Here is a 57,523-nt window from a genome sequence, read left to right as displayed (position 1 = left end):
TTGGCCACCGGCCTTATGGTCTCGGTGCCATAGGCAAGCGCCGCGATCGCTTGCGCGCCGCCGACGCGATAAATCTCCGACACGCCAGCGATATCCGCCGCCACCAGCACCAGCGGATTGATGATGCCGCCGGGCGCCGGCACCACCATGACGATGCGCTCGACGCCGGCCACCCCCGCCGGTATGGCATTCATCAGCACCGAGCTTGGATAGCTCGCCGTGCCGCCCGGCACATAGAGCCCGACCGCCTCGATCGCAGTCCAGCGCCAGCCGAGCTCGACGCCGGCGGCATCGGTGTAGCGATCATCCCTCGGCCGCTGCCGCTCATGATGCGAGCGAATACGGTCGCGTGCGAATTCCAGCGCCTCGATCGTCTTGGGGTCGGCGGCCTTGTAAGCCCAGGCGATGTCGTCCTTCGACACGGCAATGCCGAGACTCCCGAGGTCGGCATGGTCGAATTTCCGGGTGTAGTCGATCAGCGCCGCATCGCCCTCGGCGCGCACGCGCGCAATGATGTCGCGCACCGCGGTATCGACATCGGCCGAGACCTCGCGCTTGGTCAAAAGGAAGGCGGCGAAGCGCTGCTCGAAATCGGCATCGGACTGGCGAAGCGTGATGGCCATCGGACGCTCAAGCCTTGTGGACGGGGCGCGACGTGGCTTCCCACGCGCCGCCAATGTCGGCAAGGCGGGCCTCGATGCACTCGACATCGAGCATGATGGTGCCGCCGCCCGAAAAGATCAGCTCGACAATGCCGGCCGGCTTGCTGATCTCGATGAAGCTGATCGCCAGCAGCGACAGGATCTCGGCCGGCTTGTCGCGGGCGATGCCATTGGTCTTGGCGCCAAGCACGCGATCGAAATGCAGCACCGCCTGCCGCCGCTCATTGTGCTGGCGAAACAGGCCGGATTTGGCCTCCCAAACGAAGCGGTTCATGGTCAGCACGAAACGCTTGGCCGCAGGCAGGAATTCGAGGTCACTGACTTTCAGTACGGCGTCCTGGACATGGGCCGAGACGATGCTCAGATCCTGATCGTCGAGTGCGATAAGCTTAAGGGCGGTCATGCGGATTTCGCACCTGAAGGTTGGTTGTTCAGCCTTCTGTTAGGCGGTCTTTCCGGTCCGTGCAACCGCGACTGGTATAGGCGCCGTCGACGAAGCTGCCGATCTCCCCCCTTGCCGGGGAGATTGGAGGCCGCTTCGGCTTTCGCCAATCACCAACGCTGGACGGCAGTTGCCTAAGCCGAAATCCGCTCGATCACCGCGCCGCAGTTGGACAGCTTTTCTTCCAGCCGCTCGAAGCCGCGGTCGAGATGGTAGACGCGGTTGACCGTCGTCTCGCCTTCGGCCGCGAGACCAGCGATGACCAACGAGACGGAGGCGCGAAGATCGGTCGCCATCACCGGCGCGCCCTTCAGCTTCGGCACGCCGTCGACGATCGCCGTCTGGCCCGAAAGCGTGATGTGGGCGCCGAGCCGGGCCAGTTCCTGCACATGCATGAAGCGGTTCTCGAAGATCGTCTCGGTGATGCGCGACTTGCCCTTGGCCATCGTCATCAGGCCCATGAACTGCGCCTGCAAATCGGTCGGGAAGGCCGGGAACGGTGCCGTCGTCACGTCGACCGGCGAAATACCGGCGCCGTTGCGCCTCACACGGATGCCGGAATTGGTCGGCGTGATCTCGGCGCCGGTCTGGGCGATCACGTCGAGCGCGGTCTGCAGCAGCTCGGGGCGCGCGCCTTCGAGCACGACGTCGCCGCCGGTCATGGCAACGGCCATGGCATAGGTGCCGGTCTCGATGCGGTCGGGAATGACGCGGACGCGGGCGCCCGACAGTGATTCGACGCCGTCGATGGTGATGGTCGGCGTGCCGGCGCCGGAAATCTTCGCGCCCATGGCATTGAGGCACTCGGCAAGGTTGACGATTTCGGGCTCGCAGGCGGCATTTTCAAGCACCGTCTCGCCCTTGGCCAGCGCCGCCGCCATCATCAGCACATGGGTGGCGCCCACCGAGACCTTCGGGAACACGTAGCGGTTGCCGACAAGCCGGCCATTCCGGGTCTTGGCGATGACATAGCCGGTGTCGACGTCGATATCGGCGCCCAGCGCCTGCAGGCCCTCGAGGAACAGGTCGACCGGGCGCGTGCCGATGGCGCAACCGCCCGGCAGCGACACCTTGGCCTCGCCCATGCGGGCCAGCAGCGGGCCGATCACCCAGAACGACGCGCGCATCTTCGACACCAGCTCGTACGGCGCTGTCGTGTCGACGATGTTGCGGGCCGAGAAATTGATGGTGCGCGAATAGCCCTCATTCTGCTTCTCGCGGCGGCCATTGACCGAATAATCGACGCCGTGATTGCCGAGGATGCGGATCAACTGCTCGACATCGGCGAGATGCGGCACGTTTTCCAGCGTCAGCGTGTCGTCGGTCAAAAGCGAGGCGATCATCAGCGGCAGGGCGGCGTTTTTCGCGCCCGAGATCGGGATGCTTCCGGCAAGCTTGTTGCCGCCGACAATTCTGATGCGATCCATGGAAGAACGTTCCTCTCGACCAAAAAGGCCGGTTCAATCGTTTGAGTATCGGCCCGTCTAGACCATTGGCCGGTCCGGTTCAAGAAATAGGATTTCGCCCACTCCGGTCCAAGAGTGGTCGATTTGAGTTAATCTTTTTGCAATTCCTTTGCAGCAGTGAGCCCGTCCGGTCGCTGGTCGGCCTCGCCGGTGCGCTGCTTGTCAGCGTCCCCGGTGCGCCGCGAGCGCGACTGCGCCTTGCGCTTCTGCAGATTGGCCCGTAATTGCTCCGCGAGCCGATCCTGGCGGTTCGTGCCGCCTTTTTTCACAGGAATTGTCTTGTCGTTCATTGTCCCGTCCCGGCCGGCGACCCGCCAGCCCGCCAATCAGGGATAGCCAACATTGTGGCGCCGCCATGTCATCAAAAGCGATCCGGCAAAGGCTTTCACAGAAGCGTTGCACTTGGCCTTGCGCTTGCCGGTTCGATATGGCAGAAGCCCCGCCATCGGCGGCTGCGGTAGCTCAGTGGTAGAGCACTCCCTTGGTAAGGGAGAGGTCGAGAGTTCAATCCTCTCTCGCAGCACCAGTCCATCTCTTTGAAATCATTGAAGTGGTTGGCACGCAACGCCCGGCTTGCCCGCCCAAGCCGATGGTCAGTCGAACATACCCCATCAGGCTGTCGGGCGGCCGGCAGGGGCCTCCTGCTCCAGCAATCGGCCATCCTCCCGAAGCCTTGAAACGAGGCGTTTCGGAGATATTCCTCACCGCGCAGATGGCAAACCGACCGTTTATGCGGACAGGCGGTTGTTATGCATCCGGTGCCCTTCGACACTAGGAGCCTCGACGTCGTCGGAATGGACCCGACTTCTCGAAGCAGTTTGTTTAGTATGGCCCACTGGAATTCAGCGAAACTGTCGGCTGGAATAACAAATGAGCCAGGCCCTCCGATAACATGCCGCTCATAATATTCGGAGGTCGTCTCGCCATTTTCTACTTCAGCGCCGATTGGCAGACCATTGATGACGATTCCTTTCTGAAGCGCTCTCCGGCGGCTATTCTCGAGTGAAAATCCGTCATTGTTTGTCCCGTCACCAGAGATATCGATGACCCTGCGCGACGTTGGGACAGGCAGTTTATCCAAGGCATCAACAGATGCGTCGATTGCGTATGAGATGGATGTTCTCGCACCATGCGGATCAGGGCTTTGCCTGTCCGGCATTTTCCGGATTGCGGCCGCAATTATGGCGGCATCATTTGCGTCAGCGAGAATCGCCCAGTCCAACCGAGTTTCCAAGGAGCCAAAGCTCGACCATTCGATGAAGGTGACAGCTATCTTGCTGTGCACACCCTTTTTTATCATCTTGAGCACGGGGGAAGATTCCAAAGCAGCTGCGTAGCTTTCGCGTTGTAGATTTGCCTCGATTTGGTTGATGGAGCCGGACATATCGGCTGCAAGGACGATCGCGACGTCGACTGCCATAGACTCCTCAAGAAGCGACTTCTCGCTGACGCCGAAAGCACCGTCATGAATAGACTGGCCTGCGATCACCAGAATTCCTAGCAGCCCTGCGGTCAAAACAGAAAACGAGAGAGTTTCCATCTTCAATCGCCCTAGCAAGGCGTGCCTCAGCACGCTCCGCAGGAAACACAAGCGTCGTCAGATGTGGTGTCGTCGCGCGTCGCACAGAGGTGTGGATGCGGTCAGCATGCAGGTTTCGTTGCAACCTTTATTTGTGTTTCTCGACGAAAGTTTTGCATGCAGGTGACAGCTGATCGATCATGCTTTGAAGATCACATTTGCCGATCGGTGTCATTGGGCAGAGCCGTTTGTAGTCGGGCCTGCATTCTTTGCCCTGGAAGCTTTTGAAGGCTTTTGCCTCCGCGGCGATGGTGTCCAAAAGTATTCCCGAGCATGCTAACACCAGCCCTAACCACAGATACCTCCCCATAGCCCTCTCCACTTGTTGCGTCGCAATCTCGATCAAGTAAATTAGAATATGCTAATGGAAGGCGCACTGCAAGCCGGCAACTCGCAGGATCTAGAACAAGTGCACGCGCCTCTCCTTTTGCATGCCTCCCATCGTCGGCTGTCAGGAACGGCAATGGTGCGGTGGAGGCAAGTGGCAGCTTCTATTCCCGGGCTTCGCAACAGCGATGCCCGGTCTTCGCGGGGTCTTCGGCAAATGACGGGGTCACGTAACGCAGGAATGGTGAACGCTAGCCACTGCCGCCGCCCTGCCTGCCATTCCGTTGCATCTGCCCACGCTCTCTCGCAGGCACAGTCGAGCCGATCATTCCAGCGATTGGGTTATCGACGGTGACGACCTTTCCGATTTCTCGGCCGCTCCGACGGGAGCGACCAAGCGCCTGAGAAAATCCCTCCCGGCATCTGCTATCAGCACACAGGCGCGGATCGTCGTCGTCCGGAGATCGAACGAGCGCAGCGTTGATTCTCGGCCGGCCCGCTGCTTCTCAAGATAGCGCGCGAGCGCAATATCGTGGCGAAGCGGCGCAACCGCGTAGCGCGGCCGCGGGCTCTGCCCGGGATCATCATGCCAAATGGGCCACTCGTTGGGGTGTTGCATAGCATCCTCCTGAGACAAGGGCTGCCTCGTCCGGACAATCTCCTCCACCGCCCGTGAGAAATGCGTTGGAACCAGCGTGATGGATGCGTGAAAAGCGTCACGCCGGCAAAATCGCGGTTGAAACAAGGGCAGGTAGGGGAAATGATTGCCGGTGGAGCTATGGCTGTGGCGGATTCGATGGCGCACCTTCATCTCTGTCTGCTCGGTGGTTTCGATTTTGCCAGCGATGTAGCGACGGTTCCGCTCCTCAGCCGCAAGGCGCGTGCCATGATGGCTTACCTCGCCCTGCAGTCCGGACACGCGCAGTCGCGCGAGAAGCTCGCTTCCCTTTTGTGGGGTTGCAACAGTGAGACCCAGGCCCGGACGAACCTGCGGCAGGCCTTGTCTGCCGTCAGGAGGGCGACGCACGCATCCGGGGGCGGGACGTTCCTCACCGAGGGCGACACCATCAACCTCAATCTCGACGATCTCGATTTCGATGTCGCGCGGTTCGAGGCGCTGGCCGCTGGCTCCGCCCCCGAGCAGCTCGAGCAGGCGCTTGCTGTCTATCGTGGCGACCTCCTCGAGGGCTTCGGTCTGAAGGAGGAGCCGTTCGAAGACTGGCTGAGGTTGGAGCGCGAGCGATTGAGGGCAATCGTCATCGCGGTGCTGGAGAAGCTGGTCGCCCACCATTCCGCGACAAGCGATCTTGCATCATGGGTTCGGGCAGCGACGCGCCTGTTGGCTTTAGAACCGCTACGGGAAGACATCCACCGCGCCCTGATGCGGGCCTATGTAGCCCAGGGCCACGTCAACTTGGCCCTGAAACAATATGAGCGCTGCCGCGATGCCCTGCAGCGGCAGCTCGACTTGCGACCCGAGCCCGAAACCCGGAAGCTGTATGACGACCTTCGGGCGCGCCGCATGACGTCGGATGCGGCTGTTCCATTACCCAGCGGTTCAACTGCGCCACAGACGCGATCCCAAGCCGATGAGCGTCCGGATTTCTCAGGTCAGTCCGTCAGGCCCTCAACGCACTACGTCAAATCGGCAGGGATCAACATCGCTTATCAGGTGACCGGCGACGGGCCGATCGACCTGATATATGTGCCTGGATGGGTCTCCAACCTCGACCTTGCCTGGTCGTCACCGCGGCTGGCGCACGTGCTCCAGCGCCTAGGCAGCTTCTGCCGCCTGATCCGCATGGACAAGCGCGGCACGGGGCTGTCAGACCGCAATGTCGGTCTGCCGACGATGGAAGAGCGGATGGAAGACGTGCGGGCGGTGCTGGATGCGGTCGGCTCGAAACGCACGGTCCTGTTCGGCAGTTCCGAGGGCGGCCCCATGTGCATGCTGTTCGCGGCGACGTATCCCGAGCGCACGGCGGCACTCGTTCTCAACGGAGCCTATGCCAGCGGCAGATGGTCGAAGGATTACCCCTGGGCGAAAACAAGCGACCAGGTGGAAGAAGATCTGGCCGTTGTCGAGAGGGAGTGGGGAGAGCCGACGGACATGAGCAACGCGGCGCCTAGTCTAATGAGCGACAGTTTTGAGAGAGAATGGTTCGCCGCCTACCTCAGGAATTCAGCCTCGCCCGCCGACGCGATCTCGCTCTGGCGCTGGGGCACCGAAATCGATGTTCGCGACATTCTGCCTGCCATCCATGTTCCAACACTGATCGTGCAGGCGACGGGCGACCGCTGGGTAAAGCGGGAAGAAGGACGCTACCTGGCAACGCATATTGAAGGCGCCAGATATACTGAGCTTGCCGGTCGGGATCACGTGATCTGGGGCGAGAATTCCGATCGCCTCGTCGATGAGATCCAGGCATTCGTCACCGGTGCCTTGCCGGCAGCGCCGGGCGAAGGGGTTCTGGTGTCGGTGCTGTCCCTGGAGATAGGCGGCCCGCCTTCTGATGCCGGCGCAGATCTGACTGATCGACACGCCGAAGCGATCCGCCGCGAACTGCTCATTGCCGAAGGACGACAAATCAAGCGCTCCGCGAGCGGATTTCTCGCCGTTTTCCAACGGCCGACCCGGTCGATCCAGTGCGCGATCGCGATCCGTCAACGCCTAAGACAATCCGGTCTTGAGGTCCGCTCGGCAGTCCATACCGGCGAATGTGAAGTGCGCGGTGATGATTTCACCGGTGTCGCGATCGAGTTGTCATCGCGGCTGCTCGATCATGCGCGCCCAGGCGAGATCATTGCCTCGCGGACGGTTCGTGATCTCGTGGTTGGCTCCGGCCTGATGTTTGAAGAGCGCGGTGACACGGAAATTGCCGGGCTTGCAGGGAGCTTGCAGCTATTTTCCGTTGGTGGGCCAGGCTGACGGCGATGAACCCGATGGCCGGCCTGGCACACGCCGACGGCTTAGAGTTCGCACATCAAGATCGTGGCCACGGAAATAGCCTTCTCGGGGAATCTCGACGAACTCCACTTTGGTCTTGTTTGATTTGAAACGACAACGGCGCTCGATGCCCTCCTTGCCGCAAGTGGTTCACGCACCTGACTCGTGGTATCGTAGTTCCGGGAGACGGCGGACGCGCCGTGAGTGCCCGCCCGCTCCCATTGTGGGAGGAACCAATGGCTTACTACGTATTGCTGTCGAGTTTCACAGATCAAGGTATCAAGAGCATAAAGGATACTCAGAAACGTGCTGAGGCCTTCAAGGCGGCGGCCAGCAAAAGCGGTATCAAGGTTCACACCCTGTTGTGGACGCTTGGTCAATATGATGTTGTGGCGATTGCCGAAGCCGACGACGACATTGCTGCGACCGCACTAGCCTTATCAATAGCATCGCTAGGCAACATCAGAACTCAGACATTGAGAGCGTTCGACGCGGCAGATATGGCCAAGATAATGGCAAAGATGGCCTGACCGCCACTGTCCATGCGGGGGCGATCGAAGCCCGGCCGGCGAGTGGACCGGCGGGGAGGACCGTCTCATTCCCTTGAAGCGAAAACCCTGGGCGAGGCCGGGGTTTTTGAGGGACGTTCAACGAGCTATTCTGGTCTATTCGCAATTGTAGCCAGCTGCATAGCAGCTACCAGAATTGCGGCTTGGTGGCTTACCCGCTGGCGCTTTTGATAGATGCGTAGCCTGCCCCGCCAGTTCGATGTGACCTTATTCCTCGACGCGCAGCGCGCCGAGCTGGAAGAACGGCTGCTAATCGGTGGATCGACCTCGGCTATTCAAGGGCAGACGCGGAAGCCAAGGTGCGTGGCAACGATATGCCGAATGTCGACATGGTTCTTCAAAACAGTCTGCCCCCTGATATGGCTTGGCATTCGGTCGACTAGGCCCTTGGCATCGTTGCTAGTGGGTTAATCGGGAAGGCCTTGGCACTGAAAGCTCGCCAGAGGTGTTGCTCCGGCATGATGTGGGAACCTTGCAGGACAACCTTTGTCATGGGCCAAAAACCGACGAAGCGGCGGTTGGAGTGGTTTGTTCCGGCCCAGATTTCGCGACAGGACTGTCGTGGGATCCAGTAGGCTCACTGCCGGCGCTAGCCTTAAAGGGGTTTGAGCCCGTGACTTGGACGTGGCCCCCAATCGGAACATCGGAAGTTCTGGCGCATTGCTAGTGGACGCCATTGCCACTCACTGCCTACGGACTCGAAGTGCGACCCTCGATCACAAATGTATGGGACTTGGTGCGAGAAAGCCTAGTCGGCTTTGTCAACGACGATGCTCTTAGTCATGGTGCTGCGATGGCTTTTTATGCCGCCACGTCGCTGGCGCCGATTTTGCTGATTGTGGTTGCGATCGCAGGTCTCGTTTTCGGGCATGATGCCGCACAATTGGCTTTGTCTGCCCAGATCTCCGGGCTGATGGGACCAGAAAGCGCCGATCTCCTTCAGACTGCTCTCGAGAGCGCATCGAGCAAGCTATATGGAACCTGGGCCGCCGTGATTGGGCTAGTCACCTTGTTGGTGGCCGCGTCTGGCGTCTTTGGCGAAATGCAGCAGTCGCTGAACATGATTTGGAAGGTCGAACCGCAGGGCAGTTCCTTGTCGCGTCTGATGCGGGCACGTGCCGCCAGTCTGGGGCTGGTGGCTTCGCTCGGATTCCTGTTGCTGGTCTCTCTCATAGCAAGTGCTGCGATTTCGGCACTGGGTAATTTCATCAACGCCTATCTGCCGCTCGGAACGATCATCCTCAGCATGATCAACGCCGTCGTTTCGTTTGCCCTCATCTCTTTGTTGTTCGCTGCCATTTACAAAGTTTTGCCCGATCGAAGGCTCGAATGGCGGGATGTAGGGATTGGTGCTGTTGTGACCGCTGCCCTGTTCACGCTCGGAAAATCACTCATTGGCTGGTATCTCGGCACCAGTGCGATTGCGTCCTCATATGGTGCTGCCGGTGGACTGCTCGTCATACTGCTCTGGGTTTACTACTCATCGGAAATTTTTCTTCTCGGTGCCGAATTCACTCGCGCCTATTCCGTTCGTCATGGCAGCAGGTCGGATCTGGACGCGCTGGTTCACAGTACTTTGCCCGCAAGAGACGTCCCATTTCGCGCAAAGAAAACGTCCAGCTCTGCCGGCGTTGTCGCGCTGATAGCGGTGGCGTGCGCGAGCGCAACGTTGACCACCCTTATGCTGGGTCTTCGCCGGCCGTAAACCTCGCGGCAGGCGTTCGGCAGGCATGCCAAGACAAGGAATGGCGAGGCAATGGATTCTGACGATCTCAACACGAAACGGATCGTCACTGTGTTCGGCGGAACAGGCTTTCTCGGGCGCAGGATTGTGAAGCGGCTCCTAGAAGGGGGCTTCACGGTCCGCGCCGCATCCCGCCACTCGGCTCGCGTGGGCCCGATCTTTTCATCGACTGGAAGGATGCCCGAAGCAGTCGAGGCGGATATATTGGATGCGTCCTCGATCGGCTCGGCCATTGCCGGATCAGAGGCGATCGTGAATGCTGTCAGTCTTTATGTCGAGCAGGGAGTCCAGACATTCGAACGCGTGCACGTGAAAGCCGCGGCGGATCTCGCCGCCGCAGCGCGCCATGGCAAGGTCGACCGGTTTATCCATATTTCGGGGATCGGCTCCGATCCTAAATCGCCTTCGAATTACATCGGGGCACGTGGGCGCGGAGAAGTAGCTGTGAAGAGCGCATTTCCCGGCGCTTTCATTGTGCGTCCCGCCGTCATGACAGGACCTGACGACGCTTTCCTCACGACTATTGTGAGCCTGATACGCCTCCTGCCGGTCTATCCGGTGTTCGGCGATGGTGGCACGCGGCTTCAACCGGTCTACGTGGAAGACGTCGCAGAAGCAGTGAGCGGGCTGATCGACGGGCGAAACCCCAAGGGTTCCTCCATATTCGAATTCGGTGGCCCGCGCATTTACACCTATAAGGAATTGCTTTGGGAGATCGCCCGACAGCTCCATACTAACGTCAAGCTGATGCCGGTGCCGTTTGCGGTGTGGAAGGCCTTGGCTAGCGTCGCGGAACTCCTTCCGGCCGCGCCCATAACGCGCAACCAGGTCGATCTTATGCGTCACGACAATGTGGCAGCAATCGGCGTGCCGGGCCTGAAGGAACTCGACATCGAGCCACGGGACATCGACGAGGTGATCCGCCTGATCGAACAGCGCGCGTAACGCAGCTTCGCGCTGGGCCGCTGGGCTTGCCGTGAATCCCGATACGGTTGCGCGACGCGTGTTGTCACTCGCCGGCGCGTTTTAGCCCCGCTATCGCATTTGACGGTGGGAATGCGGTCAATCGGAATAATTCGAACGGGGGGCGCGTTAATTCCTCAGACGATGCCGGGTTTGGGCAAAGTGGATATGTCCGACAATCGTTTCGTTGAAGCCGCCAGACAGGCTGCGGCTTGCTTTGGCTCAACTCGAAGGAAATCAGAAATGAAAACGGCTGTTTCAACCACTTTCACAAGACGAAGCGTCGTTGCAGGGCTGGCGGTGACCGCCGCATCGACGGCTGTATTGGCGACGGACAACGCGCACGCGCAGGCCAACCAAACTACACCTGAGAAAAGTCTATACGAGCGGCTGGGGGGCGTATTCGCCATCGCAGCGGTGGTGGATCATTTCAGCGACGCGGTGGTGAAGAACCCCGTCGTCGGCCAGAAGTCCAAGAACCCGCAGTTGCGGAAATGGCACACCAAGAACCTTGGAAGGCTGCCTGGCCTCAAATTCATGCGGACGCTTTGGGTCTGCGACGTTTCGGGTGGGCCCTTCAAATTCGTGGCCACCAAGCCCGGCACGACGCCGCTCGGCCTTGAGGAGGCCCATCGGGACCTGCGGATCTCTCCGGCAGAATTCGATGAGGTCGCAGCGGAACTCGGGCGGACCCTGGACCACTTCAAGGTTCCAAAGCCCGAGAAGGCCGAGGTCCTGGCAGCCTTCGCTGCTCATAAAGACCAGGTCACCGCCGGCTACAAGCGGGCCTGAAGCTCCTTGTTTCCTATTGGCAATTCCGCCCTAATGCCAGCCCGGCGGCTTGCCAAGTGGCCGAAGCCGCGCAACGTCGACCCTTCTGGTCTCATCGATCAGATCAAGGTGAAGCCTCGGGATTTCCGAAAGGATCCCCCGACAATTGGTCCGTTTGGACTTCTTCCGTGACAACTTCGAAGCTCGCTAGTCTCGATGAGCCGAAACTGGTTGAGAAAGCAACGTCGGTCGCGTCGCAACCCGTCGCCATCAGGATCCTGCCTATGCGAGGACGGTTATGCCGAGGATCAAATGTGAACCAGTGACCGCTTAGATATGCTTGAAACCACGCGCTGAAATCCATGGGATCCGGCGCCCGTGGCACGCCAATGTCACCGAGATAGCCGGTGCAATAGCGCGTAGGGATATTCATGCAGCGGCACAGCGAGATTGCCAGATGTGCAAAATCGCGACAGACGCCGGTTCGATCGGTGAGAGCGCCATGGGCGGTCCGCAGCGGGTCCGCGGCCTGGTAGCTGAAAGCGATGTGATCGTGCACGAAATTGCAGATCGCCTGAACCCGCGCCCATCCGGGCGTGGTATCGCCGAACTTCGCCCAGGCGAAGTCGCCAAGCCGATCGGTATCGCAATAGCGGCTACCGAGCAGAAACCTGAGCACCCCGTCGGGGAGTTCCTTGATATCGTGCTGAACGGCGTCTGGCACGACGACATCGGACTTGCCAGTGTCGTAAATTTCGAAGCTCGTAGATATCGTCGTCAGCCCTGCGGGCGCTTCTATTCTCGTGCATGCGTTGCCGAAAGCGTCAATGTAGTCGCGGGCTTCGATCGGGCGATCAAAGCCTATGATCTGATCCGTCAGCAGATCGACGCGTCGTGACGGATGGACGTCAAGGACCAGCAGCATTGGTGTCGGCTGCGGACATTCGTAGATAAGGTTGAAACCTGCGCGGATCCTCATCGATACTCCAATGCGCTGATTCAGGAACCGGGCAAACTCCGGATTGCCCAAACAGTTCCGGCGAACATCAGAGGGAGCTAATTTTTGTTGGCGACGGTTTCCTCGTCACCTTCACCTCAACGCTCATACCCAGAAAACTCGCGGCGCTGCCAGAGTAGCTTCCGGAAAGTGGGATGGCTTGTTGAGGATGCCTGGCCACAGCCACCCTGATCAAATCCCGGTTGCCGACAATGCCATTGGTTGGATCGAACTCGATCCAACCGGCCCCGGGCAAGTAGACCTGGCACCAGGCATGCGTTGAACCTCCGCCGCGGACGGCATCACTATCGCGGCTCGGCACATAGACATAACCGGTCACGAAGCGGGCCGCGAAGCCGAGCGAGCGAACCGCCTCCATCATGAAAAGCGCAAAGTCCCGGCATGTGCCTTTGCGCAGATGCAACGTGATGAGTGGCGGCTGCGTTCCGGTTTCGAACCGGCGGGAATACACGAAGCTCTCGTGGATGGCGTAGCAGAGCGTCATCAACAGTTTTCCGGTCTCGGTATGCCCTGCGGCACTGACGAACTGTCGCGCCCATTTGCCGACCTCGTCGCCGTCATCGAGATGATGGCGCTCCATGGTTTGCGCGAGGTCGGCCGCCTCGTCGGGATCGTAAGAGAATGGATAATTCAGCGCGGCCTCATCGATACGGAAATCAGGCGCATGCTGCGGCGTATGATCGAGCCGAATGTCCGTCGCGAAATGGAGTTCATTGGCCGAACCCTTGAAATCGATCACGGCAACGCAGTTTCCAAAGACGTCGTGGATCCAGCGAACCTCCGTCGGCTCAGGATCAACGGACAAAGTGTGGTCCAGAAGCCGCTGATCGAAACTGTCGCGCGGCCTGAACATAAGCCGGTGCTCGCCAAACCTCACCCGTTGGCTATAGCGATACAACGTCGTGTGCTTGACTGAGAAAATCGGCATTGGCTTCCGTCAATGATCTAGCTGGCACGCCCGTGGTAACCTAGCGCCTAATCGGAACCGGCACGAACTGTTTCCGCTCCATGCGATCCTGCCGGCACGGGGCGGCCTCGGGCTTTGTCAGATGAATTCCAGTCCGCTGGCTGGAGCACAACTACTTGCCTGTTTTTGCGGTAAGGCGCCACGTCCGCCCGGGGGCCGTTGTCAGCATGATGAAGGTTGGGCGGCCAGCGCCAACCCGAATGACGGCGATGCGCAAGGGCCAACGTTGACATTCACTTTTGTCGACGTTGCTCCAATTCGGCGACTATCCGCCCATCCAGTCGCCTGACGGGCAGATGTTTGGTCAGAAGCGCCAGCTTCGCCGTTTCCTCCAGTTCCTCCGCGGCAAAGACAGCGTCGCGGAAACTGCGTCCGGAAACCACCGGACCGTGATTGGCCAGAAGGACGGCCGCATGATCATGCGCCTTGGCAAGCACCAGCGGCCTGACGTCGGCCGACCCCGGATGAGTATAGGGCAGCAGAGGCACGCGACCGACGCGCATCACCACATAAGGCGTGATCGGCGGGATGGCGTCGTCGGGGTCTGTGTCTTCAAGGCAGGACAATGCCGTGGCATAGGTCGAGTGAAGATGCACGACACCTGCCGCCTGGGGCCGCGCTTCATAGAACGCCATGTGGAGGGGTATCTCCTTGGTCGGGGCATCACCGGACACGGCCACGCCTTGGGTGTCCAGCTTCGACAGTCTGCTGGGTTCGAGATAACCCAGGCAGGAATTGGTCGGCGTGACAAGGAAACCATCGGCAAGCCGAGCCGACAGGTTGCCGGACGAGCCGGCGGTGTAGCCGCGCATGAACAGGGACTCGCCCCAGCGGCAAAACTCGTCGCGAAGCTGCTGTTCTTCAAGCGTCATGGGGCGCCACCTTTCAGCATATCGAGCGCGCGTTCGAAAAAATCGTCGGCGCCGAAATTGCCCGATTTCAGCGCCAAGGCCAGCCGCGGCTCGCCGTCGAGGATGAGCACCGGCACGCCGGTGTCGATCTCCGGACCGACTTCAAGCGCCGACGCGCCGAAAGCAGAGGCGACCGCGCCGGAGGTTTCGCCACCCGCAACCACGAGCCGCCGAAAGCCGGCAGCCACCGCCTTGGCGGCGAGCTCGGCGAAAATCGTCTCGAACAATCCTGCCAACCGTTCGCGGCCATGTCGGGTCTGTGCCGCGGACACTTCGGAAGGCTCCGCAGTCGAATAGACCAGCGGGCCGGCGTCCTTGTGGCTGACCAGAAAATCGAGTCCGCTTGCGATGGCAGCGTCCGGATCGAGCACATCGGCGGCATCGAGTTGCATCGAAGGATGCCCGTTCCGATAGGCGGCAATCTGCCGGCGTGTCGCAGAAGAGCAGCTGCCGGAGAGGATGAATCCAGGCCTGTTGTTCCCCGCGAACCGCTGCCGATCGCCGATCACCGGGTGGATACCGAAATTGCTGGGCAGGCCCATGGCGATACCCGAGCCGCCGGTGATCAGTCGATGGGTCTTGGCTATCTTGCCCAGCGCGATGAGATCGTCGTCTGTGATCGCGTCGGCGACGATAAGTTTTTCGCCATTGCGTTTTGCAAGATTGAAGACGGCTTCAGCACCGCCCGAACGCAAACTTTCCAGCGGAAGATGGCCGACCTTGAGTTGCGTCTGGCGCGACAGCCATCGCCTGATATCGGGGTCGGTCATCGGCGTCAGCGGATGGTTTTCCATGCCGGACTCGCTGAGCAGGCGGTCGCCGACGAAGAGGTGGCCGTTGTAGACCGTGCGGCGGTTGGCGGGAAAGGCAGGGCAAACCAGTGCCAGCGGCGCGTCCAGTTCCTCCAGCAGGGCCTGCGCGACCGGTCCTATGTTTCCTTGCGGTGTGGAATCGAAGGTCGAGCAATATTTGAAGACGATCTGCTCGGCGCCGTTGGCAACCAGCCAGCGGCAGGCCGCGAGCGACTGCGCTACCGCATCGCCGGCCTCAACCGAACGCGTCTTCAATGCAATGACCGCGGCGTCGATCTCGTCCGCAAGGTGTCCGCTCGGTGTGCCGACATACTGAACAGTCCGAGCGCCGGCCTTGGCGAGCGTGTTGGCGATGTCACCGGAACCGGTGAAATCGTCGCCGATGACGCCGATCTTCATTCGTCGTGGTCGCTTGCCCGCTGGCGCCAGAACATCGTCGTCAGCTGATCCAGATGCTCGCGCATCGCCTGTTCGGCACGATCGGGATCGCGCGCGACGATCCCATCGTAAATGGCGCGATGCGCCTCATACGCCGTCTGCTCCTGACCGTCGGCGGCCAGCGTCACAATGCGCTGTTCCTTGAGCCATTCGGAAATCTGGTCGTGCAGGGCGACGAAGACGAGGTTGCGGGCAATACGGGCGAGTTCGAAGTGAAAGGCGATGTCGGTGCTGGTGAAACGGTCACGGTCGCCGATCGCCAGCCGATTGGCTTCGAGCGCCTCACGCAACGAGGCCAGATCTTCTGACGTCGCCGTCCGCGCGGCTTCCCGGGCGAGGCCAACCTCGAAGAAACTGCGCGCGCCCTGAAAGGAACGCTGTCCCAATTCCGTCGACAGCATCTGCCTGACCGCAGGTGCCATGCCGGTGAAAATATGGCTGGCGGTCGGCATCAAGACTTTGGCGCGAGCACCATTGGTGAGTTCGACGAGGCCGGCCTTCTGCAGCGAGATCAGTGCTTCACGAATGGCCGGGCGGCCGACGCCGAAGCGCGACTGCAGGTCACGCTCGGGCGGCAACTGGTCTCCCGGCTTGAGTTTGCCGGAGAGGATTTGTCCCTCGAGATGTGTTGCCACATGCTCGAAGAGTTTCTTTCGTTCTATGACAAGAGGGTCGACCATAGACCTTTCATACCATCATGCTTGACAACCATGCAACAGCTTGCAATGCTGAAAACACAAGATTGAAAAAAAGCGGGAAGACAAGGCCGGGCTCCATGAGCATCGGCTAGCACCGGTTTGGGCGCCCTCAAGGCAGCTCCGCCCCCTGCACATCAACTTGCTTTTGAGGCGGCGATTGCGATCGCCAAGGGAGGAAGAGCATGAAAATCGCCATTCTGGGCGGCGGCGGAGCTATGGGCGGGATATTCGGTGGATATCTGGCCCGCGCCGGCAATGACGTCACGCTGATCGACGTCTCCAAGGCGGCCGTGACGGCGATCAACGACAACGGGCTGACCATCGAGGAGAGGGATGGCTCGCAGCCGGTGATAAAGGTGCCTGCAAGTGACAATCCGGCAAGCGTCGGGCCGGTCGATCTCATCATCAATTTCGTCAAATGCTATCACACCGACGCAGCCGTCCGGGCTGCAGCACCGATGATCGCCAGGGATACAGCCGTGCTCAGCCTGCAGAATGGCTGGGGCAATGCACCACGCATTGCGTCGATCGTCGGCGAAGACCGCGTGCTGGTTGGCCTGACCTACCATGGCGGCACGTTGCTGGCGCCGGGCCGCGTCAAGCATCCCGGCTCCGGCATGACCTATATCGGCGAGCTGACCGGCAAACCAACTGAACGGCTCGGCAGGGTGATCGAGACTTTCCGTGCGGCGCAGATCGAGACGACACAATCCGACAGGATCCTGGACGAGGTCTGGAAGAAACTGGCGCTGAATGCCTGCACACTGCCGGTCGCCGGGCTGTTGCATTTGATGTCGCACGAACTCGTCGCCTTCGATGGCACCAAACTCCTGATGGCCGCTATTCTTAAAGAGGTCGTGGCCGTCGCAAACGCCCAGGGCATCGCGCTCGACTATGACGAACGCTGGGCTGCGATCACCGGCCTGCTGGAGAAGGCGATCGGCGGCAAGGCTTCGATGCTGCAGGATGTCGAAGCCAAACGGCAGACTGAAATTGAGGTCATCAACGGTGCCATTGTCGATGCAGGCAAGCGGACCGGTGTGGCCACGCCTGTCAACGAAACGATGGTCTGGATGATCCAGGCCAAGCAGGCCCACTACCTCCAGGTTAAGGCCCAATAGGGCCATGGCGCCGCGGCTCGAAATCAAAGGCCTTTCCAAGTTCTTCCCCGGTGTGCGGGCGCTGGACGACGTATCGATGAGCGTCGAGGGCGGTGAGATCCGTGCATTGCTCGGCGAAAACGGCGCCGGCAAATCCACCCTCGGCAAGATCGTCGCCGGCGTCTATTCGCGAAATCAGGGCACCATCCTGGTCGATGGCGCCGAAATCGCTGACCTCGACGAGAAAGCAGCGGGCGATCTCGGCATCGGGATCGTGCATCAGGAAGGCTCGCTCGTTCCGCAGCTTTCTGTTGCAGAGAACATCTTCGCCGGCCGGCAGCCTACGCAATGGCTGGGCCAGGTCGATGTTCGCACTATGCGCGATCGTGCAAGGGTGCTTATCGCGCAGCTTGGCGTCGCCATCGATCCGGCACTGAAGGTGTCTACCCTTTCGCCGGCGCAATCCCAGATCGTCGAGATTGCCAAGGCGCTGTCGCGAGACCTCAGGATTTTGATCCTCGACGAGCCGACCGCGGCATTGACCCTTACCGAAACCGAGAAACTGTTCGACGTGGTGCGCCGGCTGGCGAGCAATGGCGTTTCGGTGATCTACGTTTCGCACCGCCTTGCCGAGATTTTCGCGCTTTGCCATTCGGTGACCGTGCTCAAGGACGGCAAGCTTGCCGGAACACGCAGGGTCAGCGAGACGTCGACCGACGAACTGATCCGTCTGATGGTCGGACGCGACGTGCATTTTTCGCGTGCGGCGGCAGGGCGCAAGATCGGCGACATCGTACTCGAGGCCGAAAGCGTCGACGCGCCGCCTCTGGTGCGCTCGGCATCGATCTCCGTGCGCTCTGGCGAGATCGTCTGCCTTGCGGGGCTTATCGGGTCTGGCCGCAGCGAATTCTGCGAGGCGATCTTTGGCGCACGCCGACGGCGTGGCGGCTCGATCCGGATTGGCGGCAAGCCGATAGATCCGAGAGGTCCGTGGGATGGCAAGCACGCCGGCATCGGCATGGTTCCGGAAGACCGCAAGGCGGCGGGTCTGTTCCTCGGCATGGACATCGTCAACAATGTTGCCGCGACGGTTCTTTCCAAGGTTTCCTCGGGCGCCAATTTCTCCAACCGCAAGGCCGAGGCGCTGGCCAAGAATTTTGTCAACGAGCTGCGCATAGCGACGCCGAGCGTGCGCCAGATCGTCGGCAATCTCTCCGGCGGCAATCAGCAGAAAGTGCTTCTGGCCAAATGGCTGGCGATGGAGCCGCGCCTGCTGATCGTCGACGAGCCGACACGCGGCGTCGACGTCGGGGCACGATCGGAAATTTACCGGCTTCTGCGAGCGCTCGCCGACAAGGGCGTTGCGCTGCTCGTTGTGTCCTCGGACCTGCCGGAGGTGCTGGCGCTTGCCGACCGCATCGTCGTGATGGCGGAAGGCAGGACGGTTGGCGAATTGCCAGGCGACGGGGCAAGCGAGGAACAGGTGCTGCGGCTGGCTACCAGATACACGGCTTCGGTTGCTGAAGTCCGCAAGGAACCAGGAATGGCAGAGGCATGACGATGCAGATCACGCAACCGATGGCCGAGAATGCCGAGCACCGGCGCGAAAACCTTTTCGTGCGTATCGTGCGGCGCCTCGCCGATTCCAGGGAATTGACGCTGTTTGTGCTCGTCATCGCGCTCGCGCTGGCGATGAGCATCGTCTATCCGAACAATTTCCCCACCGCCTCCAACATGAGGGCCGTGCTGCTCAATCTCGCACCGGTCGGCATTCTTGTCTGCGGCATGATGCTATTGATGATCGGCGGGACCTTCGACCTTTCCGTCGGCTCGACCTTGGCTTTCTCGGGCGTCTGGGCCGCGGTCGTCGCCGGATGGTGGGGCTGGCCGGCGGAGGTTGCTGTTCTGGTCGGCATCCTGGTGGGCGCACTGTGCGGTCTGGTCAACGGTTTGATCGTCACCCGCATCGGCATCAACGCGCTGATCGCAACCCTTGGCACACTCACCATCTATCGCAGCCTGACCTACGTCACCGCCGGCACTGGCGTCACCCCGATCACCGATGCCTTCGCCGAATATGGCCGCGCCGCCGATCCGCTGCTCAGGATCCAGTCGCCGTTCTGGGCGATGCTGGTGCTCGTGCTTGTCGGCGGCTGGCTGGTGGCGCGGACGCGCTTCTTCCGCCAGTTCTATTTCATCGGCGGCAATCCTCGCGCAGCCCAGCTTTCGGGCATTCGCGTCGACCGGCTCATCCTGATCGGCTTCGTCATCATGGGTGCGCTGGCGGGTCTTGCCGGCGTGCTGGGCGCGGCGCGGCTCAACAGTGCGGTCGTCAACGCCGGCGTCGGCATCGAACTCAAGGTCATCACCGCCACCGTGCTCGGAGGCGCGAGCCTGAAGGGCGGCGAAGGCACGATCCTCGGCGGCATTCTCGGCGTGCTTTTCATCGCATTGATCGAGAACGCCATGATCATCAATGCGATCGGCGTGTTCTGGCAGGGGCTGGTGGTCGGTCTGGTCCTGCTGTTCGCAGTCTCGCTCGATCGTTTCAAGACCAGCAGCCGCGCCTGATTTCAGGCGAGGACGGGAGGAGGCATTCGGACAACCGGATGACATACAGGAACTGAAAATACAAAAACATCAGGAGGAAACGGGCATGAAATCGATAGTGAGAACGATACTTTCCGGCGCAGCGCTTGCTGCCACCGCATTGCTCTACACCTTTCCGGCCAGCGCACAGGAATCATCCTTCGGGCCGGCCGACGCGAAGGAGACCTACTACTGGATCTCCAACAAGGCCAACCTGCCGCTGTTCGTGCAGTATGACTATGTCGGAATGAAGCGGATCGCCGAAGAGCTCGGCGTCAAGGTGATCGTCGCCGGGCCGACCGATTTCGACGTGCCGGGCTTCATCTCCGCCGTCGACCAGGTCTGCGCGCAGAAGCCGAGCGGCGTCTCCGTCGTCGGCGGCTGGGATCCGTCGCTGACCGAATCGGTCAAGAAATGCATGGAGCAAGGCGTGCCGACGGTCGTCGATGACGGCGATCTGCCGGACTCCGGCCGTCTCGCCTATATCGGCACGAACTGGACGCAGGTCGGTGTCGCCCAGGCCAAGAAGCTGATGGAAATGCTGCCGAAGGGTGGCAAGGTTGCGTCGATGTCGATCATCAACGCCGGCAACATGCGCGAAGCGGTGGCGGGCTTCAAAGCCTATGTCGAAGCCAATGGCGGCGGCAAATACACCATCGTCGCCAATGAGGATGACGGTGGCGACGCGCAGAAGGCGGCGCAAGTCACGGCGGCGATCCTGGCAGCCCATCCAGACATCGCCGGCCTCGCCGGTTTTGATTCCGAATCTGGTGCCGGCATCGTCACGGCGCTGCGTGAAGCCGGCAAGAATCCCGGCGACATCAAGGTGACCGCAATGGAGCAGACGCCGGACTTCTTCAAATCGGCAAAGGAAGGCTGGGTCGACGGCATCGTCGTGCAGAATCGCGAGCTCTTCATCTACTACGCGGTCAAGCTGCTGCACGACTACAACACCAACACGTTGAAGTCGGCCGGCCTCTCGTCGAAAGACGGCGGCCGTCCGATCCCGGACTCGCTCGATACGGGCGTGATCCTGATCACCAAGGACAATGTCGACAAGGTGCTGACCGCTCTGAATGTGAAGTAGGCTGAATGCCGACATCGCGGAGTCTTGGGTCAAGGCTCAAGCAGCGTCCGGCGGCGTTATCTCCCCGCCGCTGGACGGCCAATTCAAACGTCATCTGGCAAGACCGAAACCATGTCGAACACCGCAGCAATGAGCGAACCGCAGATCCCGGAGGATGTGGATATCCACGATCCGGCGTTCGTGCGCGATCCGTTCACCGCATATGACCGGTTGCGCCTGGAGTGTCCGATCGCCCGCTCCAACAAGCATGGCGGCTTCTGGCTGATGACTCGCTACGAGGATGTGCGGGCCGGCGCCATCAACTGGCGCGACTATACGTCGAGCGTCGCAGGCGTTACCGCTATTCCGGTCATCACCCCGCGCACCGAACCGATGCTGCCGATCGAGATCGATCCGCCGCGTCATTCTCGGTACCGCGCCCTCGTCAATCCGGTGTTCACGCCGGAACGGGTCGCGGAAATCACGCCGCGTATCGGAAGGCTCGCTGCCTCGATCCTCGAACGCATGGCGGAGAAAGAAAGCGCCGATGCCGTGGCCGAATTCTGCGTGCCGGTCGCGATCGCTTCGCTTGCCGCCTTCACCGACGTGCCGCTGGCTGATTCCGAAAATTGGGTCGGCTGGATCACCAAAATGTTCGACGTCAGCGATCCCGTCGCCGGCGCGGCTGCGAGCCGCGATCTCGTTGCCTATATCGACGGGCTGATAGCGGCGCGCCGGGCGGCTCCGACGGGCGACTTCATCAGCATGCTGATGGCCGCCGAGATCGATGGCGAAAGTCTCGACGATGGCCAGATACGATCCTTCATGACGGTGGTTTTCGGCGCCGGTTTCGAGACCACCGCCGACGGCCTCTCGGTCATGCTGCACTGGCTCGCCGAACACCCGGCCGATCTGGCGCGGCTTGCCGCCGAGCCGGCACTCGTACCGACGGCAGTCGAGGAATTCCTGCGTTTTTCCTCGCCGATCCAGATTTTCGGCCGCAACGCCGCGCGTGATCTGTCCGTGCATGAACGCCGGATGCGGGCCGGCGACATCGTCGCCCTGGGCTTCGGCTCAGCCAACCGCGATCCGAGCGTATTCGAGGCGCCAGGCGAATTGCACCTGGATCGAAAGCCCAACAGGCATCTCACCTTTGGCGCAGGGCCACATCTCTGCGCTGGCGCCGGCGTCGCCCGCATGGAATTCGCAGTGACGCTGGAGGCTCTGATCGAGGCCGGAATTGGCCTTGCCCTTGATCCAGCGGTCGCGCCACGCTGGAAGACCAGAGGCGATCGGCGCGGTTTTGCAAGCCTGCCCTTGCTCATTGATAGAAAGAAGGCGCATTGACCATGGCTTTCCCCACCACCCGCATGCGTTTTCACGGCGTTGCTGCTTACGAAATCCTGACGCGCGATGGATTGCGCATCTTGTGCGATCCCTTCCTGGACCAGAATCCGGGCGCGGCAACAAAATCGACAGAATTCGATCGTGTCGATCTCGTCATCGTCAGTCATGCCGCCTTCGACCATCTTGGCGATACCGACAAGATCGCCGCCAAATATGGCTGTCCGGTCGTCTGCGGAGGTGAGGTGAAGGCCTGGCTGATGGACCGTGGCATTCCGGCCAACCAGATCCGTGCCACCACCTGGGGCATCCGGGTCAAGGTGGCCGGCATCGAGATCCAGCCGCTTGAATGCCATCACTGGTCGCAGATCAGGCTGAAGGACAACTCCTTTATCTCCGGCGTGCCAATGGCCTTCATTGTCTATGCCGACGACAATCTGCGCTTCTACCACTACGGCGACACCGCCATCTTCTCCGACCTCAAGCTGCAGGCCGAGCTCTACAAGCCGAATGTCGGCTGCATCGGCATCGCCAATCCACAGGAGATCCTGCATCTCAACCCGATGCCGGGCGAAATGTTGACCGGCGAGATGAGTCCGTATGAAGGTGTGCTTGCCACGCAATGGCTTGGCCTCGAGACGGTGCTGCCCTGCCACTACATCAAACTCGAAGGCGACAAGGACGTCGCCGAATATATGAGGCACCATCGCGAAGCCAAGGCGCGCGGCGAAGCGATTGCCGACCCCTATCTGCTGCGTGCCGGCGACTGGATCGAGTTCGACCGCGACGGCAAGGTCCTGCGGCCGGCCAAGGCGGCCTGACGCGATGCGCGCGGCGATCTTCGACGCACCCCTTTCGATCCGCATGGCCGAAGCGCCGAAGCCGGAGCCACGAATGGGAGAGGTGCTGGTGCGGGTCAAGGCTGCAGGCCTGTGCGCCGGCGATCTCTACATCTACACCGGCAAGAACCCCTACGTGACCTATCCCCGTATCGGCTGTCACGAGATCGCCGGCGTCGTCGAAGCCTATGGCGCCGGCACCACCGGCCCGGCAATCGGCACACGTGTAGTCGTCGACCCATTCATCGGCTGCGGGCACTGCTATCCCTGCCGGATCGGCAAACGAAACTGCTGCGCCAACCTCACCATTGTCGGCGTTCATCGCGAGGGCGGCTTCGCCGATTTCGTGACGGCGCCGGCGCAGAACCTCAACCTTGTGCCGGAGACGCTCACCGACTTCGAGGCGGCTTTCGCAGAACCGGTGGCCATCGGCGTCCAGGGCTGTCGCCGCGGCATGGTCACCGCCGAAGATAACTTGCTGGTGCTTGGCGCCGGGCCGATCGGGCTAGCGATCGTCGAAGTGGCTCGCGCCGCAGGCGCAAAGGTCTACGCCACCGATCTCTCGGCCGAGCGCCTGTCCACCGCCGCCGACCTCGGCGCCATACCGGTCGCCGGCGGCGCCGGCCTTCTGGAACGTGTGCACGAAATCACCAATGGCGAGGGAATGCCGGTGGTGATGGAAGCGACGGGAGCCGCGCCGGCGATGGAACAGACCATCGATCTCGTCGCCGCCGGCGGACGCATCGTCATCCTCGGCCTGGTCAAGAAGGGCCAGGGCATCACCTTCCCCGGCCTGGACTTCACCCGCAAGGAAGTGACGATCCTCGGCTCGCGCGCATCGGTCGACTGTTTTCCCGAGGCCTTGGCCCTGCTCGCCTCCGGCAAGATCCATTACCCGAAGATCGCAAGCTCCTTCGCACTCGGCGAAGCGCCCGACGTCTTCCAGAAACTCGCAGAAAATCCAATGGCCCTGCACAAGGCCGTATTCATTCCGGAGGACTAGATGAAGCTCGTTACCTTCTCCCATCGCAAGGGAGGCCACGTCCATCATGCCGGCGTGCTCGACGGCGATCAGGTCGCGTGCCTGACAGAGGCCGGCATCGCCGGCAGCGTGATGGAGATCGTGCTGGGCGGCGAAAAGATGCTGGATCACATCCGCGGTGGCGTCGCCAAGGCACCGCGCTATGCGTTGACCGAGGTGACGCTCGAAGCGCCGATCCGACCGAGCAAGGTTCTGTGCTCCGGCATCAACTACAAGGGCCACGCCGAGGAAAACCCCAACGCGAAAATGCCGACCGAGCCGTTCTTCTTCACCAAGCTGCCGACCTCGGTAGTCGGCCCCGACGTGCCGGTCGAAAAGCCGGTCAGGACCGATCAGATGGATTACGAGGTGGAGTTCTCCGCCGTCATCGGACGAAAGCTGCACAAGGCCAGGGAAGCCGACGTGATGCCGGCGATCTTCGGCTACACGCTGCTCAACGACATTTCGGCGCGCGATGTGCAGTTCAAGGACAATCAGATCACCATCGGCAAGAACTTTGCCGGCTTCTCTCCGATCGGTCCCTGCATCGTGACGGCTGACGCGATGCCGCATCCCGACAATGTCGCACTGAAGACGCGGCTAAATGGCAAGACGCTTCAGGACGGCAGCACCTCGGACTGGCTGTTTTCGTTGCCGCTGCTGATTTCCTTCCTGTCGCAATATATTCCGCTCGAACCCGGCGACATCGTATCGACGGGAACGCCGGCCGGTGTCGGCATCTTCCAGAAGCCGCCGATCTTCATGAAGGCTGGCGATGTCGTCGAGATCGAAGCCGAGGGCATCGGCATCCTCAGAACCCCGATCGTTGCGGGGTAGGAAATGGCGTCGGGGGCGATCCGCGTTGGAGTGATCGGCTGTGGTTTCTACGCGCAGAACCATCTGCATGCGTGGAAGGATCTTGCGAACGAAGGCGCAGTGCTTGCCGCCGTCTGCGATGTCGATGCCGGCAAGGCCGAAGCAGCCGGCCGTGCTTTCGACGTCCCGTTCTACACGGACGCCGCCGCTTTGCTTGCGGTCGAGAGGCTTGATGCGGTCGATATCGTCACCCGCCACGACACGCACAGGGCGCTCTGCGAACTGGCAATAGCGAAAGGCGTCGCCACTATTGTGCAGAAGCCGTTCGCTCCGACCTGGGAAGACTGCGTTGCCATCGTCGAGGCGGCCGACAAGGCAGGCGTTTGGCTTGCGGTTCACGAGAACTTTCGCTTCCAGACGCCGATGCGGCATGTCCGCCGCGTCATCGACAGCGGCGCCATCGGCACGCCGAGCTGGGCTCGGATAATGTTTCGCACCGGCTTCGATGTCTATCGCACGCAGCCCTATTTCTATGACGAGGAACGCTTGGCGATCGCCGATGTCGGCATCCACGTGCTCGACCTCGCACGCTTCTTCCTGGGCGAGGTCGAGCGCATCTCTTGCGAAACTCAGCGCCGCAATCCCAAGGTGCGGGCCGAGGACACGGCGACGATGCTCCTGCGCCATCGCAGCGGCGCCGCCAGCGTCGTCGAGTGCACATATGAGGCGCGGCGCGACCCCGATCCGTTCCCCGAAACGCTGGTCGAGATCGAGGGCGATAACGGGTCAATCATCGTTCTCCCGGGCTCGCGCATGCGGGTTACCAGCAATGGGACGACGACCGAGGAAGGCATTGGCTCACCGCTGCGCTCGTGGACCAGCGATCGCTGGCACGTCGCGCAAGAGGGCGCGTTCGTTGCCTGCCGCCATTTTCTCGATTGTCTCAAGCGTGGCGTGCCCGCCGAGACGTCGGGAAGCGACAACCTCAGGACTTACGCCCTGGTTGACGCCGCATACCGCGCGGCGGAGGAACACCGGGCGATCGTTCCGACGCTGTGGGAGGGAAGTGCCAGCGTCGCCTCAAAGGGCCGGAGGACGCAATGACGACGGGGCGGGAAAAGACGCCAGGACGCGGGAAGGGAAGGGCGGGCGCCGCCTTTGCGATCACCGTGGCATTCGAACTTCTTGAGGGCTCATTTCCGGAATTCCATCGGCTGGTTGCTGAGAATGCGGCGCTCTCCGTCAAACTCGAGGCGGATTGCCTTCGCTTCGACGTGCTGACACCGGCGGACCCGGCAACTGCCACTCATGTCTTCCTCTATGAGATCTACACGGATCGCGCTGCCTTCGACCTGCACCTCGCCTCGGAGCATTTCCGTCAGTTCGACCAACGCTCGCGCGACCTTGTCATCAGCAAGACGGTTCTCGCCTATGCGGTCCAAGAGAACGCGAAGATTAGGGAATCGACTTGACCGGCAGCGTCAGCGATTTCGATCTGTTCGGCACGGACCAGCCCGTTGCCGAGCGCCGGATCGTCACCGCGGGACCGCTGTCAGCCATCCTCGAAGACGGCAACCTGCGCACCATCTGCTTCGCCGGTGTGGAAGCGGTGCGCGCGATCAACTATCTGGCGCGCGACGCGTCCTGGGGAACCTACAAGGCCGAGCTTTCAAACCTTCAGATTTCGGAAGGCGAGGCTGCGTTCGAGGTCAGCTATGAAGGACTTTGCGTTGGTCCACAGGGGAGCTTTTCCTACAGGATGAAAATTGTCGGCAAAGCCTCCGGCATGCTGATCCTTGAGGCGGAAGGCGTTGCCCTCACCGACTTCCCGACCAATCGCACCGGATTCGTCGTCCTGCATCCATCGCAAGCTGCAGGCGCACCGCTGACCATCCGACACAGCGGCGGCGAGATCGAGGAGACGACATTCCCGGAGACGATCAGCCCGGACCAGCCGGCCTTTGACATATCCGCGCTGACCCACGAGCCGGAGCCTGGAATGACATGCACAGTCGCCATGGAAGGCGACGCTTTCGAGATGGAGGACCAGCGCAACTGGACCGACGCCTCGTTCAAGACATATGTCCGCCCGCTGTCGAAACCCCGCCCTTATGTTATCGCCAAGGGTTCGAAGGACATCCAGCGGGTCGTTGTCTCCATCGAGGCCAAGTCATCGGCGTCTCGACTCCGAGCCGCCGACAGGGCAACACTGACGCTAGGTGGACCTGCTGGACGGATGCCGTCCATGGCACTGTTTCTCGATCCAGATGATCTGCCCGCAGCCGTGGCCGCAGCATCCCAGCTTGGCCCGGCACAGGAAGTCATTGTCCGCTTCCACGGCGCGCGCAAACATGATGTGCAGATGCTGACAAAGGCATCTGGCCTCGCTGCCTCGATCGGAGCCCGGTTGGCGATCGAGGCGATCTTCGATGCAGTCGACCCGACAGCCGAGGCAAGGACTGTCGTCGATGCAATCCGTTCGTCGGGCGTCGATCCGAGCGCCATCCTGATTTCACCGCGCCGCGAATTCAAGACAAGGGCGTCGAACTCGGTGCCTATGGGCGAACGACCGGTCAGCGATCTGGTCGACGCGCTCAAGGCAACCAGTATCGCAGCCGCCATCGGAGCCGGGACGCCTTCCTTCTTCACGGAATTCAATCGCAACCCGCCGATCGGCGATGCAGATTTCGTCTTCTTCAGCAACGCAGCCATCGTTCATGCGGCCGACGATCTATCGGTGATGGAAACGTTGAGCGTCTATCCGTCCGTCATCGCCACGGCACGACGGCTAAGTCCACAAAAACCGATCTGGCTTGGACCATGCACGATCGGTATGCGCCACAATCCCTACGGGCAGAGTGTGGCAGCAAATCCTGCCCGAGCGCGAATGCCCGCTGCAAGCGAGGACCCCCGACATGGCGCATTGTTCGGCGCGGCTTTCACGGTCGGTGTCGCGGCACAGGCTGCTGCTGCGGGCGTTGATCGTCTCATAATCGCGTCCCCAACCGGTTCGTTCGGCTTGCTTGGCCCGACCGGAATTCGTCTTCCTCTCCAGGCGGTCCACGCCGAGCTTGCGACAGCGGCTGGCGCCGAGCGCTACGAGGTTCTGGTCGATCATCCGGGTATTGCCGCCATTGCATATCGTTTCGGCGAATACATCCGCGTCATGGTTGCAAATCTCACACCGGTAGCTGTCAACGTTTCGGTTCCGCCCGGGACGCAGTTGATTGGCGTTATTGATGAGACTGCGAACCTGACGAAGCCTCTTCACAATCAACCAACCTTGGAACCATACCGGTCAGTGGTGGTCCAATGCCAACCAACCGGCAAGGCAACGCAGGTTGGCTGAACAGGCATATTCGGCGATGGTTTCTTCGCTCATTCCGCCGGTCGTAACAATGTCGCAAGCGATCAGTAAGTTATTGAAATCATTAATATCGTCTGGAGTTCAATCCTCTATCGCAGCACCAGCCCAATCCCCCAGATTTCGAATGGCACGACGGCTCGCTACGCCACCGACCACCCGCCATCGACCACTATATTCGCCCCTGTGATCATCGACGCCGCCGGTGAGGCCAGGAACACCACGGTTCCGGCGACGTCGATCGGGTCGCCGATGCGGCCGAGCGGGATGTGGCCGAGCACGTGGGCGTGAAAGTCGGGCTCTGCGAGCGAGGGCCGCGTGCCGTCGGTCCAGATGAAGGTCGGCGCCACGCTGTTGACGGCGATCTTGTGCTGTGCCCACTCGGCCGCCAGGCAGCGTGTCAGATGGTTGATCGCCGCCTTGCTCATGCAGTAGATCGCCTCGCCCTTCAGCGTCACCGTGCCGGCCTGTGAGCTGATGTTGATGATGCGCCCGGACTTTTGGGCGATCATCAATCGTCCGACCGCCTGGGTGGTGAAGAACGTGCCCTTGAGATTGACGTTCACCGTCAGGTCGAAATCCTCCTCGGTGACGTTTTCGGCCAGGTTTTCCGGGCCGAGCCCGACATTGTTGACCAGCACGTCGATGCGGCCGAAGGCGGCGTGCGCCTCGGCGACAGCGGCCCGCACCGTTGCGAGATCGGTCAAATCCATCTGCACGGCCAGCGCCCGCCGGCCCATGCGCTCGATCTCGGCGACAAGCTCCGCCCCGTCGGCCTTGCTGCGCACGCCAACGATCATGTCGGCGCCGCAACCGGCACAGGCCAGCGCGCAAGCGCGGCCAATGCCGCGCGAGGCGCCGGTGACCAGCACCACCTTGCCGGCCAGATCGAATTTCGGCGTGAATTCCGTTGTCATCGCAATCTCCCCTGAAACGCTCAATCTCAGTGTTTGAGCATGACCTTTTCCGAAAACCGGATTCCACTTTTCGGGATCATGCTCCAGGCCGAAACCATCGCAGATGGCGACGGGCCTCTTTGCCAAACACTATCCGGTCGCCGCCTGAAAGCCAGCCGGCATCTGGGCTCACGAGCCGACTGTCAGCCAGACACGTGACACGGTCGATCGTTTGGCGTATATTGACATAAAGATATCCTTATGTGACATGAGTAGGCTTGTCGCCAAAGGGATAAAAAATGTCGCAGAATTCTGCATCGCTGGACGCATTGTTCGGCCCCGTCGCGGCAAAGCCCGACGGTTCGGAAGTGCTTGCGGCGCTGACGGCGGCGGCACGCGAACGCATCCTCATCCTCGACGGCGCCATGGGCACGCAGATCCAGGGCCTGGTTTTCGACGAGGGCCAGTTTCGCGGCGAGGCCTTCGCCGGTTGCGCCTGCCACCAGCAAGGCAACAACGACCTTTTGATCCTGACCCAGCCCGGGGCGATCGAGGAGATCCACTATCAATACGCCATGGCAGGCGCGGATATCCTCGAGACCAACACCTTCTCCTCGACCTCGATCGCCCAGGCCGATTACGGCATGGAGGATGCTGTCTACGCACTGAACCGCGATGGCGCGCGGCTGGTGCGCCGCGCCGCGCTGAGGGCGCAGCAGCAGGACGGCAAACGCCGTTTCGTCGCTGGCGCGCTGGGCCCAACCAACCGCACCGCCTCGATGTCGCCTGACGTGAACAATCCCGGTTACCGCGCCGTGAATTTCGACGACCTGCGCCTCGCCTATGGCGAGCAGTTGCGCGGGTTGATCGACGGCGGCGCCGACATCATCCTGATCGAGACCATCTTCGACACGCTGAACGCCAAGGCGGCGATCTTCGCCTGCAACGAGATCTTCATCGAGAAAGGCGTGCACCTGCCGGTGATGATCTCCGGCACCATCACCGATCTGTCCGGCCGCACGCTGTCGGGCCAGACGCCGACCGCCTTCTGGCACTCGGTGCGCCATGCCAGCCCCTTCACCATCGGCCTCAATTGCGCGCTCGGCGCCAAGGCCATGCGCGCGCATCTGGACGAGATTTCAAGCGTCGCCAACACTTTTACCTGCGCCTATCCGAATGCCGGCCTGCCCAATGAATTCGGCCAGTATGACGAGAGCCCGGAATTCATGGCCGCGCAGATCGAGGATTTCGCCCGCGAAGGGCTGGTCAATGTCGTCGGCGGTTGCTGCGGTTCGACGCCCGATCACATCCGGGCGATTGCCGAGGCGGTGCGGAAATATCCGCCGCGCGCCATTCCGGACATCGAGCCGAAGATGCGCCTGTCCGGGCTGGAGCCGTTCACGCTGACTGACGAGATCCCCTTCATCAATGTCGGCGAGCGCACCAATGTCACGGGATCGGCCAAGTTCCGAAAACTGATTACGGCGGGCGACTATGTCGCCGCGCTCGACGTGGCGCGTGACCAGGTCGCCAACGGCGCCCAGATCATCGACATCAACATGGACGAGGGGCTGATCGATTCGAAGAAGGCGATGGTCGAATATCTCAACCTGATCGCCGCCGAGCCCGATATCGCCCGCGTCCCAGTGATGGTCGACAGCTCGAAATGGGAGATCATCGAGGCCGGCCTGAAATGCGTGCAGGGCAAGTCGCTGGTCAACTCCATTTCGATGAAGGAGGGCGAAGAGGCGTTCGTGCACCATGCGAGGCTGGTGCGAGCCTATGGCGCGGCGGTGGTCGTCATGGCCTTCGACGAGGACGGCCAGGCCGACACCAAGGCGCGCAAGGTCGAGATCTGCACCCGCGCCTACAAGCTCCTGACCGAACAGGCCGGCTTTCCGCCGGAGGACATCGTCTTCGACCCCAATGTCTTCGCCATCGCCACCGGCATCGAGGAGCACGACAATTACGGCGTCGACTTCATCGAGGCGACGGGTGAGATCACCGCGACGCTGCCGCATGTCCATATCTCAGGCGGCGTGTCGAACCTGTCCTTCTCGTTCCGTGGCAACGAGCCGGTGCGCGAGGCCATGCATGCCGTGTTCCTCTACCATGCCATCCAGCGCGGCATGGACATGGGCATCGTCAATGCCGGCCAGCTTGCGGTCTACGACACGATCGAGCCGGAACTGCGCGAGGCCTGCGAGGATGTCGTGCTCAACCGCGTTCCCAAGGCGGGCGGGACTGCCACCGAACGCATGCTGGAGATCGCCGAACGCTTCAAGGGCACGGCCGGCCAGGAGGCCAGGGAGCGTGATCTCGCCTGGCGCGAATTGCCGGTCGAACAGCGGATCAGCCACGCGCTGGTCAACGGCATCACCGAATTCATCGACGCCGATACCGAGGAAGCGCGGCTGGCGGCCGAGCGCCCGCTGCATGTCATCGAAGGTCCGCTGATGGCCGGCATGAATGTCGTCGGCGACCTGTTCGGCGCGGGAAAAATGTTCCTGCCGCAAGTGGTGAAGTCGGCCCGCGTGATGAAGCAGGCGGTGGCGGGATTGCTGCCGCACATGGAGGCCGAGAAGGTGGCGAACGCCGCCAACGGCATCGACAATGGCGAGCGCCAGACGGCGGGAAAAATCCTGATGGCGACGGTGAAGGGCGATGTCCACGACATCGGCAAGAACATCGTTGGCGTCGTGCTCGCCTGCAACAACTACGAGATCATCGATCTCGGCGTCATGGTGCCGGCGGCCAAGATCCTGCAGACGGCGCGCGAACGGAAGGTTGACATCATCGGCCTGTCCGGCCTGATCACGCCGTCGCTCGACGAGATGGCGCACATGGCCGCCGAGATGGAGCGCGAAGGCTTCGACATCCCGCTGTTGATCGGCGGCGCGACGACCAGCCGCGTGCACACGGCGGTGAAGATCCATCCGCGCTACACCAGGGGCCAGACCGTCTATGTCAACGACGCCAGCCGGGCGGTCGGCGTCGTGTCCTCCCTGCTGTCGAACGAGACCAGGGACGGTTATGTCGACGCCGTGCGGGTTGAGTACAAGAAGGTCGCCGACGCGCATGCCCGCTCCGAAGCCGACAAGCAGCGGCTGCCGTTGGCCAAGGCGAGGGCCAACGCGCATCGGATCGACTGGTCTGCCTACCAACCGCCGAAGCCGTCTTTCACCGGCGTCAAGGTCTTCGAAAACTGGGACCTTGCGGAACTCGCGCGCTACATCGACTGGACGCCGTTCTTCCAGACCTGGGAGCTGAAGGGACGTTATCCCAAGATTCTCGAAGACGAGGCGCAGGGACCAGCGGCGCGCCAACTGTTCGAGGATGCGCAGGCGATGCTGAAGAAGATCATCGCCGAGAAATGGTTCGCGCCACGCGGCGTCATCGGCTTCTGGCCGGCCAATGCCGTCGGTGACGATATCATGCTGTTTTCGGACGAGGCGCGATCGCAGGAATTGGCGACGTTCTTCACCTTGCGCCAGCAACTGACCAAGCGCGACGGCAAGGCCAATGTCGCGCTGTCGGATTTCGTCGCCCCGTCGGACGGCGGCAAGCCCGACTACATCGGCGGCTTCATCGTCACCGCCGGCATCGAGGAGGTGGCGATCGCCGAGCGTTTCGAACGGGCGAACGACGATTATTCCTCGATCATGGTCAAGGCGCTGGCCGACCGTTTCGCCGAGGCCTTTGCCGAGCGCATGCACGAGAAGGTGCGCAAGGAGTTCTGGGGCTACGCACCCGACGAGAATCTGGCGCCAGACGAACTGGTTGGCGAGCCTTATCGCGGCATCCGCCCGGCTCCCGGCTATCCGGCACAGCCCGACCATACCGAGAAGGCGACGCTGTTTCGGTTGCTCGACGGCGAGGGCAATGCGGGCGTGAGTCTGACCGAAAGCTATGCGATGTGGCCGGGCTCGTCGGTGTCGGGGATCTATCTGTCGCATCCCGAAAGCTATTATTTCGGAGTCGCCAAGGTCGAGCGCGACCAGGTCGAGGATTATGCGCGCCGCAAGGCGATGCCATTGGCCGAGGTCGAGCGCTGGCTCGGACCGATCCTCAACTATGTTCCCGCGCCTCATGCCGAGGCGGCCGAATAGCGGCGGGAGGCTCTGTCGTCTTTTCGTTCTGACAGTGCCGTTTGAACGGGACTCAGGCGCAGGTGCTGTTGACACTAGTTCACGCCATGCCATCAACAGAATTTGCGCGGGTTTCCGGCTTGTGATCCATGGCGTGACGGTTACACCTGCGGCGTAGCCGTCTTTGCAGTTGGAGCGCCGAATGACCGTACTCACACGCCGCAGGCTTTTGAAAACGGCAGCGATTGCCGGCGCCGGCGGAGTGGGGCTCTCAGCCGTGGGCAGGTTTGGCGGCTGGGCCGCCGCAAAGCCTGAGCCGGTGGTGCTGCAGACGGCCAAGATCGAGGCGAAGCTGATGGATGTCGGCCGGACCAGGAATGTGCTGAGCTATGGCGACGCCGGAATGCCGCCGGTGCTCAGAATGAAAAAAGGCGAGCCCTTCGCCGCGCGTCTCGTCAACGCCATCGACGATCCGACAACGATCCACTGGCACGGCATTCGCGTGCCGAACAAGATGGACGGCGTGCCGTTTCTGGTCCAGCCCTACGTCTATACCGGCGATCATTTCGACTACGCCTTCACGCCGCCTGATGCCGGCACCTTCTGGTACCACCCGCATTGCAACACGCTGGAGCAGATGGGCCACGGCCTGACGGGCGTGATCGTGGTCGAAAACCCCGGCGATCCGAAGTTCGATGCCGAAATGGTCATCAATCTGCGCGACTGGCGTCTCGGCGACGACGGCCAGTTCATCGACCAGTTCCGGCCGCGCGACGCGGCAAGAACCGGCACATACGGCACCGTGCGCTCCGCCAACTGGCTCGATCAGCCGCAATATGACGCGCCGGCCGGCGGGCTGGTGCGGCTGCGTATCGCGATTACCGACGTCACGCGGATCTATGCCTTTCGCGTCGACGGCGCCGAAGCGATCGTCATGGCGCTGGACGGCAATCCGGTGCCGCAGCGTTTTTCCCCCGATGCCCTGCTGCTTGGACCCGGCCAGCGCATGGAACTCGCCATCCGCATGCCCGACGACGAGGGCGCGATCGTCAGCCTGCGGGACGTCAGGGGCACCAAGCCCAAAATCCTGGCGACCCTGCGCGTAACTGGAAGCTCGCTCAAGCGTGACATTCGCGATGTTGCACCCCTCGAGGTCAATCCGGTGGCGGAGGTGGATCTGACCAGCGCCCAGCACATTTCCCTGTCGCTCAGCGCCACGGCGGAAAGCATCCCGAGCGATGGCATCTGCGGTTCGCTTGGCTACAGTTTCTGGGCAATCAACAAGGTGCCGTGGCCGGGCGATACGCCCGATCCAACCGCGCCGCTGGCCGAACTGAAACTCGGCAGAAGCTATGTCATCGACATGGAAAACCTGACGCCGCAATCCCATCCGATGCATCTGCACGGCATGAGCTTCAAGGTGTTGTCGTCCTCGACGCGTCAGGTTCAGCCGCTGATCTCGGACACCTATCTCATCCAGCCCAACGAAAAGGTGAGCCTGGGCTTCGTCGCCGACAACCATGGCGACTGGCTGCTGCACTGCCACATCATCGAGCACCAGAAATCGGGAATGACGAGCTATGTCAGGGTAGTCTGAAGCCCCGTCGATCGACGACGCGATCGACGTGTCTTCCTCTGCTCCCCATCGTCATGCCCGCTTTGACCGACGAGAAATCGCCGCCGGCTTGCGGTTTCGTTGGCAAAAGGGGGTGCTTCCCTGCTATTGCCGCCTCCAAATCGAGAAGTATGGACGCTCCAGCATGACCAATGTCGCCCTGACCGGGCTTGCCCGCGATCTCGCCAGCCGTGCCGCTGAAGGCCGTCCGGTGCGCATCGGCGTCATCGGCTCGGGCGAGATGGGCACCGATCTGGTCACGCAAGGCATGCTGATGCCGGGCATTTCGGTTTGCGCGATCTCGACACGCCGCCCGCACACCGCGCGCGAGGCCATCCGCATCGCCTATGGCGATGAAGCCATGGCGGTCGAAGCCGATATCGCCTCGAAAGTCACCGGCGCCATCGAGGGCGGCAAGATCGCCATCACCTCCAATGAGATGCTGGTGACCAACCCGCTCATCGACGTCGTCATCGACGCCACCGGCAAGCCTGGCGTCGCCGCCGATTTCGACCTGATGGCGATGGAGCACGGCAAGCATCTGGTGATGATGAACGTCGAGGCCGACGTCACCATCGGCTGCTACCTCAAGCAGCAGGCGGACCGGCTTGGCGTCGTCTATTCGGTCGGCGCCGGCGACGAGCCGTCAAGCTGCATGGAACTGATCGAGTTTGCGTCGGCGCTTGGGCTAACCATCGTCTCGGCCGGCAAGGGCAAGAACAACCCGCTCAACCACGATGCCGTGCCCGACGACTATCGCGCGGAAGCGATCCGCCGCAACATGAACCCGCGCATGCTGGTCGAGTTCGTCGACGGCTCGAAAACCATGGTCGAGATGTGCGCCATCGCCAACGCCACCGGGCTGGTGCCCGACGTACCTGGCATGCACGGCCCGAAGGCTGACCGCGACGACCTCGTCAAGGTGCTCATTCCGCGCGAGGATGGCGGGCTCTTGTTGAAGAAAGGTGTCGTCGACTACACGGTCGGCAGGGGTGTCGCGCCCGGTGTCTTCGTCATCGTCGAGGCGACGCATCCGCGCATTATCGAGCGCATGGACGATCTGCATATCGGCCACGGCCCCTATTACAGCCTGTTCCGGCCGTATCATCTGACCTCGCTGGAAGTGCCGCTGACCGCCGCCCGCATCGTGCTTTTCGGCAAGCCCGACATGGTTCCGCTGCCGCGGCCAGTGGCCGAGGTGTGCGCCGTTGCCAAGCGCGATCTCGCCGCCGGCGAGACCTTCGATGCCATCGGCGAGACCTGCTATCGCTCCTGGACCATGACCGTCGGCGAAGCCCGCGCCCAGCGCGCGGTGCCGGTCGGCCTGCTCGAGGGCGGCAAGGTGTTGAAGCCGGTCCGGAAAGGCGAACTGCTGACCGCCGACAATGCCGCGCCCGACCGGACGACAAGGCTGTTCGCCTTGCGTCGGCTGCAGGACGAGATGCTGTACGGGACGAACTGAGGTCCTACTTCCCCAGTTCGATCGACCGCAGCCGCGCCGCCTCCACCGCCTGGGTAAGCAGATTGGTCAGCCGGTCTTCGCCCATCAGCACGCCAAGGGCCGCTGCCGTCGTGCCGTTGGGGCTGGTGACCTGCTGGCGCAGCACGCCCGGCTCCTCGCCGCTTTCGGCGGCGAGCGCGGCAGCACCGTAGACGGTCTGCATGGCGAGCAGCTTGGCGGTTGCCGTCGGCAAACCGGCTTTCTCGGCTGCGACGGTCAGTGCTTCGATGAAATGGAAGATGTAGGCCGGCCCCGAACCCGACACGGCGGTCACCGCATCCATCAGGCCTTCGTCATCGATGGTTGCCACTTCGCCGCTTGCCGACAAAAGGTCGGCGACGAAACGCTTGGTCTCGTTGGAGACCAGCTTGTTGGAAAACACCACCATCATGCCCTTGCCGATGGCAGCCGGCGTGTTGGGCATGCAGCGCACGACCGGGGCGCGACTGCCCAGGATCGCCTCGAAGGTGGCGGCCGGTGTCCCGGCGGCGATGCTGACGAAGGTGGTGCGGCCGTCGCCGAAGCGCTTGTAGGCGGCCGTCACGTCACGGATCACCTGCGGCTTCACCGCGATGACGACGAGATCCGGCACGGCGTCGGCCGGAATGTCGCCGGCATCCGCGGCCGTGCCGCAGCCCAGCGCCGCGGCCCGATTGCGCAGGTCGGCATTGGGCTCGACCACGAAAACCGCCGATGGGTGAAGCTTGCCGGATTTCAGCCAGCCCGAGAGCATGGCGTAACCCATATTGCCGCAGCCGGCGAGAACAAGCCTGATCGTCATGGAACCCTCCGCAGGAAGGCCTTCACATAGACGCTCGCGGTTCAGTGGGGAAGCCCTGTCAGGACGGACGGGAAGACCGCGATCGGAATCGCACACTGCGATCGGGATCACGCACCATGATCGGGATCACGCACCATGATCGGGATCACGCACCGCCATCGGCCGCAGCGACACTTGCCTCAGGCCAAGCACGCCGAGCACAAAGAACAGCCAGACCGGGTCGCCGCGATGGAAGAAGAAGCTTTCGAGGAAAGCGTTCAGCGCGGTGAACAGCACCACCATCATGAAGAAGTCGCCGAGATAGATGTTTTCCTTGCGCAGCGGGATGCGCATGTAGTCACGCAGCGGCGCGATGAGGAAGGTGTAGACCGCGACGCAAAGTGCCGGAATGCCCATCAGCACGGCGATGTCGAGATAGCCGTCATGGCCGTGCACGATGGTTCTGATATCCCAGGGCCGGTCGAACGGCTGATCCTGGTTGAGCAGCAGCGGCGTGCCCCAGAAGCTTTCATAGCCGTAACCGGTCCATGGCTTCTTCGCCAGCATGCTGCCGGCGAACTCCCACAGCGTCGTGCGCCCGGTATAGGTCATGTCGGGAAAGTAGATCGCCGCCAGATGTTTCACCGGCGGCAGGAAGACGATGCCCAGCGTACCGACCGCCGTGGCGATGATCGCCAGCGCAAACAGGATCGGCGTGCCAAGCCGCATGCCCATCAGGCTCGGCAGCACGACGATCAGGATCGAGAACGGCACCAGGCCGGCCGTCGTCTTGGAGCCGGTGTGCAGCATGAAGATCATCGCCGCGCAGAACATCCCCGCCCCCCAAAGTCGCTGCCCGCGCCGGTAGAGGTAGAGGCCGGCGAAGCTGAAACAGGCCATGATCGGCCCGGCGATGTTCTTGTGGGTGAACACGCCGCGCCACAGGCCGGCATGTTCGGGCTCCTGTGAGTCGGCGGTGTGCATCGCCTCGTGCGGAAAGACGATGAGGCCGAAATAGGAAAGGCCCATGACCACGACGGCGGTGAAGATGATGACCTTCGAGAAGGCTTCGGCGTCGCGCGGCAAGACCAGGATCGTCGCCATCGCCAAAATGCCGATCAGCGTGAAGGAGGCGGCGCGCATCGCCGAGGGCGGGTCCGTCGCCAGCACCACCGACAGGAAAAAGAAGCCCAGCATCAGCACCCAGGACGGGCTGAGCAGCGAGCGCACGATGCGCGGATCGGCGAAAGCCATCAGCGAGAAGATCGACATGGCGCCGAGCGAGCTGAAGCCAAGCTGGTTGACGATGTCGCCGCCTGCGCCGGTCAGTTCGGCGCCGGCCGGCTGGAACGGGCGAAAGGACACCATGATGATGGTGAACAGCAGTGCCGCGATCGCGGTTGCCACGCCTTCGCGCGTGAACGCGGCGCTGAGCGGCGCGCGCTCAGTTTTTCTCAGGCTGGCGGTACTGCTCATTGGCATATCCGAATTCGGCCAGCACGCGACCCAGCGCCACATGGACGGGGTAGATGGCGATCGCCGGCGATCCTGTCCGCACCAGCCGGATCATGCCGCGAAACGGCGAGGCGGCAAGCAGCGCAAGACTCTTCAGCAACACCTTGGCGCCGGCCAGCGGCGTGCCGGCGCGCTTCTTCTTTTCGACCAGTGTCGAGATCACGCCGTTGCGCAGGCTGCGGGCACGGATCCAGTCGGCCTCGACGCGGCGGGCTGGGACGGTCTCATGCACTTGTCCCTCGGCGCACCAGCCAAGCACGAAGCCTCTCTGTGCGGACCGGCTGAGAAAGTCGGAATCACCGCCGCCCATGAAGTTGAATTTGAGATCGAGAAAGGGCGGACCCATGGCGATCAGGACGTTGCGCCCGACCAGAAGATTGCCGGACGAATAGAGCGCCGGCACGCGCCCCGTCTCCCGGTAGGGCGGCGCGAACACCGGATGCTCTGCCCACCTCGCATGGGCCGGGTCGGCAAAGTCAGGCACCTGCGGGCCGCCGACGATATCGGCGCCGAGCGTTTCGGCTGCCCCGCACATCCGTTCCAGCCACTGCGGATCGGCGATCTCGTCATCGTCGATGACCAGCAGATGCCTGAAGTTCGGAAACTGCAGGATCGCCGTCTGCCAGCCGGCATTGTAGGCGCTGCAATTGCCGCGCTCATGCGCGATGATGACCATGCCGGACATCTCGCCGCGCTCGAACAGCGGCAGCGCCGCCTTGGCGCCGGCAAGCGCTTCGGCTTCGTTCTCCATGACGATGACCGCAAAGCACCTGGCGGTTTGCTGGGCGCGCAGCGACGCCAGCGTTTCCAGCACCTGCTCGGGCCGCTTGAAGGTAGGCAAGGTGACGACCGCTTCGACAGCCTCGGCCGCAAGCCGGGGCGAGCGTCCCGCGATCGATACCGAACTGTCCGATGGCAAAGGGATCATCCGTGTCCAACCACATGGTGAGTTGGGCTCTGGTAGCACCACGGTGATAAGGTTTCGTTAATCACCTTGCACGGAGAAGCCCGCCAGGCGCGGGTTTTCGCTCGTTGACTGTGCTCACTTAATCAAGGGTTCACCGCACTTTGCTACCGGCTACACCCACAGGATAGGTGAGATGCATCTGCTGTTTGCCACATCGATCGTGCCCGACGGCGCTCTCGCCTCGGGTTATGAGATCGCCAACGCTGCAATCATCGCTGCGCTGCGTCGTGCCGGCGCGCGCGTCACCGTCATCGGCTTCACCTGGCCGGGAAAGCCCGCGGCCGATCCCGAAAACACCGTGGTGCTGGGCGCGATCGACGTGCGCACGGACAATGCCTCTGCGCGGCAAAAGCTGGCCTGGGTCGGCAAGGCGTTGCCTTCGGGCCTCACCTTCGCGTCGGTGAAGTTGCGCGCCGTGTCCGACAGCGATGTTCTCGCCGCTGTCAAAGGCGCCGGTCCGGTCGACGGCTATGTGATGAATTCCGTGCAGTTCGCTGGCGCCTTCGAAAAGCTGTTCACTGAGCGGCCTTCGATTTTCGTCGCCCACAATGTCGAGCATCTTTCGGCGCAGGAGAACGCCGTTGCGGCCGGCAGCCTCTTCCAGCGCCTGTTGTTCCATCGCGAGGCGAGGTTGCTCAAGACCATGGAAGAGCGTCTTTGCAGCCGGGCACGCTTCGTCTTCACCTTGGCCGAGGAGGACCGCGCGGCACTCGGTGTTGCCTCCGACGACCGCTCGGCGGTGCTTCCATTGGTGACCGGCGCCCAGGCGTCCGAACCGAAAGGCCAGCGCCGCATCGACTGTGACGCGGCGCTGATCGGCACCTGGACCTGGCAGCCGAACCGCATCGGTCTCGACTGGTTCCTGGGCAAGGTGGTGCCGCATCTGCGGCCCGGTTTCCGCATCCGCATCGCCGGCAGCATGCCTTCGGGCATCACCTCGAAGCATCCGGGCGTCGAATTTGTCGGCCGTGTGCCCGATGCCCAGGCCTTTGTGCGCAGTGCAGCCGTCATCCCGCTGATCAGCACCGCCGGCAGCGGCGTCCAGTTGAAGACCATCGAAACCTTCGAGCTCGGTCTGCCGTCCGTCGCCACCAGCCGCTCGCTGCGCGGCATCGAGCATCGCCCGGCCAATTGCGTCGTCACCGACGATCCCGCCGCCTTCGCCAGCGCCCTTGAGGCATCGGCGGCCGACATTCGGGATGTTGACGGCAGCGCATTCCGTCGTTCGCAGCTCAAGGCGCTCGATGCCGCCATCCGGCTCGGCCTCGAAAAACTCGGACCGGTCAGGCAGGAGGCGTTTGCATGAACATGCATGCCGCCCGCGCCGCTTCGGGGCGCGACACCTTGAGAACGATCCTCGGCATCCCGGTGCTCGCGATCCGTTGGGACGAGGCCATGGCCCTGCTGACGCGGTTGACCAGAGAACGCCGTTTTACCAAGGTCACCTTCCTCAACGCCCACAATGCCAACATGGCCTGCACGGATCCGGTCTTCGCCGAGGCGCTGGATGACTTTCTCATCCTACCTGATGGCATCGGTGTCGATCTCGCGGCGAAAGTTCTCTACGGCTCGCCTTTCCCGGACAATCTCAATGGTACCGATTTCGTGCCTGCCTTCCTGCAGGCCTCGACCCGGCCGCTGACTGTGGCTTTGCTCGGAGCCACGCGCGTCAATGCCGAAGCGGCGTCGAAGAAGCTGGCGGCGATTGCCGTCCAACATAGGTTCGTAGTCATCCACGACGGCTTTTTCTCCGCCGCGCAGGAGCCGGAGATCGTCGAACGGATTGCAACCCTGCGGCCGGACGTGCTGCTCGTCGCCATGGGCGTACCGCGCCAGGAATTGTGGATCGCACGCCACATTGACGCGCGTCACTGCACGCTGCCGATCGCCGTCGGTGCATTGCTCGATTTCCTGAGCGGCGCGGTGCCGCGGGCGCCCGTGTGGATGCGCCAGCTGCGCCTCGAATGGCTGTTTCGGTTGGCTGTCGAACCAGGCCGCCTGTGGCGCCGCTACGTGGTCGGCAATCCACTCTTCCTGCTGCGCGTCGTCAGGCAGAAATTCTCGCGTGCATCAGAAGCTGCCGGAGACATCCATTGAACAGCCGGTTCGTTCCGGATGCCGCTGTCGAGCCAAGCCCGCTTCGGCAGATACCGACGGCGGCAATAGTGACGGCAAGCTATGCGCCAGATTTCGAGCGCTGCCGCCTGTTGTGCGAAACGCTTGACCGCCACGTCTCTGGCGCGGCGCACCACTACATCCTGGTCGAACATCGCGATATCAAGCTTTTCCGTCAGTTGGAAACCGGCCATCGTAGCGTCGTCGATGAGCGGGAATTGCTGCCGCGCTGGCTGCATGCCTTCGACGATCCGCTCAGCCTGTTTCGCCGGCGCGTCTGGCTCAGCCTGAAGACCCAGCCGCTGCGCGGCTGGCACGTACAGCAGCTGCGCCGTATCGCGATTGCCGCGCACGCCGGGGAAGACGTGCTGATCTTCTGCGATTCCGACGTCGCCTTCGTCAAACCTTTCGACTGCGGCGCCTTCTGGCGAGACGGCAAGGCGCGGCTGTTCCGCCGCGATGGGGTGCTTGCAGACGAAGGTCATGACGAGCATCGCATCTGGTCGCGCAACGCGGGTGCGGCACTCGGCATCGACCCGTCCCGGACATCGGTCCATGACTATATCTCGACGCTGATCGCGTGGCGGCGAGACACCGTGCGGGCCATGTGCGGCGAAATTGAGAAAGTCCATGCGCGCGGCTGGATCGAGGTTGTCGGCTCGGCGCGCAAATTCTCCGAGTGCATGATCTACGGCCGCTACGTCGACGATCTGCTGGAGGGCGCCGGCCATTTCCACGGTTCGGAGGAGTTCTGTCGCGTCCACTGGACGGGCGAAGCGCTGTCGGACGACGAGTTTCGCCGCTTCATTGGCGCCATGGCGCCGGAACAGGTGGCGATCGGCATGCAGTCGTTCATCGGCACCGATATCGGCCGCATCCGCCGCCTGATCGGGCTTAGCTAAGCATAGTCCCGAAAGTGGGAGCTCTAAACTGGCTTCGCCGGCTTGCGCATCGCCGAATAGGTGAGCAGCGTCGAGGCGAGATACAGAAGTAGGAAGACGACGTTGAGCGACAGCACCAGGTTCGGCGTGTCGAGGACGGTCGTCAGCACATAGGTCAGCAACACCGCCTTCAGCCCGGCCAGCAGTCCGAGATTGAGCGCCCGCACCAGCGTCTGGCCACGTGCGAACAGCAGCTCGGCCTGGTATTCGACCAGATTGCGCAGTCCCGGAACGCAGATCGCCAGCGCCACCAGCGGGGCGGCCTCGGCGACATTCTTGCCGAGCGCGTTGGGGAAGAAATGCAGCACGATGCCAAGCGTCAGCAACGCCAGCGTCGAGACCGCGAACACACCGCCCTCGATGCCGCTCTTGACCGCCAGCCGCGACAGCAGTTCCGGCGCCCGCATCATGCGCTGCACCAGCATCATTGAGAAGGTGCGGATCGGAATGGCCGTCAGGTCGACCAGCCGCATGATGATGGCGTAGATACCGGCCAGATGTGGCCCGCCGATAGCCAGAACCAGTAGCTTGTCGAACTCCATCTGCAGGTAGAACAGCACCTCGGCGCCGGCCACGTAGATGGAGTCGGCCAGCCGCCGCAGATAAAGCTCGATGCGCAGCCGCAACCGCTGGCGCGGGTAGAAGAAGCCGAATGCAATCAGCAGCGAGGCGGCATTGGCGCCGATATAGAACCACGACCATATCCAGACGCTATGGTGCGCCCAGAACATGAAGAGCACCGCGCCAACCGCCCGCAGTGCCGTCGCCATGATGGCCAGCAGGGCTGCGCGGCCGAACTTGCCCAGACCGTTGTTGACGATCAGCGCCACCTCCACCGGCCGCCACAACAGCGCCTCGGCAAAGACGATTGCCGCAAACACCGACAGCGGCACGGTGTCGGCGAAGAAGATCAGGTAGACGCCGAACGAGGCCGCGGCCAGCAGCGGCAGCGACAGCACGCCGAGCAGCAGGAAGCCGGCGGTGAAGGTGCCGATCAGATTGGGACGGATGGCGGCCGTGCGATAGAGCGCCGAGATGAAACCGAAGGCGAGGATGCGCGACAGCATGACGCCGGCCGCCGATGCCGTGGCGAACATGCCGAACTCGGAAATGGACAGCGTGTTGGCCAGCGCGATGAAATAGGCGAGCGAAAACACCAGTCGCCCGCCGGCGCCGCTGATCGCCGAGAAATAGTCGCGCAGCAGCCCCCGTCGTTCGGCCAAAAAAGTGCCGATCCGGGCGAAGGGCCGCCTTTGCGATATGTCACTGGCTTGCGTCATGTTTCTGGGGAGAGCTTAGGTTGGAAAACTTAACGTGCGGTTCTGGGGCTTGAGGGAGGGTCGAAAAATAGCTGCAAGCGGAGAGGGAAACCGCAGCTTCGGCGCGCGAAAATTAACCTTTTGTTTTCCATGCCTGTTTAGCGTGGCTTAACGAATGGCGAAGCGCCGTTTGCAGGCCGCCAAGGGTAAAGCTCCAGACGATGGTCGACAGGGAAAACCGCGAAGACTGGAAGCGTGAGCGTTCGCTGCTGGCGCTCGGTCAGGCTGTGCGCGGCGACGACGAACCCGACGCGTCGCTGGTCTCGATCGGGGATCGGGCAGACCGGTCATGGCGCGAGGATGCCGCCGCGCGCCATCGTCTCGCCCGGTCACGGCGCGAGCCGCGGCCGAACCCTTCGCAGCGCGAGGCGCTGTCGAACCCGAATCCGTCGGATGTGGTCGGAACAGACGGGTATCAGGCTGGCCATGGGCCCGCTTCAACTGCGCAGGTGCCACCGCAGCGCGGTCCATCCGCCGACGATAATTCAGCAACCGGATCCGCGTCATCGGCCTACGCGCAACCTGCGTCGCGGACAGCGTCTGTTGCCGCAGAGCCCGCAGGCACCTATCGCCCCGATCGCACATCCGAACCTTACCGTTCAGGCGACGCGCGGGCGTCCCGCAGCGACAGCACGGACAGCCAGCAATGGAAGCCGCTGATCGATCCGATGCAGGTCGTCCGCGGTGTTGCCAGGTCGAAGCTGCTGATCGTGACGACGACGATACTGGGTGCCGGACTCGGCATTGCCATCGCGCTGTCGACGCCGAAGAAATACGAGGCCACCACCGAACTGATCGTCGATCCGCGCGACCTGAAGCTCACCGATCGCGACCTCACCCAGTCGGTCGTCGCCTCCGACGCCACGCTGGCCATCGTCGAAAACCAGGTCCGGGTGCTGACGTCCGGTACTGTTCTGAACAAAGTCGTCGACAAGCTCAATCTCGTCAACGACCCGGAATTCAATGGGCAAGGCAGCGGCGGCCTCGGCGTCATGTCGCTCATCCGTTCCGTCCTGTCGCGGCACGACGGGCCGGGCGGTGTCGACGACACCCGCCGCCGTGCACTCGCTGTCGGCAACCTGGCCGAAAGCCTTTCGGTCGAACGCGGCGGCAAGACCTTCGTCATCACCGTCAGCGCCACCACGCAGAATGGCGAGAAATCGGCTCTCATCGCCAACACGATGACGGATGTCTTCCTGCAGACCTTCGGCCAGATCCAGTCCGATACCGCCGGCCGCGCCACCGACGAACTGACGGCCAGGCTTGATGAACTGCGCAAGGGCGTCGAGGCGGCTGAGCGCAAGGTCGAGGATTTCAGGGCCACGCACGACCTCGTCGACGCACAGGGCCACCTCATTAGCGACGACGAGATGCTGAAACTCAACGAGCAGCTGTCGGTTGCCCGCGCCCGCACCCTGGAGCTCAATGCCCGGGCGGCCTCGGCGCGTTCGGTCGACGTCAACTTAGTTCTCACCGGCACCTTGCCGGAGGAGATCAACTCCAACACCATGAGCGATCTGCGTTCGCAATATGCGTCGCTCAAGCAGGAGGCTGACCGCGCCGCCATCCGGTTTGGACCGCGTCACCCCGAACTCCAGGCGCTCAATGCCCAGCTTGCCGGTGCACGCGACCGCATCGCCGGGGAGCTGCACCGCATCGGCTCGTCGCTGCAGGTTGACCTCAAGCGCGCGGTCCAGCTCGAACAGGATCTCGCCTCTCGTCTGGCGCAGCTGAAGGTTCGCAGCGGCGACGTCAACAGCGATCTGGTGTCGATGCGCGAACTGGAGCGCGAGGCAGCCGCCAAGCGGTCCGTCTACGAACAGTATCTGCTGCGCGCCAAGGAGACCGGCGAGCAGAAGGACATCAACACCGCCAACATCAATGTCATCTCGAAGGCCTTCGCGCCGCTCGAGCCGAACGGACCGTCGCGGGTCGTCGTGGCGCTTGCCGGTCTGTTGCTCGGCTTTGCCTCCGGTATTGGCCTCGGTGTCATGCGTGGCGCCTATGAGAGTTTGCGTGAGACCGCGACATCGCGCTCGCGCCGCGATCGCAGCACGGACGAACGCCGGACGCCTTACGAAGACAAGGCATATCAGGCAGCACCCCCGCCGGCACCACGACCGCCGGCACCGCAGCCGGCGGCGCCGCCACCCCCTGCGCCGCCACCCCCTGCGCCGCCACCGCCGGCATCACCCCGGCCTGTTCAGCAGGCTGAGATCGTGCCAGACGAAGGCCCCGGTCGGATCAGTGCGCTGCTGTCGATGCTGCGCAAGGCCATGTCCCGCAAGCCGTCCCCGGAGGACACTGTCGATACCGGTGAGTGGGTCTCACCCCTCGCTGACGTGAGATCAACGGAAGATTCGACGCTCCCCGTCTATACCCAGTCGGCGGCGGCCTTTGCGCCTCGGCAGCCGGCTGCGGCAGCCTATCCGCTGCCGCCTTTCCAGCCGGGCGCCCATGGCCCCTATCCGCAACCGATGGCGCAGCCGCCATTGCCTCCTCACATGGTGCCGCAGCGGCCGTATTCGGGCCCACAGGCCTATCCCTACGCGCAGCCGATGGGCTATCCGCAGGCGCAGCCCTGGCAGGCGCCGCAGCAGCCGGGCTATCCCTATCCGCAGCCCACGCCCCATGCCGGACAGATGCCTTATCCACCTCTGCCCGCTTCTCCGGTCTATCCGCAGCAGCCCACCTCGCCGCAGCAGCCAGTTCAGCCTCATGAGCCGCCATCGGTGGAGGCGCCGCGGGCCGCGGACGATTTCGAACGGCACGCCCCAATCGACGAAATCCGCGCCAGCCTGCGCGAATTCCGCGAAGCGGTCCGCGAACTCACCGAGACCCGCGCGCGCCGCCGTTACTTCTGAGCCACAAAATACTCCGCGGTGCCGAACAAAAACATGCCGGTTTCGCGTAAACGGCATGGGACGGCGCTTTGGCGGGATTGCGTGTTGGAATTTTCGTGAAAATGCCGCGCTGCATGTTGCCGAATGCACGCTCTCGGGCTTGATCCGGGTGCACGGATTTCGCGGCATGTGTCAGACAAGGGTTCAAGGCGACGCATTCATGTTTTCGGATGCGGGCGCCTTGGCGGAACGGTGTTGAAGGGTGGTCCATGGCCGAAGTGATTGATGGTAAGAGCGTCGCCGAAGACGTGGTGCGGACGGTCAAGACCCTGACGGCCGAACTGGTCGCGAAAGGCAAGGCCAAGCCCGGTCTTGCCGTGGTCATCGTCGGCGAGGATCCGGCCAGCCAGGTCTATGTCGCTTCCAAGTCTCGCACCGCCAAGGAATGCGGCTTTCATTCCGTCCAGCACACGCTGCCGGCCGAAACTTCCGAACCGGCATTGCTGAAAATCATCGGCGACCTCAACGCCGATCCGGCCATCAACGGCATCCTGGTGCAGCTTCCGCTGCCTGCCCATATCGATGCCGGCAAGATCATCCAGACCATCGCGCCGGAAAAGGATGTCGACGGCTTCCATTTCATCAATGTCGGCAAGCTCGGCACCGGCGAACTCGAGACCGCCTTCGTGCCTTGCACGCCGGCCGGCTCGATGCTTTTGATCGAGCGCGTGCGCGGCAAGGACCTGTCCGGTCTCAACGCGGTCGTCGTCGGCCGCTCCAACATCGTCGGCAAGCCGATGGCCAACCTCCTGCTTGCCGCCAACTGCACCGTCACCATCGCCCACAGCCGCACCAGGGACCTGCCGGCGCTCGCCCGCACCGCCGACATTCTTGTCGCGGCCGTTGGCCGGCCGGAAATGATCAGGGGTGATTGGGTGAAGCCCGGCGCCACCGTCATCGATGTTGGCATCAACCGCATTCCGGCGCCGGAAAAGGGCGAAGGCAAGTCGCGCCTCGTCGGCGATGTCGCCTATGCCGAAGCGGCCAAGGCCGCTGGCGCCATCACGCCGGTTCCCGGGGGTGTCGGCCCGATGACCATTGCCATGCTGATGGCCAATACGTTAGCCTCAGCCTACCTTGCGGCCGGATTGAAACGGCCGTCCTTCTGACCCACCAGAAAGCCGCAGCTTTGCCGAACCCAACTGTTCCTGTAGAACGGCCGGTCATGACTGACCCCGTTCAAGGTGGCCGGCAGTTCGCTTTCCTGCTGGTCGACAAGTTCTCCATGTTCTCGCTGGCCGCGGCGATCGATACGTTCCGGTCGGCGAACCGGTTGCTTGGCCGCGACTTCTACGGCTGGACCACGGTGTCGGCAGATGGCGATCCGGTGATGGCCTCCAACGGCCTGCCGCTCAAGATCGACTATGCCGTTGCCGACCTGCCGCCGGTCGACATCCTCTTCGTCTCGGTCGGATTGACGACGGAATTTCCCGGCAAGAGCAAGGTGCTGGCGGCGCTGCGCAGCTGGGGCCGGCGCGGCAACGCGCTCGGCGCGCTGTCGGTCGGGTCCTACCTGCTTGCCGAGGCCGGCCAACTCGAAGGATATCGCTGCACCATCCATTGGGAAAACCGCGCCGGCTTCGTCGAACGGTTCCCCGACATCAACTGCACCGGCAACGTCTTCGAGATCGATCGCAAGCGCTACACATGCGCCGGTGGCACGACCTCGATCGACCTGATGCTGGAGATCGTGCGCGGCGATTTCGGCTCCAACCTTGCCAATGGCGTCGCCAACCAGTTCCAGCACGAACGTATCCGCTCGGCCGGCGACCGCCAGCGTGTCGGACCTGAACGCGACCTCACCGGCAAGTCGGAGAAGCTCCGGCGCATCGTCGAGCTGATGGCCGACCACCTCGATGAGCCGCTGTCGGCGGTGCAGTTGGCCAAATCCGCCGGCCTGTCGGTGCGTCAGGTCGAGCGCCTGTTCCTGCGCCATCTCAGCGTCACGCCTGGCCGCTATTACATGCGGCTGCGGCTGGAGCGGGCGCGCGAATTGCTGCGCCAGACCAACATGCCGATCCTCGATGTGGCGATCGCCACGGGCTTCACCTCGCATTCCTATTTTGCCCAGAGCTACCGGCTGCAGTTCGGCCGGCCGCCTTCTGAAGAGCGGCGCACGACCTACTGAGCGGATTTTCGCTTCCGCTCAAAAGTTTGACATTCCGCCGCCTCACACCCGAACCCGGACTTGTGTCGTGACGCCGCGTCAAATAGCTTTCCCGCCCGGACCGGGGCGGACTTGAGGAGATTTCGATGGCGGGACTAGCACGGAGCGTCGCTGCGGCGATCCTCCTTTTGTCGATGACCACATTCGGCTTTGCCGCAAACAAGGTCATCATCATTCTCGATGCCTCCGGCTCGATGTGGGCGCAGATCGACGGCAAGCCCAAGCTCGAAATCGCCCGTGAATCGCTGAGAACCGTGCTTCAATCGGTCCCTGCCGATGACGAAATCGGCTTCATGGCCTATGGCCATCGCGAAAAGGGCAGCTGCGACGACATCCAGCTGATCGTGCCGCCACAGGCAGGCTCGGCAAGCGCCATCTCGGCCGCCGCCGACAGCCTGAAATTCCTCGGCAAGACGCCGCTGACGGCCGCCGTCAAGCAGGCGGCCGAAGCGTTGAAATACACCGAGGACAAGGCCACCGTCGTCCTCATCACCGACGGGCTCGAAACCTGCGGCGGTGACCCCTGCGCGCTAGGCAAGGAGCTCGAAGCGTCCGGCGTCGATTTCACCGCCGACGTCGTCGGCTTCGGCCTGACCGCCGACGAGGGCAGGCAGATCGCCTGCCTCGCCGACAACACCGGCGGCAAATACATCCAGGCCTCCGACGAGAAGGCATTGCAGGAGGCGCTTGTCGAGACCGTGGCGGCGCCAGCGCCAGCTCCGGAACCTGCTCCCGCCCCGGCGCCTGCGCCCGAGCCCGCGAAACCGGAATTCAATTTGCTGCCGACAGCGGTGCTTGCCGAAGGCGGCGACCCCGTCACTGACGGCAACGCCTGGGAAATTTACAAGGCGAAATCCGACGGTACGCGCGGTGACTACATCAGCACCGAATACGGCGCCTACAAGGGCAATCTGGAACCGGGCGACTATATCGTCGTGGCAAGTGACGGCCAGGCCAAGACTGAGCAGAAGATCAAGATCGAGGCAGGCCAGGTCTACAAGCCTCTCTTCAACTTGAATGCCGGCACGCTCATCATCCATCCGCGGCCGAGCGAGGGGGCAGATGTGGTCGATGGCGCGGCTGTCGTCATCGACTATCCTGGTGCCGACATGCCCGCCACCTTTTATGGGACCACGAAAGCCGTGTTGCCAGCTGGCGACGAGAAAGTGACTGTCACGATCGGGCAGGGCGTGGTTACCGAGACGATTCCGCTGGCTGCCGGCAAGACCGTGGAAAAGGACATGATTGCCGGCGTCGGCCATGTCGTTGCCAATGCCTATTATGTTGCTGGCGGCGACAGGGCGGACGGTTCAGGCATCGGCTTCAAGGTGCTCAAGGCGAAAAAGAAGATCGACGGAACCAGGGACGAGGTGACCTATGCCTACGGACCCGACAGCAAGTTCGATCTGCCGCCCGATGACTATGTCTTGATTGCAACGGTTGATCTTGCCGTCGTCGAGCAGCCGTTCACCGTCAAGGCCGGCGAATTTCAGGATCTGAAGATCGCAATGAATGCCGGCGTGCTGGCGATCACTGCGCCCGGAGCCTCGAAGATCGAGATTTTCGAGACCAAGAAGGACATCAACGGCAGCCGCAAGTCGCTTGGCTATGCATTCGACCAGAAGTATCAGGCGGCGATCCCGGCGGGCGACTACGCCGTTGTCTCGGAGAAATCGGACAACAGCTCGAAGGAAGGCTCCGTGACGGTCAAAGCCGGCGAGCGAGCTGAGCTGACTGTGCAATAGGATCGTATGCACGACCGCAAGAAGGTGGCCCATGGGCCACCTTTCTCATGAACGACGCAGAACTGCCGTCACGCTGTTCCAAACGCGCTGGCGCCATGGTCGGCACGGCCGACCAGTTGCCGGAAGCCAGCAAAAAGCTCGCGGCCGAAACCGAACTCGTTGCCGATGAGGTCGGCGTCGGCCGTCCGGCGCAGTGCGAAGTCTCCAGCCGGCACCAGCACTTCCAGCGTTCCGGCTTCGGCGTCGAGCCGGATGATGTCGCCATCATGGATCCTGGCGATCGGCCCGTCCTCGACTGCTTCCGGCGTGACATGGATTGCCGCCGGCACCTTGCCGGAGGCACCCGACATGCGGCCGTCGGTGACCAGCGCAACGCGCTGGCCACGGTCCTGCAGGATGCCGAGCACGGTGGTCAGCTTGTGCAGTTCCGGCATGCCGTTGGCCTTCGGTCCCTGGAAGCGGATGACGGCGATGAAATCACCTGTCAGCGTGCCTGCCTTGAACGCCTCGTTCAGTCCTTGCTGACTGTCGAAGACCTTGGCCGGCGCCTCGACGAGGCGCCGCTCCGGCTTCACCGCCGAGGTCTTGATGACGGCATGGCCGAGATTGCCTGAGAGCACCTTCAGACCGCCGGTCGCCTGGAACGCCTTGTTGAACGGCGCGAGCACCTTCTCGTCGCCGCTTTCGCGCGGCGAGGCTTCGCGCACCACGCCGCCATCGGCGCCAAGCTTTGCCTCGACCGCGTAGGGCCGCAATCCTTCGCCCCACACCGTCTGCACGTCCTCGTGCAGGATGCCTTCGTCGAGCAGCTCGCGGATCAGGAAGCCGAGCCCGCCGGCCGCGTGGAAATGGTTCACGTCGGCGAGGCCGTTCGGATAGACCCGCGCCAGCAGCGGCACCGCTTCCGAAAGGTCCGAAATGTCCTGCCAGGTGATGGCGATGCCCGCCGCCGCCGCCATGGCGATCAGGTGGATGGTGTGATTGGTCGAGCCGCCGGTGGCGTGCAGGCCGACGACGCCGTTGACGATCGACCGCTCGTCGATCATCCGGCCGACCGGCGTATAGGCATTGCCGAGCGCGGTGATTGCCAGCGCCCGTTTCGCCGCCTCGCGGGTCAAGGCCTCGCGCAGCGGCGTGCCGGGATTGACGAAGGAAGCCCCGGGTGTGTGCAGGCCCATGATCTCCATCAGCATCTGGTTGGAGTTCGCCGTGCCGTAGAAGGTGCAGGTTCCTGGCCCGTGATAGGATTTGGACTCGGCCTCGAGCAGTTCGGCGCGTCCGGCCTTGCCCTCGGCATAGAGCTGGCGGACCTTGGCCTTTTCGTCGTTGGGCAGGCCGGTGGTCATCGGCCCGGCCGGAATGAACACCGCCGGCAGATGGCCGAAGGTGAGTGCGGCGATCACCAGTCCCGGCACGATCTTGTCGCAGACGCCGAGATAGACGGCGGCGTCGAACATGTTGTGCGACAGGCCGATCGCGGCGGCCATGGCGATCACATCGCGCGAGAACAGCGACAGCTCCATGCCGGGCTGGCCTTGTGTAACGCCATCGCACATTGCCGGCACGCCACCGGCCACCTGGGCAATGCCGCCGGCCTCGCGCGCCGCGTCCTTGATCAGCGCCGGAAAGGTCTCGAACGGCTGATGCGCCGACAGCATGTCGTTGTAGGAGGTGATGATGCCGAGGTTCGGCACCTTGTCTGCACCCAGCGCCAGCTTTTCCGAGGGGCTGCACACCGCAAAGCCGTGCGCGAGGTTGCCGCACGACAGCACGGCCCGGTTGGCGGTGCGGTTCGACGCCTCGGCGATACGGCCGAGATAGCGCTCGCGGCCCGGTCTGGAACGCTGGCGGATGCGTTCGGTGATGGCTTCGATATCGCGTCTGGCGGTCATGGTGTCGGTCCTTTCAGGCGAGGTCCCGGAACACCCTCCGGCTGTCTGCCGGGACCCTCGGCACGTTCAAATCAGGGCGCCCAGAAAACCTCTACGGGCTTCGGTGCGGCGTCGAGCACGGCGCGGATTGGCTTTCGCGGTCCAGGCGCAACCGCGCTGTCGAAGGCGGTGCGCTTGTCTTCGCCTTCGATGTGCAGCGCGATGAACCCGGCATCGACGATGCGCGCCAGCGACAGCGTCAGCCGCGGCTCGCCGGCGCTGACCGCGTGAACCGGCAGCACGATCCTGTCGGAGGACGGGTCGAGCAGCTTTGCCAGGTCGTCGGCATCCGGAAAGAACGAGGCGGTGTGGCCGTCCGGCCCCATGCCGAGCACGACGACATCAAGAGGCCAGGGCAATGACTGGAGCGCCGCATTGTCGGACGCCGCCGCATCCTGGATGTCGACGGCTTCGTGATAGAGCGGCACGAAGCGTGCCGCGCTGGCTGCGTTCTGCAAGAGATTGGCGGCCACCAGGCCGGCGTTGGAGCGCGGCGAGGAGGCCGGAACGAAGCGCTCGTCGACCAGCGTCACAATCACCTTGTCCCAGGCGATGGGTATCGCCGAAAGGGCGGCGAAGAATTTTGCCGGGGTGGTTCCACCGGAGACGGCGAGCAGCCCTTCGCCGCGCTCGGCGATTGCCTTGGTCAGGCGGCCGGCGACTTGACCGGCAAGGGCGGCCGCCAACTCCTGGCGGCCGGCGAAGCCATTCCAGCTGTAGGCGGCGCTGTTCAATTGCTCTCGTGCCATGTCCGCCCGTCACGTTCGATCAATGCAATGGAGGCCGAGGGTCCCCAGGTGCCCGCAGTGTACCCTTGCGCCTCTTGCCTGGCGCTCTCCCAGGCGTTCTGGATCGGGTCGATCCATTTCCACGCCGCCTCGACTTCGTCGCGGCGCATGAACAGGGTCTGGTTGCCACGGATAACATCCATGATCAGCCGTTCGTAGGCGTCCGGCGCGCGGCCGTCGAAGGATTGCGCGAAGCTCATGTCGAGCGAGATCTGGCGCAGCCGCATGCCGCCCGGACCCGGATCCTTGATCATGATGTACTGCTTGACGCCTTCGTCCGGCTGCAGCCGGATGACCAGCTGGTTGGCAAAGATCGGTCCGGCGCTGTCGCCGAAGATCGAATGCGGGATCGGCTTGAATTCGATGACGATTTCCGAAACCCGCGTCGCCAGCCGCTTGCCGGTTCTGAGGTAGAACGGAACGCCTGCCCAGCGCCAGGTGCCGATCTCGGCCTTGATGGCGACGAAGGTCTCGGTGTTGCTGTCGTGGGCAAGCTCCTCGACATAGCCCTTTACAGCTCCGCTGGCCGAGGCGCCCGCACGGTATTGTCCGCGCACCGTATGTTTCGGGGCTTCGTTGCCGTTGATGCGCTTCAGTGCTCGCAGCACCTTCAGCTTCTCGTCGCGCACCGCGTCGGCGTCCATCGACGACGGCGCTTCCATGGCGACGAGGCACAACAGCTGCAGCATATGGTTCTGCACCATGTCGCGCAGCGCACCGGCCTTGTCGTAGTAGGTGACGCGGTCCTCCAGTCCCACGGTCTCGGCCACGGTGATCTGCACATGGTCGATATGGGCGGAGTTCCACAGCGGCTCGTAGAGCGCGTTGGCAAAGCGCAGCGCCATCAGGTTCTGCACCGTCTCCTTGCCGAGATAGTGGTCGATGCGGAAGATCTGGCTTTCGTGGAAATCGTCGCCGACCAGATCGTTGAGTGCTCGCGCCGAGGGAAGGTCGCGGCCGATCGGCTTCTCCAGTACGATCCGCGAGTTCGGCGTTATCAGATTGTGCTCTTTCAGCTTGTGCGAGATATCGCCGAACAGCGCCGGCGCCACCGCCAGGTAGAAAGCGCGGATGCGGTCGCTGTCGCCGATCGCCTTTTTCAGCTTGTCGAAGCCGGCGCCGGTCGTCGCATCGGCCGAGACATAGGAAAGGCGGGCAAGGAAGGTCTTCAGTTCCTTGGCGTCGATGTCCGCAGCCTTGACGTGGTCGGAGATCGCCTGTTTGGCGAAGGCCTGGAATTCCTCGTCGGTCATCTTCGAGCGCGACGTGCCGATGATGCGTGTTGGCTCGGAGAATTGATGGTCGCGCTGGCGATAGTAGAGCGACGGCAGAAGCTTGCGTTCCGACAGATCGCCGGTGCCGCCGAAAATGATGAAGTCGAAAGGATCGACGGGGATGATCTGGCTGGTCATGGTCTGTCCGCTCTGACGCCGGTCACTGTGACGCGGCTGATATAATCTAATCGATTTAAATTTTCCAGTGCCATGGTGTCACATCTGAGTGTGGCGCCTGCCTCTTGACAGTCCGATGCCCTGGAGGCTTGTCGACAGGCGCGGCTCCGGAAGCCTTCGCAGTTGCAGCATAGAGCGGGATCGAAGCGAAAGCCAAAGGAGAAATCGGCGATGGCCGCACATCTTTCGACCAACCCGGTCAAAGGCACTGGCTTCGTTCGGATATGCGCCATCGGTGCGCCGGTCGATCGTCACCAGCATTGAGCGGGAAAAGCATGCGTCTGGAAAACAAGGTTGCCGTCATCACCGGTGCTGCGGCGGGCTTTGGCGAGGGCATCGCCAGGCGCTTTGCGCAGGAGGGCGCCAGGGTCGTCGTCGCCGACCTCAATGCCAAGGGGGCGGAGCGCGTCGCCGGCGAGATCGGCGAGGCGGCGATCTGGACCCAGACCGATGTTTCACTGCGGTCCGAATTCGATGAGATGGTCTATGCCGCGAAGAGCGCCTTCGGCCGCATCGACATCATGGTCAACAATGCCGGTTACACCCATCGCAACGGCGACTTGCTCAATGTCGACGAGGAAACCTTCGACCTGATCACCGCCGTCAACATGAAGGCGATCTATCACGCCGCACGCGCCGTTGTGCCGATCATGGATCGGCAAGGCGGCGGCGTCATCCTGACCACCGCCTCCACCGCGGGTCTGCGGCCACGGCCCGGCCTCACCTGGTACAATGCCTCGAAGGGCTGGGCGATCACCGCCACCAAATCGATGGCGGTCGAACTGGCGCCGAAGAACATCCGCGTCAACTGCCTCTGCCCGGTAGCCGGCGAGACCGGCATGCTGGAGAAGTTCATGGGCGCCGACACGCCCGAAATCCGCGAGAAGTTCCGCGCTTCGATCCCGCTCGGCCGGCTTTCGACGCCACTCGATATCGCCAATGCCGCACTCTGGCTGGCATCGGACGAAGCCGCCTTCATCACCGGTGTGGCGCTGGAAGTGGACGGCGGACGCTGCATCTGAAAGCGCCAACGCATGACCGCGAAAATCGGTACCGATTTTCGGAAAGGATCATGCGCAAATCAAGTGCCCGAAGGCGGCGGCGTTTCGGCGGCGGGTCGTGACTGGCGTCAGGCGCCGGTCTTGATGTAGCTCTTGTAGATCCAGCCGGTCTTGCCGTTGTAGGTGATCTGGCACCACTTCTTGCAGCTCATCACCTGCACCGAGGTTCTGGCTGGCACCGTGGCGATGGCGGTCGCATTTTTCTTCGGGCTGCTCCGCATGGTCACGGCCCGCAGGATCCGTCCGGTTCCGGCGGCCGCGACTTTGCCTGGCTTCGCCTTGGCCTGGCTGCCGTCGCCTTCCGCCGCTGCGGGCTGCTCTGACGGCACTAGCGGCTGCACCGCCGGGATGGCGGCGGTTTTCGCGCCATCGGGATGGCTGCCCGCCGGCGGAGTGGGTGCGGCAACCTTGGCAAGTTCGGTGGCGGCATCGGTATCGGCTGCCGGCTGCGCGAATGCCACCGCGGCTTTGTCCGGCGCTTGTTCAACCTGGTTCGTCCCATGGCTGGGAGCAGGCGTGCCGGCAGCTTTCGTCTGCGAACTGGTCCAGCGGGGATCATTGGCTGGCAGCACCGGTATGATGGCTTCCGCGGCTGCCACGGTCGGCGAAACCGCGTCGGACTTGCGCGCCGCCTGCGGCACGGCTGCTGTAGCCACAACTGCCCCCACTGGGGCGATTTTCGTCGTTTTCACCGGAATGGTTGGAATGGTCTGCTCGGGGCTCGCCGCCGCTTGCCTGTCATTGGCCGGCAATGCCAGCCACAGCGCCACAGCGGCGACGCCAAGCAGCGCGGCGGTGCCGATCGCGGCGATCACCAGATGCGAGTTCGAGCGGACTTCCTGCCAGAAGGACGGCCGCATGTCATATCCGAACTGCATGGCAAAGCGCCGACGTTCCGGGGTACCGAAACTGAAGGGCTCTCTCACTCTTGCCACCTCCATAAGCGGGCCGATGTTCTTTCGATCGAATGCCAAGAACTTGGCGCCAGATCTGCATCAGTCCCAAGAACCAAAGCGGGCAAGCCCGCAGAATTCCCCGTCAGTCATCCACAACCGGCATCTTTATATCGGTGATTGTGGCATCACTACGCCCTTGTGAGGGATTCTGCTCCTTTGGAGGGGATTCTGCAATGTGCCGTTACGGCAACAAATATTACAACAATATTACATAGATGAGAGCGGTCCTGTCCGGCTGGCGCACGATCCCGAAAAATGGCATCGGTTTTCGCTGGAGATCATGCTCTAACAAAAACAGATAGAGCTTCTAGATCCGGTCCCGCAGCGCAAACCAGTTGAGCGCCAGGAACA

The 57,523-nt window shown here is 62.6% G+C and carries 47 protein-coding genes, 1 tRNA gene and 1 pseudogene (2 of these 49 only partly in view); 28 read left to right on the top strand and 21 right to left on the bottom strand.

Annotated features, from left to right (window positions below):
* The 4 genes from hisD to ACFSOZ_RS03225 all read right to left on the bottom strand — a co-directional run.
* Window positions 1-623 carry the start of a histidinol dehydrogenase gene (gene hisD / locus ACFSOZ_RS03240; protein ID WP_379093632.1) on the bottom strand. Its footprint begins 670 nt before the window's first position, so the window shows 623 of its 1,293 coding nt (coding positions 1-623); its start codon is at window positions 621-623; its stop codon lies off the left edge, out of view.
* A gap of 7 nt (window positions 624-630) precedes the next feature.
* Window positions 631-1,065, bottom strand: coding sequence for a DUF2948 family protein (locus tag ACFSOZ_RS03235; protein ID WP_379093629.1), 435 nt, complete (start codon window positions 1,063-1,065; stop codon window positions 631-633).
* A 173-nt stretch (window positions 1,066-1,238) separates the two neighbouring features.
* Complete coding sequence (gene murA, locus ACFSOZ_RS03230) at window positions 1,239-2,531, bottom strand: UDP-N-acetylglucosamine 1-carboxyvinyltransferase (RefSeq protein ID WP_379093626.1); 1,293 nt, start codon at window positions 2,529-2,531, stop codon at window positions 1,239-1,241.
* A gap of 128 nt (window positions 2,532-2,659) precedes the next feature.
* Complete coding sequence (locus ACFSOZ_RS03225) at window positions 2,660-2,860, bottom strand: hypothetical protein (protein WP_379093623.1); 201 nt, start codon at window positions 2,858-2,860, stop codon at window positions 2,660-2,662.
* A 161-nt stretch (window positions 2,861-3,021) separates the two neighbouring features.
* Between ACFSOZ_RS03225 and ACFSOZ_RS03220 the strand changes: the two genes are divergently transcribed.
* Window positions 3,022-3,096: transfer RNA gene (locus ACFSOZ_RS03220), tRNA-Thr, on the top strand.
* A 330-nt stretch (window positions 3,097-3,426) separates the two neighbouring features.
* Here the strand turns inward: ACFSOZ_RS03220 and ACFSOZ_RS03215 are convergent.
* Window positions 3,427-3,954: pseudogene (locus ACFSOZ_RS03215) on the bottom strand (DUF1194 domain-containing protein); the annotation flags it as partial.
* Between the two features lie 847 nt (window positions 3,955-4,801).
* Window positions 4,802-5,095, bottom strand: a complete 294-nt coding sequence (locus tag ACFSOZ_RS03210; protein ID WP_379093620.1) for a hypothetical protein — start codon at window positions 5,093-5,095, stop codon at window positions 4,802-4,804.
* An 87-nt stretch (window positions 5,096-5,182) separates the two neighbouring features.
* On the opposite strand from ACFSOZ_RS03210, the gene ACFSOZ_RS03205 reads away from it, so the two are divergent.
* The 5 genes from ACFSOZ_RS03205 to ACFSOZ_RS03185 all read left to right on the top strand — a co-directional run bounded on the left by ACFSOZ_RS03205 (window position 5,183) and on the right by ACFSOZ_RS03185 (window position 11,491).
* Complete coding sequence (locus ACFSOZ_RS03205) at window positions 5,183-7,405, top strand: alpha/beta fold hydrolase (protein ID WP_379093618.1); 2,223 nt, start codon at window positions 5,183-5,185, stop codon at window positions 7,403-7,405.
* Window positions 7,406-7,659: 254 nt separating this feature from the next.
* Window positions 7,660-7,953 carry a GYD domain-containing protein gene (locus ACFSOZ_RS03200; protein WP_379093615.1) on the top strand — a complete coding sequence of 98 codons (294 nt, stop codon included), beginning with the start codon at window positions 7,660-7,662 and terminating at the stop codon, window positions 7,951-7,953.
* 742 nt (window positions 7,954-8,695) lie between these two features.
* Window positions 8,696-9,697 (top strand): YihY/virulence factor BrkB family protein, encoded by a 1,002-nt coding sequence (locus tag ACFSOZ_RS03195; RefSeq protein ID WP_379093612.1) that lies wholly within the window; start codon window positions 8,696-8,698, stop codon window positions 9,695-9,697.
* A 51-nt stretch (window positions 9,698-9,748) separates the two neighbouring features.
* A complete protein-coding gene (locus ACFSOZ_RS03190; RefSeq protein ID WP_379093609.1) occupies window positions 9,749-10,681 on the top strand; it encodes a complex I NDUFA9 subunit family protein in 933 nt (310 codons plus the stop codon).
* A 261-nt stretch (window positions 10,682-10,942) separates the two neighbouring features.
* Entirely contained in the window at window positions 10,943-11,491 is a 549-nt protein-coding gene (locus ACFSOZ_RS03185; protein WP_379093606.1) for a group I truncated hemoglobin, read from the top strand.
* A gap of 103 nt (window positions 11,492-11,594) precedes the next feature.
* Here the strand turns inward: ACFSOZ_RS03185 and ACFSOZ_RS03180 are convergent, their stop codons facing one another.
* The 5 genes from ACFSOZ_RS03180 to ACFSOZ_RS03160 form a co-directional block, all read right to left on the bottom strand.
* Window positions 11,595-12,449, bottom strand: coding sequence for a transglutaminase-like domain-containing protein (locus ACFSOZ_RS03180; protein WP_379093603.1), 855 nt, complete (start codon window positions 12,447-12,449; stop codon window positions 11,595-11,597).
* Window positions 12,450-12,516: 67 nt separating this feature from the next.
* A complete protein-coding gene (locus ACFSOZ_RS03175) occupies window positions 12,517-13,416 on the bottom strand; it encodes a transglutaminase family protein (RefSeq protein ID WP_379093600.1) in 900 nt (299 codons plus the stop codon).
* 272 nt (window positions 13,417-13,688) lie between these two features.
* Window positions 13,689-14,327 carry a 3-oxo-tetronate 4-phosphate decarboxylase gene (gene otnC / locus ACFSOZ_RS03170; protein ID WP_379093597.1) on the bottom strand — a complete coding sequence of 213 codons (639 nt, stop codon included), beginning with the start codon at window positions 14,325-14,327 and terminating at the stop codon, window positions 13,689-13,691.
* Window positions 14,324-15,577 carry a 3-oxo-tetronate kinase gene (otnK, locus tag ACFSOZ_RS03165; RefSeq protein ID WP_379093594.1) on the bottom strand — a complete coding sequence of 418 codons (1,254 nt, stop codon included), beginning with the start codon at window positions 15,575-15,577 and terminating at the stop codon, window positions 14,324-14,326. The genes otnC and otnK overlap by 4 nt, the downstream gene beginning before the upstream one ends.
* Complete coding sequence (locus ACFSOZ_RS03160) at window positions 15,574-16,296, bottom strand: FCD domain-containing protein (protein WP_379093591.1); 723 nt, start codon at window positions 16,294-16,296, stop codon at window positions 15,574-15,576. The genes otnK and ACFSOZ_RS03160 overlap by 4 nt, the downstream gene beginning before the upstream one ends.
* A gap of 200 nt (window positions 16,297-16,496) precedes the next feature.
* Here ACFSOZ_RS03160 and ACFSOZ_RS03155 point away from each other — a divergent pair, with 200 nt between their 5' ends.
* The 11 genes from ACFSOZ_RS03155 to ACFSOZ_RS03105 all read left to right on the top strand — a co-directional run bounded on the left by ACFSOZ_RS03155 (window position 16,497) and on the right by ACFSOZ_RS03105 (window position 28,438).
* The gene (locus ACFSOZ_RS03155) at window positions 16,497-17,435 is read left to right on the top strand and encodes a ketopantoate reductase family protein (protein ID WP_379093588.1); all 939 of its coding nucleotides are present in this window, start codon (window positions 16,497-16,499) and stop codon (window positions 17,433-17,435) included.
* A 4-nt stretch (window positions 17,436-17,439) separates the two neighbouring features.
* Complete coding sequence (locus tag ACFSOZ_RS03150; RefSeq protein ID WP_379093585.1) at window positions 17,440-18,972, top strand: sugar ABC transporter ATP-binding protein; 1,533 nt, start codon at window positions 17,440-17,442, stop codon at window positions 18,970-18,972.
* Window positions 18,969-19,985 (top strand): ABC transporter permease, encoded by a 1,017-nt coding sequence (locus ACFSOZ_RS03145; protein ID WP_379093582.1) that lies wholly within the window; start codon window positions 18,969-18,971, stop codon window positions 19,983-19,985. The genes ACFSOZ_RS03150 and ACFSOZ_RS03145 overlap by 4 nt, the downstream gene beginning before the upstream one ends.
* Window positions 19,986-20,070: 85 nt before the next feature.
* Window positions 20,071-21,090, top strand: coding sequence for a substrate-binding domain-containing protein (locus ACFSOZ_RS03140; RefSeq protein WP_184872170.1), 1,020 nt, complete (start codon window positions 20,071-20,073; stop codon window positions 21,088-21,090).
* A 111-nt stretch (window positions 21,091-21,201) separates the two neighbouring features.
* Window positions 21,202-22,416 carry a cytochrome P450 gene (locus ACFSOZ_RS03135; protein ID WP_379093577.1) on the top strand — a complete coding sequence of 405 codons (1,215 nt, stop codon included), beginning with the start codon at window positions 21,202-21,204 and terminating at the stop codon, window positions 22,414-22,416.
* Between the two features lie 2 nt (window positions 22,417-22,418).
* A complete protein-coding gene (locus ACFSOZ_RS03130; protein ID WP_379093574.1) occupies window positions 22,419-23,234 on the top strand; it encodes an MBL fold metallo-hydrolase in 816 nt (271 codons plus the stop codon).
* Window positions 23,235-23,238: 4 nt separating this feature from the next.
* Window positions 23,239-24,255, top strand: coding sequence for a zinc-binding alcohol dehydrogenase family protein (locus ACFSOZ_RS03125; RefSeq protein WP_379093571.1), 1,017 nt, complete (start codon window positions 23,239-23,241; stop codon window positions 24,253-24,255).
* Window positions 24,256-25,110: a fumarylacetoacetate hydrolase family protein gene (locus tag ACFSOZ_RS03120; RefSeq protein WP_379093568.1), complete on the top strand. Its 855-nt coding sequence runs from the start codon at window positions 24,256-24,258 to the stop codon at window positions 25,108-25,110.
* 3 nt (window positions 25,111-25,113) lie between these two features.
* A complete protein-coding gene (locus tag ACFSOZ_RS03115) occupies window positions 25,114-26,193 on the top strand; it encodes a Gfo/Idh/MocA family protein (protein ID WP_379093565.1) in 1,080 nt (359 codons plus the stop codon).
* Window positions 26,190-26,561 (top strand): putative quinol monooxygenase, encoded by a 372-nt coding sequence (locus tag ACFSOZ_RS03110; RefSeq protein ID WP_379093562.1) that lies wholly within the window; start codon window positions 26,190-26,192, stop codon window positions 26,559-26,561. Before ACFSOZ_RS03115 ends, ACFSOZ_RS03110 begins: the two co-directional genes overlap by 4 nt.
* Window positions 26,558-28,438 (top strand): D-apionate lactonase family protein, encoded by a 1,881-nt coding sequence (locus ACFSOZ_RS03105; RefSeq protein ID WP_379093559.1) that lies wholly within the window; start codon window positions 26,558-26,560, stop codon window positions 28,436-28,438. Before ACFSOZ_RS03110 ends, ACFSOZ_RS03105 begins: the two co-directional genes overlap by 4 nt.
* A 158-nt stretch (window positions 28,439-28,596) precedes the next feature.
* Here ACFSOZ_RS03105 and ACFSOZ_RS03100 read toward each other — a convergent pair whose 3' ends face one another.
* The gene (locus ACFSOZ_RS03100) at window positions 28,597-29,370 is read right to left on the bottom strand and encodes an SDR family NAD(P)-dependent oxidoreductase (RefSeq protein WP_379093556.1); all 774 of its coding nucleotides are present in this window, start codon (window positions 29,368-29,370) and stop codon (window positions 28,597-28,599) included.
* 278 nt (window positions 29,371-29,648) lie between these two features.
* Between ACFSOZ_RS03100 and metH the strand changes: the two genes are divergently transcribed.
* The 3 genes from metH to ACFSOZ_RS03085 all read left to right on the top strand — a co-directional run bounded on the left by metH (window position 29,649) and on the right by ACFSOZ_RS03085 (window position 36,514).
* Window positions 29,649-33,458, top strand: a complete 3,810-nt coding sequence (gene metH / locus ACFSOZ_RS03095; RefSeq protein ID WP_379093553.1) for a methionine synthase — start codon at window positions 29,649-29,651, stop codon at window positions 33,456-33,458.
* Between the two features lie 181 nt (window positions 33,459-33,639).
* Window positions 33,640-35,034 carry a multicopper oxidase family protein gene (locus ACFSOZ_RS03090; RefSeq protein ID WP_379093550.1) on the top strand — a complete coding sequence of 465 codons (1,395 nt, stop codon included), beginning with the start codon at window positions 33,640-33,642 and terminating at the stop codon, window positions 35,032-35,034.
* A gap of 163 nt (window positions 35,035-35,197) precedes the next feature.
* Window positions 35,198-36,514, top strand: coding sequence for an NAD(P)H-dependent oxidoreductase (locus ACFSOZ_RS03085; RefSeq protein WP_379093547.1), 1,317 nt, complete (start codon window positions 35,198-35,200; stop codon window positions 36,512-36,514).
* Window positions 36,515-36,518: 4 nt separating this feature from the next.
* On the opposite strand, the gene proC is transcribed toward ACFSOZ_RS03085, so the two are convergent.
* The 3 genes from proC to ACFSOZ_RS03070 all read right to left on the bottom strand — a co-directional run bounded on the left by proC (window position 36,519) and on the right by ACFSOZ_RS03070 (window position 39,756).
* A complete protein-coding gene (gene proC / locus ACFSOZ_RS03080; protein WP_379093544.1) occupies window positions 36,519-37,334 on the bottom strand; it encodes a pyrroline-5-carboxylate reductase in 816 nt (271 codons plus the stop codon).
* A gap of 126 nt (window positions 37,335-37,460) precedes the next feature.
* Window positions 37,461-38,789 carry an O-antigen ligase family protein gene (locus ACFSOZ_RS03075; protein ID WP_379093541.1) on the bottom strand — a complete coding sequence of 443 codons (1,329 nt, stop codon included), beginning with the start codon at window positions 38,787-38,789 and terminating at the stop codon, window positions 37,461-37,463.
* Window positions 38,758-39,756, bottom strand: coding sequence for a glycosyltransferase family 2 protein (locus tag ACFSOZ_RS03070; RefSeq protein ID WP_379093538.1), 999 nt, complete (start codon window positions 39,754-39,756; stop codon window positions 38,758-38,760). The genes ACFSOZ_RS03075 and ACFSOZ_RS03070 overlap by 32 nt, the downstream gene beginning before the upstream one ends.
* Window positions 39,757-39,928: 172 nt before the next feature.
* On the opposite strand from ACFSOZ_RS03070, the gene ACFSOZ_RS03065 reads away from it, so the two are divergent.
* The 3 genes from ACFSOZ_RS03065 to ACFSOZ_RS03055 are packed head-to-tail and all read left to right on the top strand — an operon-like array spanning window position 39,929 to window position 42,812.
* Window positions 39,929-41,101, top strand: a complete 1,173-nt coding sequence (locus ACFSOZ_RS03065) for a glycosyltransferase family 4 protein (protein WP_379093535.1) — start codon at window positions 39,929-39,931, stop codon at window positions 41,099-41,101.
* Window positions 41,098-41,892 carry a WecB/TagA/CpsF family glycosyltransferase gene (locus ACFSOZ_RS03060; RefSeq protein WP_379093532.1) on the top strand — a complete coding sequence of 265 codons (795 nt, stop codon included), beginning with the start codon at window positions 41,098-41,100 and terminating at the stop codon, window positions 41,890-41,892. The genes ACFSOZ_RS03065 and ACFSOZ_RS03060 overlap by 4 nt, the downstream gene beginning before the upstream one ends.
* Window positions 41,889-42,812 (top strand): DUF6492 family protein, encoded by a 924-nt coding sequence (locus ACFSOZ_RS03055; RefSeq protein WP_379093529.1) that lies wholly within the window; start codon window positions 41,889-41,891, stop codon window positions 42,810-42,812. Before ACFSOZ_RS03060 ends, ACFSOZ_RS03055 begins: the two co-directional genes overlap by 4 nt.
* A 23-nt stretch (window positions 42,813-42,835) precedes the next feature.
* On the opposite strand, the gene ACFSOZ_RS03050 is transcribed toward ACFSOZ_RS03055, so the two are convergent.
* Complete coding sequence (locus ACFSOZ_RS03050) at window positions 42,836-44,131, bottom strand: lipopolysaccharide biosynthesis protein (protein ID WP_379093526.1); 1,296 nt, start codon at window positions 44,129-44,131, stop codon at window positions 42,836-42,838.
* 200 nt (window positions 44,132-44,331) lie between these two features.
* Between ACFSOZ_RS03050 and ACFSOZ_RS03045 the strand changes: the two genes are divergently transcribed.
* The 4 genes from ACFSOZ_RS03045 to ACFSOZ_RS03030 all read left to right on the top strand — a co-directional run bounded on the left by ACFSOZ_RS03045 (window position 44,332) and on the right by ACFSOZ_RS03030 (window position 50,985).
* Window positions 44,332-47,034: a GumC family protein gene (locus tag ACFSOZ_RS03045; RefSeq protein ID WP_379093523.1), complete on the top strand. Its 2,703-nt coding sequence runs from the start codon at window positions 44,332-44,334 to the stop codon at window positions 47,032-47,034.
* Window positions 47,035-47,282: 248 nt separating this feature from the next.
* Entirely contained in the window at window positions 47,283-48,182 is a 900-nt protein-coding gene (folD, locus tag ACFSOZ_RS03040) for a bifunctional methylenetetrahydrofolate dehydrogenase/methenyltetrahydrofolate cyclohydrolase FolD (RefSeq protein WP_379093520.1), read from the top strand.
* A 56-nt stretch (window positions 48,183-48,238) separates the two neighbouring features.
* Entirely contained in the window at window positions 48,239-49,201 is a 963-nt protein-coding gene (locus ACFSOZ_RS03035; RefSeq protein WP_013530232.1) for a GlxA family transcriptional regulator, read from the top strand.
* A 125-nt stretch (window positions 49,202-49,326) separates the two neighbouring features.
* Entirely contained in the window at window positions 49,327-50,985 is a 1,659-nt protein-coding gene (locus tag ACFSOZ_RS03030; protein ID WP_379093517.1) for a vWA domain-containing protein, read from the top strand.
* A 68-nt stretch (window positions 50,986-51,053) separates the two neighbouring features.
* Here the strand turns inward: ACFSOZ_RS03030 and edd are convergent, their stop codons facing one another.
* From edd to zwf, 3 genes are all read right to left on the bottom strand, one after another.
* A complete protein-coding gene (edd, locus tag ACFSOZ_RS03025; RefSeq protein WP_379093514.1) occupies window positions 51,054-52,877 on the bottom strand; it encodes a phosphogluconate dehydratase in 1,824 nt (607 codons plus the stop codon).
* 71 nt (window positions 52,878-52,948) lie between these two features.
* Window positions 52,949-53,665: a 6-phosphogluconolactonase gene (pgl, locus tag ACFSOZ_RS03020; protein WP_379093511.1), complete on the bottom strand. Its 717-nt coding sequence runs from the start codon at window positions 53,663-53,665 to the stop codon at window positions 52,949-52,951.
* Window positions 53,647-55,116 (bottom strand): glucose-6-phosphate dehydrogenase, encoded by a 1,470-nt coding sequence (gene zwf, locus ACFSOZ_RS03015; protein WP_379093508.1) that lies wholly within the window; start codon window positions 55,114-55,116, stop codon window positions 53,647-53,649. The genes pgl and zwf overlap by 19 nt, the downstream gene beginning before the upstream one ends.
* A 314-nt stretch (window positions 55,117-55,430) precedes the next feature.
* Between zwf and ACFSOZ_RS03010 the strand changes: the two genes are divergently transcribed.
* Complete coding sequence (locus tag ACFSOZ_RS03010) at window positions 55,431-56,177, top strand: SDR family oxidoreductase (RefSeq protein ID WP_379093505.1); 747 nt, start codon at window positions 55,431-55,433, stop codon at window positions 56,175-56,177.
* A gap of 107 nt (window positions 56,178-56,284) precedes the next feature.
* Here ACFSOZ_RS03010 and ACFSOZ_RS03005 read toward each other — a convergent pair whose 3' ends face one another.
* Together ACFSOZ_RS03005 and ACFSOZ_RS03000 are read right to left on the bottom strand one after the other, a co-directional pair.
* Complete coding sequence (locus tag ACFSOZ_RS03005) at window positions 56,285-57,142, bottom strand: SH3 domain-containing protein (RefSeq protein WP_379093502.1); 858 nt, start codon at window positions 57,140-57,142, stop codon at window positions 56,285-56,287.
* Window positions 57,143-57,479: 337 nt separating this feature from the next.
* Window positions 57,480-57,523: the end of an NAD(P)/FAD-dependent oxidoreductase gene (locus ACFSOZ_RS03000; RefSeq protein WP_379093499.1), read on the bottom strand. The gene runs 1,243 nt beyond the window's last position; the window shows 44 of its 1,287 coding nt (coding positions 1,244-1,287); its start codon lies beyond the right edge, outside the window; its stop codon occupies window positions 57,480-57,482.

The organism is Mesorhizobium newzealandense (assembly GCF_042682145.1).
GTDB classification, from domain to species: domain Bacteria; phylum Pseudomonadota; class Alphaproteobacteria; order Rhizobiales; family Rhizobiaceae; genus Mesorhizobium; species Mesorhizobium newzealandense.
Note: the sequence above shows the minus strand (reverse complement) of the source record. Positions and strands in the feature narration are given on the sequence as shown.

What these genes read in the sequence shown, in the direction of transcription:
- ACFSOZ_RS03100 (WP_379093556.1), bottom strand. Translation starts at nt 29,370, where the DNA reads ATGACAACGGAATTCACGCCGAAATTCGATCTGGCCGGCAAGGTGGTG.
- ACFSOZ_RS03200 (WP_379093615.1), top strand. Translation starts at nt 7,660, where the DNA reads ATGGCTTACTACGTATTGCTGTCGAGTTTCACAGATCAAGGTATCAAG.
- ACFSOZ_RS03160 (WP_379093591.1), bottom strand. Translation starts at nt 16,296, where the DNA reads ATGGTCGACCCTCTTGTCATAGAACGAAAGAAACTCTTCGAGCATGTG.
- ACFSOZ_RS03225 (WP_379093623.1), bottom strand. Translation starts at nt 2,860, where the DNA reads ATGAACGACAAGACAATTCCTGTGAAAAAAGGCGGCACGAACCGCCAG.
- proC (WP_379093544.1), bottom strand. Translation starts at nt 37,334, where the DNA reads ATGACGATCAGGCTTGTTCTCGCCGGCTGCGGCAATATGGGTTACGCC.
- folD (WP_379093520.1), top strand. Translation starts at nt 47,283, where the DNA reads ATGGCCGAAGTGATTGATGGTAAGAGCGTCGCCGAAGACGTGGTGCGG.
- ACFSOZ_RS03010 (WP_379093505.1), top strand. Translation starts at nt 55,431, where the DNA reads ATGCGTCTGGAAAACAAGGTTGCCGTCATCACCGGTGCTGCGGCGGGC.
- ACFSOZ_RS03035 (WP_013530232.1), top strand. Translation starts at nt 48,239, where the DNA reads ATGACTGACCCCGTTCAAGGTGGCCGGCAGTTCGCTTTCCTGCTGGTC.
- ACFSOZ_RS03155 (WP_379093588.1), top strand. Translation starts at nt 16,497, where the DNA reads ATGAAAATCGCCATTCTGGGCGGCGGCGGAGCTATGGGCGGGATATTC.
- ACFSOZ_RS03110 (WP_379093562.1), top strand. Translation starts at nt 26,190, where the DNA reads ATGACGACGGGGCGGGAAAAGACGCCAGGACGCGGGAAGGGAAGGGCG.
- ACFSOZ_RS03190 (WP_379093609.1), top strand. Translation starts at nt 9,749, where the DNA reads ATGGATTCTGACGATCTCAACACGAAACGGATCGTCACTGTGTTCGGC.
- ACFSOZ_RS03140 (WP_184872170.1), top strand. Translation starts at nt 20,071, where the DNA reads ATGAAATCGATAGTGAGAACGATACTTTCCGGCGCAGCGCTTGCTGCC.
- ACFSOZ_RS03070 (WP_379093538.1), bottom strand. Translation starts at nt 39,756, where the DNA reads ATGATCCCTTTGCCATCGGACAGTTCGGTATCGATCGCGGGACGCTCG.
- ACFSOZ_RS03075 (WP_379093541.1), bottom strand. Translation starts at nt 38,789, where the DNA reads ATGAGCAGTACCGCCAGCCTGAGAAAAACTGAGCGCGCGCCGCTCAGC.
- ACFSOZ_RS03135 (WP_379093577.1), top strand. Translation starts at nt 21,202, where the DNA reads ATGTCGAACACCGCAGCAATGAGCGAACCGCAGATCCCGGAGGATGTG.
- ACFSOZ_RS03045 (WP_379093523.1), top strand. Translation starts at nt 44,332, where the DNA reads ATGGTCGACAGGGAAAACCGCGAAGACTGGAAGCGTGAGCGTTCGCTG.
- ACFSOZ_RS03120 (WP_379093568.1), top strand. Translation starts at nt 24,256, where the DNA reads ATGAAGCTCGTTACCTTCTCCCATCGCAAGGGAGGCCACGTCCATCAT.
- pgl (WP_379093511.1), bottom strand. Translation starts at nt 53,665, where the DNA reads ATGGCACGAGAGCAATTGAACAGCGCCGCCTACAGCTGGAATGGCTTC.
- ACFSOZ_RS03060 (WP_379093532.1), top strand. Translation starts at nt 41,098, where the DNA reads ATGAACATGCATGCCGCCCGCGCCGCTTCGGGGCGCGACACCTTGAGA.
- ACFSOZ_RS03115 (WP_379093565.1), top strand. Translation starts at nt 25,114, where the DNA reads ATGGCGTCGGGGGCGATCCGCGTTGGAGTGATCGGCTGTGGTTTCTAC.
- ACFSOZ_RS03065 (WP_379093535.1), top strand. Translation starts at nt 39,929, where the DNA reads ATGCATCTGCTGTTTGCCACATCGATCGTGCCCGACGGCGCTCTCGCC.
- ACFSOZ_RS03030 (WP_379093517.1), top strand. Translation starts at nt 49,327, where the DNA reads ATGGCGGGACTAGCACGGAGCGTCGCTGCGGCGATCCTCCTTTTGTCG.
- edd (WP_379093514.1), bottom strand. Translation starts at nt 52,877, where the DNA reads ATGACCGCCAGACGCGATATCGAAGCCATCACCGAACGCATCCGCCAG.
- zwf (WP_379093508.1), bottom strand. Translation starts at nt 55,116, where the DNA reads ATGACCAGCCAGATCATCCCCGTCGATCCTTTCGACTTCATCATTTTC.
- ACFSOZ_RS03145 (WP_379093582.1), top strand. Translation starts at nt 18,969, where the DNA reads ATGACGATGCAGATCACGCAACCGATGGCCGAGAATGCCGAGCACCGG.
- ACFSOZ_RS03150 (WP_379093585.1), top strand. Translation starts at nt 17,440, where the DNA reads ATGGCGCCGCGGCTCGAAATCAAAGGCCTTTCCAAGTTCTTCCCCGGT.
- otnK (WP_379093594.1), bottom strand. Translation starts at nt 15,577, where the DNA reads ATGAAGATCGGCGTCATCGGCGACGATTTCACCGGTTCCGGTGACATC.
- ACFSOZ_RS03175 (WP_379093600.1), bottom strand. Translation starts at nt 13,416, where the DNA reads ATGCCGATTTTCTCAGTCAAGCACACGACGTTGTATCGCTATAGCCAA.
- ACFSOZ_RS03050 (WP_379093526.1), bottom strand. Translation starts at nt 44,131, where the DNA reads ATGACGCAAGCCAGTGACATATCGCAAAGGCGGCCCTTCGCCCGGATC.
- ACFSOZ_RS03085 (WP_379093547.1), top strand. Translation starts at nt 35,198, where the DNA reads ATGACCAATGTCGCCCTGACCGGGCTTGCCCGCGATCTCGCCAGCCGT.
- ACFSOZ_RS03235 (WP_379093629.1), bottom strand. Translation starts at nt 1,065, where the DNA reads ATGACCGCCCTTAAGCTTATCGCACTCGACGATCAGGATCTGAGCATC.
- ACFSOZ_RS03125 (WP_379093571.1), top strand. Translation starts at nt 23,239, where the DNA reads ATGCGCGCGGCGATCTTCGACGCACCCCTTTCGATCCGCATGGCCGAA.
- ACFSOZ_RS03180 (WP_379093603.1), bottom strand. Translation starts at nt 12,449, where the DNA reads ATGAGGATCCGCGCAGGTTTCAACCTTATCTACGAATGTCCGCAGCCG.
- ACFSOZ_RS03210 (WP_379093620.1), bottom strand. Translation starts at nt 5,095, where the DNA reads ATGCAACACCCCAACGAGTGGCCCATTTGGCATGATGATCCCGGGCAG.
- otnC (WP_379093597.1), bottom strand. Translation starts at nt 14,327, where the DNA reads ATGACGCTTGAAGAACAGCAGCTTCGCGACGAGTTTTGCCGCTGGGGC.
- ACFSOZ_RS03130 (WP_379093574.1), top strand. Translation starts at nt 22,419, where the DNA reads ATGGCTTTCCCCACCACCCGCATGCGTTTTCACGGCGTTGCTGCTTAC.
- ACFSOZ_RS03090 (WP_379093550.1), top strand. Translation starts at nt 33,640, where the DNA reads ATGACCGTACTCACACGCCGCAGGCTTTTGAAAACGGCAGCGATTGCC.
- murA (WP_379093626.1), bottom strand. Translation starts at nt 2,531, where the DNA reads ATGGATCGCATCAGAATTGTCGGCGGCAACAAGCTTGCCGGAAGCATC.
- ACFSOZ_RS03185 (WP_379093606.1), top strand. Translation starts at nt 10,943, where the DNA reads ATGAAAACGGCTGTTTCAACCACTTTCACAAGACGAAGCGTCGTTGCA.
- metH (WP_379093553.1), top strand. Translation starts at nt 29,649, where the DNA reads ATGTCGCAGAATTCTGCATCGCTGGACGCATTGTTCGGCCCCGTCGCG.